50 protein-coding genes, 3 tRNA genes and 1 pseudogene (1 of these 54 running past the window's edge) are annotated in these 57,671 nt (G+C 55.3%); 23 read left to right on the forward strand and 31 right to left on the reverse strand.

Annotation, left to right across the window (positions count from 1 at the left end; all coding sequences use genetic code 11):
* Positions 1 to 538: hypothetical protein (locus VFA76_04500; protein ID HZR31098.1), on the reverse strand; the 538-nt coding region annotated here is incomplete at its 3' end.
* A 134-nt stretch (positions 539 to 672) separates the two neighbouring features.
* On the opposite strand from VFA76_04500, the gene VFA76_04505 reads away from it, so the two are divergent.
* A complete protein-coding gene (locus tag VFA76_04505) occupies positions 673 to 1,665 on the forward strand; it encodes a HEAT repeat domain-containing protein (protein HZR31099.1) in 993 nt (330 codons plus the stop codon).
* Positions 1,666 to 1,688: 23 nt separating this feature from the next.
* On the opposite strand, the gene VFA76_04510 is transcribed toward VFA76_04505, so the two are convergent.
* Entirely contained in the window at positions 1,689 to 2,930 is a 1,242-nt protein-coding gene (locus VFA76_04510) for an endo-1,3-alpha-glucanase family glycosylhydrolase (GenBank protein ID HZR31100.1), read from the reverse strand.
* A 243-nt stretch (positions 2,931 to 3,173) separates the two neighbouring features.
* Here VFA76_04510 and VFA76_04515 point away from each other — a divergent pair, with 243 nt between their 5' ends.
* The 5 genes from VFA76_04515 (at position 3,174) to VFA76_04535 (ending at position 6,014) form a co-directional block, all read left to right on the forward strand.
* Positions 3,174 to 3,326, forward strand: coding sequence for a DUF3309 family protein (locus VFA76_04515; protein ID HZR31101.1), 153 nt, complete (start codon positions 3,174 to 3,176; stop codon positions 3,324 to 3,326).
* A gap of 329 nt (positions 3,327 to 3,655) precedes the next feature.
* Positions 3,656 to 4,078, forward strand: a complete 423-nt coding sequence (locus tag VFA76_04520; GenBank protein HZR31102.1) for a polymer-forming cytoskeletal protein — start codon at positions 3,656 to 3,658, stop codon at positions 4,076 to 4,078.
* 5 nt (positions 4,079 to 4,083) lie between these two features.
* On the forward strand, positions 4,084 to 4,818 hold the full coding sequence (locus VFA76_04525; GenBank protein ID HZR31103.1) for a hypothetical protein: 735 nt from the start codon (positions 4,084 to 4,086) through the stop codon (positions 4,816 to 4,818).
* 164 nt (positions 4,819 to 4,982) lie between these two features.
* Positions 4,983 to 5,483: a DinB family protein gene (locus VFA76_04530; protein ID HZR31104.1), complete on the forward strand. Its 501-nt coding sequence runs from the start codon at positions 4,983 to 4,985 to the stop codon at positions 5,481 to 5,483.
* Positions 5,484 to 5,576: 93 nt separating this feature from the next.
* Positions 5,577 to 6,014 carry a hypothetical protein gene (locus VFA76_04535; GenBank protein ID HZR31105.1) on the forward strand — a complete coding sequence of 146 codons (438 nt, stop codon included), beginning with the start codon at positions 5,577 to 5,579 and terminating at the stop codon, positions 6,012 to 6,014.
* A gap of 45 nt (positions 6,015 to 6,059) precedes the next feature.
* On the opposite strand, the gene VFA76_04540 is transcribed toward VFA76_04535, so the two are convergent.
* Positions 6,060 to 6,157: transfer RNA gene (locus VFA76_04540), tRNA-Sec, on the reverse strand.
* Between the two features lie 223 nt (positions 6,158 to 6,380).
* Between VFA76_04540 and VFA76_04545 the strand changes: the two genes are divergently transcribed.
* Together VFA76_04545 and VFA76_04550 are read left to right on the forward strand one after the other, a co-directional pair.
* Complete coding sequence (locus tag VFA76_04545; GenBank protein HZR31106.1) at positions 6,381 to 6,668, forward strand: hypothetical protein; 288 nt, start codon at positions 6,381 to 6,383, stop codon at positions 6,666 to 6,668.
* On the forward strand, positions 6,669 to 7,481 hold the full coding sequence (locus VFA76_04550; protein ID HZR31107.1) for a high-affinity nickel-transport family protein: 813 nt from the start codon (positions 6,669 to 6,671) through the stop codon (positions 7,479 to 7,481).
* 1 nt (position 7,482) lies between these two features.
* Here the strand turns inward: VFA76_04550 and VFA76_04555 are convergent.
* The 3 genes from VFA76_04555 to VFA76_04565 form a co-directional block, all read right to left on the reverse strand.
* A tRNA-Cys gene (locus VFA76_04555) sits at positions 7,483 to 7,557 on the reverse strand.
* A gap of 111 nt (positions 7,558 to 7,668) precedes the next feature.
* On the reverse strand, positions 7,669 to 8,352 hold the full coding sequence (locus VFA76_04560) for a peroxiredoxin (GenBank protein ID HZR31108.1): 684 nt from the start codon (positions 8,350 to 8,352) through the stop codon (positions 7,669 to 7,671).
* A gap of 355 nt (positions 8,353 to 8,707) precedes the next feature.
* A complete protein-coding gene (locus VFA76_04565; protein ID HZR31109.1) occupies positions 8,708 to 9,424 on the reverse strand; it encodes a lipid-binding SYLF domain-containing protein in 717 nt (238 codons plus the stop codon).
* Between the two features lie 552 nt (positions 9,425 to 9,976).
* Between VFA76_04565 and VFA76_04570 the strand changes: the two genes are divergently transcribed.
* A complete protein-coding gene (locus VFA76_04570; protein ID HZR31110.1) occupies positions 9,977 to 11,071 on the forward strand; it encodes an ROK family protein in 1,095 nt (364 codons plus the stop codon).
* 21 nt (positions 11,072 to 11,092) lie between these two features.
* On the opposite strand, the gene VFA76_04575 is transcribed toward VFA76_04570, so the two are convergent.
* The 6 genes from VFA76_04575 to VFA76_04600 all read right to left on the reverse strand — a co-directional run bounded on the left by VFA76_04575 (position 11,093) and on the right by VFA76_04600 (position 16,321).
* A complete protein-coding gene (locus tag VFA76_04575) occupies positions 11,093 to 11,839 on the reverse strand; it encodes a pseudouridine synthase (GenBank protein HZR31111.1) in 747 nt (248 codons plus the stop codon).
* Positions 11,840 to 11,908: 69 nt separating this feature from the next.
* Entirely contained in the window at positions 11,909 to 12,703 is a 795-nt protein-coding gene (scpB, locus tag VFA76_04580; GenBank protein ID HZR31112.1) for an SMC-Scp complex subunit ScpB, read from the reverse strand.
* 106 nt (positions 12,704 to 12,809) lie between these two features.
* Positions 12,810 to 13,661: a segregation/condensation protein A gene (locus tag VFA76_04585; protein ID HZR31113.1), complete on the reverse strand. Its 852-nt coding sequence runs from the start codon at positions 13,659 to 13,661 to the stop codon at positions 12,810 to 12,812.
* Positions 13,662 to 13,677: 16 nt separating this feature from the next.
* On the reverse strand, positions 13,678 to 14,739 hold the full coding sequence (gene trpS, locus VFA76_04590; protein HZR31114.1) for a tryptophan--tRNA ligase: 1,062 nt from the start codon (positions 14,737 to 14,739) through the stop codon (positions 13,678 to 13,680).
* Positions 14,740 to 15,438, reverse strand: a complete 699-nt coding sequence (locus VFA76_04595; GenBank protein HZR31115.1) for a site-2 protease family protein — start codon at positions 15,436 to 15,438, stop codon at positions 14,740 to 14,742.
* 67 nt (positions 15,439 to 15,505) lie between these two features.
* Complete coding sequence (locus VFA76_04600) at positions 15,506 to 16,321, reverse strand: acyltransferase (GenBank protein HZR31116.1); 816 nt, start codon at positions 16,319 to 16,321, stop codon at positions 15,506 to 15,508.
* A gap of 79 nt (positions 16,322 to 16,400) precedes the next feature.
* Here VFA76_04600 and VFA76_04605 point away from each other — a divergent pair, with 79 nt between their 5' ends.
* Complete coding sequence (locus VFA76_04605) at positions 16,401 to 17,750, forward strand: APC family permease (GenBank protein ID HZR31117.1); 1,350 nt, start codon at positions 16,401 to 16,403, stop codon at positions 17,748 to 17,750.
* Between the two features lie 5 nt (positions 17,751 to 17,755).
* On the opposite strand, the gene VFA76_04610 is transcribed toward VFA76_04605, so the two are convergent.
* From VFA76_04610 to VFA76_04640, 7 genes are all read right to left on the reverse strand, one after another.
* A complete protein-coding gene (locus VFA76_04610) occupies positions 17,756 to 18,346 on the reverse strand; it encodes a hypothetical protein (protein ID HZR31118.1) in 591 nt (196 codons plus the stop codon).
* Entirely contained in the window at positions 18,343 to 20,871 is a 2,529-nt protein-coding gene (locus tag VFA76_04615; protein HZR31119.1) for an AsmA family protein, read from the reverse strand. The genes VFA76_04610 and VFA76_04615 overlap by 4 nt, the downstream gene beginning before the upstream one ends.
* Positions 20,868 to 21,659, reverse strand: coding sequence for a signal peptidase I (gene lepB / locus VFA76_04620; protein ID HZR31120.1), 792 nt, complete (start codon positions 21,657 to 21,659; stop codon positions 20,868 to 20,870). Before lepB (VFA76_04620) ends, VFA76_04615 begins: the two co-directional genes overlap by 4 nt.
* A 17-nt stretch (positions 21,660 to 21,676) precedes the next feature.
* Positions 21,677 to 22,528, reverse strand: coding sequence for a signal peptidase I (gene lepB, locus VFA76_04625; protein ID HZR31121.1), 852 nt, complete (start codon positions 22,526 to 22,528; stop codon positions 21,677 to 21,679).
* Complete coding sequence (gene rnc, locus VFA76_04630) at positions 22,443 to 23,273, reverse strand: ribonuclease III (GenBank protein HZR31122.1); 831 nt, start codon at positions 23,271 to 23,273, stop codon at positions 22,443 to 22,445. Before rnc ends, lepB (VFA76_04625) begins: the two co-directional genes overlap by 86 nt.
* Before the next feature lie 78 nt (positions 23,274 to 23,351).
* A complete protein-coding gene (locus VFA76_04635) occupies positions 23,352 to 24,350 on the reverse strand; it encodes a tetratricopeptide repeat protein (protein HZR31123.1) in 999 nt (332 codons plus the stop codon).
* Positions 24,351 to 24,429: 79 nt separating this feature from the next.
* Entirely contained in the window at positions 24,430 to 25,914 is a 1,485-nt protein-coding gene (locus tag VFA76_04640; GenBank protein ID HZR31124.1) for a hypothetical protein, read from the reverse strand.
* 437 nt (positions 25,915 to 26,351) lie between these two features.
* Between VFA76_04640 and VFA76_04645 the strand changes: the two genes are divergently transcribed.
* Positions 26,352 to 26,945, forward strand: a complete 594-nt coding sequence (locus tag VFA76_04645; protein HZR31125.1) for an energy transducer TonB — start codon at positions 26,352 to 26,354, stop codon at positions 26,943 to 26,945.
* Between the two features lie 109 nt (positions 26,946 to 27,054).
* On the opposite strand, the gene VFA76_04650 is transcribed toward VFA76_04645, so the two are convergent.
* The gene (locus VFA76_04650; GenBank protein ID HZR31126.1) at positions 27,055 to 30,138 is read right to left on the reverse strand and encodes a TonB-dependent receptor; all 3,084 of its coding nucleotides are present in this window, start codon (positions 30,136 to 30,138) and stop codon (positions 27,055 to 27,057) included.
* Positions 30,139 to 30,559: 421 nt separating this feature from the next.
* Here VFA76_04650 and VFA76_04655 point away from each other — a divergent pair, with 421 nt between their 5' ends.
* The 5 genes from VFA76_04655 to VFA76_04675 all read left to right on the forward strand — a co-directional run bounded on the left by VFA76_04655 (position 30,560) and on the right by VFA76_04675 (position 33,869).
* On the forward strand, positions 30,560 to 31,231 hold the full coding sequence (locus VFA76_04655; protein ID HZR31127.1) for a hypothetical protein: 672 nt from the start codon (positions 30,560 to 30,562) through the stop codon (positions 31,229 to 31,231).
* A 120-nt stretch (positions 31,232 to 31,351) separates the two neighbouring features.
* Complete coding sequence (locus VFA76_04660) at positions 31,352 to 31,501, forward strand: hypothetical protein (protein ID HZR31128.1); 150 nt, start codon at positions 31,352 to 31,354, stop codon at positions 31,499 to 31,501.
* 44 nt (positions 31,502 to 31,545) lie between these two features.
* Positions 31,546 to 32,286 (forward strand): hypothetical protein, encoded by a 741-nt coding sequence (locus VFA76_04665; protein ID HZR31129.1) that lies wholly within the window; start codon positions 31,546 to 31,548, stop codon positions 32,284 to 32,286.
* A 333-nt stretch (positions 32,287 to 32,619) separates the two neighbouring features.
* A tRNA-Ser gene (locus VFA76_04670) sits at positions 32,620 to 32,709 on the forward strand.
* 656 nt (positions 32,710 to 33,365) lie between these two features.
* A complete protein-coding gene (locus tag VFA76_04675) occupies positions 33,366 to 33,869 on the forward strand; it encodes a GNAT family N-acetyltransferase (protein HZR31130.1) in 504 nt (167 codons plus the stop codon).
* A 111-nt stretch (positions 33,870 to 33,980) separates the two neighbouring features.
* Here the strand turns inward: VFA76_04675 and VFA76_04680 are convergent, their stop codons facing one another.
* Positions 33,981 to 34,949, reverse strand: coding sequence for a hypothetical protein (locus VFA76_04680; protein ID HZR31131.1), 969 nt, complete (start codon positions 34,947 to 34,949; stop codon positions 33,981 to 33,983).
* A 412-nt stretch (positions 34,950 to 35,361) separates the two neighbouring features.
* Between VFA76_04680 and VFA76_04685 the strand changes: the two genes are divergently transcribed.
* Positions 35,362 to 35,934: a hypothetical protein gene (locus tag VFA76_04685; GenBank protein HZR31132.1), complete on the forward strand. Its 573-nt coding sequence runs from the start codon at positions 35,362 to 35,364 to the stop codon at positions 35,932 to 35,934.
* Between the two features lie 94 nt (positions 35,935 to 36,028).
* On the opposite strand, the gene VFA76_04690 is transcribed toward VFA76_04685, so the two are convergent.
* The 3 genes from VFA76_04690 to VFA76_04700 form a co-directional block, all read right to left on the reverse strand.
* The gene (locus VFA76_04690) at positions 36,029 to 39,058 is read right to left on the reverse strand and encodes a DEAD/DEAH box helicase (GenBank protein HZR31133.1); all 3,030 of its coding nucleotides are present in this window, start codon (positions 39,056 to 39,058) and stop codon (positions 36,029 to 36,031) included.
* A gap of 30 nt (positions 39,059 to 39,088) precedes the next feature.
* Positions 39,089 to 39,658 (reverse strand): hypothetical protein, encoded by a 570-nt coding sequence (locus VFA76_04695; GenBank protein HZR31134.1) that lies wholly within the window; start codon positions 39,656 to 39,658, stop codon positions 39,089 to 39,091.
* A gap of 309 nt (positions 39,659 to 39,967) precedes the next feature.
* Positions 39,968 to 41,305: a phospholipase D-like domain-containing protein gene (locus tag VFA76_04700; protein HZR31135.1), complete on the reverse strand. Its 1,338-nt coding sequence runs from the start codon at positions 41,303 to 41,305 to the stop codon at positions 39,968 to 39,970.
* Between the two features lie 154 nt (positions 41,306 to 41,459).
* Here VFA76_04700 and VFA76_04705 point away from each other — a divergent pair.
* Positions 41,460 to 41,591: pseudogene (locus VFA76_04705) on the forward strand (ATP-binding protein).
* Between the two features lie 88 nt (positions 41,592 to 41,679).
* Complete coding sequence (locus VFA76_04710; GenBank protein ID HZR31136.1) at positions 41,680 to 41,838, forward strand: hypothetical protein; 159 nt, start codon at positions 41,680 to 41,682, stop codon at positions 41,836 to 41,838.
* A 107-nt stretch (positions 41,839 to 41,945) separates the two neighbouring features.
* Here the strand turns inward: VFA76_04710 and VFA76_04715 are convergent, their stop codons facing one another.
* On the reverse strand, positions 41,946 to 42,761 hold the full coding sequence (locus VFA76_04715; GenBank protein HZR31137.1) for an RNase H family protein: 816 nt from the start codon (positions 42,759 to 42,761) through the stop codon (positions 41,946 to 41,948).
* A gap of 241 nt (positions 42,762 to 43,002) precedes the next feature.
* Here VFA76_04715 and VFA76_04720 point away from each other — a divergent pair, with 241 nt between their 5' ends.
* Positions 43,003 to 43,494 carry a malonic semialdehyde reductase gene (locus tag VFA76_04720; GenBank protein ID HZR31138.1) on the forward strand — a complete coding sequence of 164 codons (492 nt, stop codon included), beginning with the start codon at positions 43,003 to 43,005 and terminating at the stop codon, positions 43,492 to 43,494.
* A gap of 162 nt (positions 43,495 to 43,656) precedes the next feature.
* Here VFA76_04720 and VFA76_04725 read toward each other — a convergent pair whose 3' ends face one another.
* The gene (locus VFA76_04725) at positions 43,657 to 44,583 is read right to left on the reverse strand and encodes a hypothetical protein (protein HZR31139.1); all 927 of its coding nucleotides are present in this window, start codon (positions 44,581 to 44,583) and stop codon (positions 43,657 to 43,659) included.
* Positions 44,580 to 44,879, reverse strand: a complete 300-nt coding sequence (locus VFA76_04730; GenBank protein ID HZR31140.1) for a hypothetical protein — start codon at positions 44,877 to 44,879, stop codon at positions 44,580 to 44,582. Before VFA76_04730 ends, VFA76_04725 begins: the two co-directional genes overlap by 4 nt.
* Before the next feature lie 420 nt (positions 44,880 to 45,299).
* On the opposite strand from VFA76_04730, the gene VFA76_04735 reads away from it, so the two are divergent.
* The gene (locus tag VFA76_04735) at positions 45,300 to 46,739 is read left to right on the forward strand and encodes a hypothetical protein (GenBank protein HZR31141.1); all 1,440 of its coding nucleotides are present in this window, start codon (positions 45,300 to 45,302) and stop codon (positions 46,737 to 46,739) included.
* A gap of 20 nt (positions 46,740 to 46,759) precedes the next feature.
* Positions 46,760 to 48,553, forward strand: a complete 1,794-nt coding sequence (locus VFA76_04740) for a LodA/GoxA family CTQ-dependent oxidase (protein ID HZR31142.1) — start codon at positions 46,760 to 46,762, stop codon at positions 48,551 to 48,553.
* Between the two features lie 394 nt (positions 48,554 to 48,947).
* On the opposite strand, the gene VFA76_04745 is transcribed toward VFA76_04740, so the two are convergent.
* The 3 genes from VFA76_04745 to VFA76_04755 all read right to left on the reverse strand — a co-directional run bounded on the left by VFA76_04745 (position 48,948) and on the right by VFA76_04755 (position 52,827).
* Complete coding sequence (locus VFA76_04745; GenBank protein HZR31143.1) at positions 48,948 to 49,337, reverse strand: hypothetical protein; 390 nt, start codon at positions 49,335 to 49,337, stop codon at positions 48,948 to 48,950.
* Between the two features lie 1,180 nt (positions 49,338 to 50,517).
* On the reverse strand, positions 50,518 to 51,060 hold the full coding sequence (locus tag VFA76_04750) for a hypothetical protein (GenBank protein HZR31144.1): 543 nt from the start codon (positions 51,058 to 51,060) through the stop codon (positions 50,518 to 50,520).
* 405 nt (positions 51,061 to 51,465) lie between these two features.
* On the reverse strand, positions 51,466 to 52,827 hold the full coding sequence (locus VFA76_04755; protein HZR31145.1) for an alkaline phosphatase family protein: 1,362 nt from the start codon (positions 52,825 to 52,827) through the stop codon (positions 51,466 to 51,468).
* Positions 52,828 to 53,655: 828 nt separating this feature from the next.
* Here VFA76_04755 and VFA76_04760 point away from each other — a divergent pair.
* A complete protein-coding gene (locus VFA76_04760; protein HZR31146.1) occupies positions 53,656 to 53,871 on the forward strand; it encodes a hypothetical protein in 216 nt (71 codons plus the stop codon).
* A gap of 998 nt (positions 53,872 to 54,869) precedes the next feature.
* Here VFA76_04760 and VFA76_04765 read toward each other — a convergent pair.
* Positions 54,870 to 57,671: the 3' portion of an RHS repeat-associated core domain-containing protein gene (locus tag VFA76_04765; GenBank protein ID HZR31147.1), read on the reverse strand. The gene runs 2,010 nt beyond the window's last position; only the last 2,802 of its 4,812 coding nucleotides appear in the window; the start codon falls outside the window, past its right edge; it ends in the stop codon at positions 54,870 to 54,872.

Consider the following 57,671-nt stretch of genomic DNA (forward strand, 5'->3'; position numbering starts at 1 on the left):
GCCGATTGGCTTCCGTAAGGATGGCGGAGAGCGCCTGATAGCGCTCAACCTGTTTGCGGTTCTCCATCACAAAGCGGTTCACCAGAAGCGCGGCGAAGAAAAAGAACAGAATCCGGATCGCCAATTCTGAAATCCCGCTGGGGGTAAGTTCATACTGCTGAAGCGCAGGGAATAAATAAGAGAGATAGGCCAGCGACGCGAGCGCCGTCCAGAGCAGCGTGCCGATGGGTCCGAAGTAGAGGGCGGCGGTGATAACTGGTATGTACAGCACGGGATAATAGCTGCTGTTAATCCCGACATCGCCAGTGTGGCCGAGCAGCAGCGTGGCCAGGCCGATCTTAATCAGGACAGCGTAGTAAGGGCCACGTTGGGGAAACAACGCCAGGAGCTGGCGTTCAAAAAGTTGAAATCCACCTATGGCTAACAGGGTAAATTGCTTGTGGGGCTCACGGATGGGAGGGAGCAACGCCAGACCGCCAAGGAATAGCAACCAGAGAATGTCAATCCAGCCGATGGCTGTTTCCTGCCGCTCCGCCATAAATCAGTGTACCAATTGATTTAACTCCGCAAGAGTGATTTTCACTCGTGTCCGCGCCGGGGCGCGACATTTCGGCACCTGAACTATCACGGAAGTAACTTGGAGTGTCGCGGAGTCGCACCTAGACTTGTAGTGTGGACAACACTTTTGATCGGCTAAAAAATTCGCCGGAGCCGCTTCACCCGACCGGAGGCGGCGCTAACTATCGCAAACTGGTGCTGGTTGCGATCGTGGGAGCGGGGCTGGCCTTCGCGGTTCGGTCAGGGGCACTGGAAGGTGCCTGGGAACGGCTTACCGGGCAGCTGATCGGGGTGGCAGGAGAACCGGTTCCGGCAACGCACTCCAGACTTTCAGACCACAACATTGAATGGCTGCAAAAACAGACACCGCAACGACAGATGGAATTCCTTTTGGGCGCAGCCATCAACCACGATAAGGGCGCCACCGAGATGATCGCCAATCGCGTAGACGGATGGCACGGAAAATTGCACCGTACAAAAACCTGGCAAAATCTGGAGATGACGGCCCTCTATTCGAACGATCTGCGAGTGCGGGCAGCGGCCATCGAGATCAATCTGGCAGTGAACCATTTAGCTAAAAATGAGGAAACCGCCGCTCGGTTGATGCGCCAGGCGGAGGCTGATCCCAGCGCGCGTCCCTGGGTGGAATGGGAAATTGGCATGCTCGCCAACCGCGGCGTGCGACCCGAGCGTACGCAGGGATGGCTGGCTGATCATCTTCACGATTCAAACGAGCAGGTACGGTTTTGGGCGGTGGAGGGACTGGCGCACATTGGAACGGATGAGACGATCAAGACCTTGATTGAGGTTCTGGGAAGCGATCCCGCGGCTGCTGTGCGCGAGCGCGCCGGGTGTAGCCTGGCAAAATCTGGAATGCTGACGCGCGAGCAACGCGTGAAGGCAGTGCCCGGACTGCTTGACCTGGCTGACAATCCGTCGCTGGACGTAACTACTCGCTCCTGGGTGTACCAGGCATTGCGAGAAATTACGGACGAGGCGATGCCCAATGATCCCGCATGGTGGCGAAACTGGTGGTCAACTCAGGGGGAGAGGAAATTGGAAGAGGTTCGCCGCGGTGAACAGTGGTCAGTACTCGGGAACGGGTGATCTTACCGGCAGCCTAGTTTTCATCAGCGACCGGCGACTGTGTACGTTGCGGCGTTTGAAAAGTGATTCCTTACTGAGGCCACCCCCACCGCCTCCACGTAGAAGATGTATTTACCCGCTCCGAGACGAAGTTTGCGTAACTCAAACTCATGAACGCCTGAGGGAACCGAGCCGAGACGCATCAGGTTCTCGCCGTCGAGCGAAATGTAAATCACGTACTGGCTGATCGTGTTCTCCTTCGTGGTCTCGCGCCCGGAGATTTTCCACTTCAGGTCGTCGCCATCAGCGCGGGCGGAAATTTCGGCGCAGTTCTCAATACCGCTTTCGACTTCGGTACCTTCCTCGTAGTCATTCCAAGTGACAATCTGGACAGCCGGCAACTGCTTAGAGGCCGAAAAGAATTCCTTGATCGCTCCGAAGGTGGCCAGCCACGTTTGCCCGCAGTTGCGGCTCATGACCCGATTTAGGCTCCATGACGCGAACCGATCGTTGAATCCGGGATACACAGAACCGATGATGTAAGCGCCAGATTTACGCAGGCCCTTTTTATAAAAATCCTCCAGGTACTTCTCTCCCCAGTCGTTGGGGTCGTCCTTATTGTGTTTCAGCCAGGCGAAACTGCCAGCAGAATACGGGTGTTCGAAGCCTGAAGGGTGTTGAAAAATGTAAATCGGATTTCCCGGAACTTCCTTCACCACTTTCGACCAATCAATTTCGAAATGTTTGTCGAGTTCGAAGTTGGAGAGGACCGGACGCCCATCAATCTTCATGTATGCCGGGGAAGGAAAGTAGGTTTTGGCAACGTACTTCAACTCATGGATCAGTTCCTTGGTCCCGTTGTCGCCTTTCTTAAGCGAGCGGAGTGCCTTGGGATCCACCTGAATCTCGAAGGTGAAGCCGGGATGCCGCTCAGCCTCTCGCATCACAAGCTGAGTTGTGCGCTCGGTGGGTCCCTCGTCCGAAGAGCCGCGCCAGTCAATCATCACGCCTTCAATCCGGCGGCTGACCATGTCTTCCACCTGGCGATGCACCTGGGCAGGATCGTCGGAACGATAGCCGACGTTCATGTGCCGGGGATCTCCAAACCAGCCCATCAGGTGCGCATAGACCCGAGTGGTAGCGCCGGAATAGAGGAGCGAGCGAATCGGTTCCTTGCTGATGTTGCCGGCGGCAGCATTCCCGTTCGATTGGCCGTGAAAACTATCGGCAGCACTGGTGTTGTTTGCGCTTTCTGCCCGCAGGGTGGTGGTAGGAATGATTCTCAACTGGGATAAAGCCGAGCTGCTCGTAACCGTAACCAGAAGCAAAAAAAAGAAGATTTGTCTCACGAGATGATTCAACACGAAAGAGGATGCTTCCACTCGCGGAAAGATTCGGGAAACAAGTAAGGCCATGACGGATGCAAGTCACGCTCCAGAGTTGTCTTGCAATGAGGCACCGAAAGCGGTTTGTAGGGCCTCCCCTAATTCCGGCTTCGTGCATCCAATTTCCCTGAAAAGGAGCTTGGGATGCGATTGATCTTAATTATTCTTTTGATTTTGCTGCTGCTGGGAGCGTTACCGACCTGGCCCTACAGTTCGGGATGGGGATACTACCCGAGCGGCGGACTAGGACTGATCCTGTTGATCGTGATTGTGCTGCTGCTGATGGGAAGAATCTAGCCCCGCTCGCCTTAGAGGTATCGTTCAATGTGGCGCAGCGTCGCTAGGCTCAGTGAGTAACGCCTCCTAGGCCGCCATCCACCGGGTTGATCTCGCTGGCGGCGCTGCACAAATTCTTTGCTCACATTCATTGGTGGTCGGAATATTTCCTCGATTGTCAGTGCCCGAACTTTTTCTAAGGGCTTTTGCTGATGATTGAATCTCTCCCGAAAGGGTATAGTGGGGACAGCCAAGCACCCGAAATTACCAACCAACTTCTCGATCTGGCGGAAGCGACATGCCAGAATGAGTAAAACGGGATTCCTGAGTCCCCAACGGAGGACCCGATCATGAGTACAGCTGCATCCACAGCACCATCGAAACCAATCCTGGCGCCTACTGGTTCCACCCACGCCACACCGCAGGAATACGTCAGCATTGGGAAAGGACTGATCATCAGAGGCGAGATTGCGGCCACGGAGTCGCTCTTCATTGAGGGGCAAGTCGAGGGTTCGATTAGCCTGGTGGGCGAAGGCAATCGAGTAACGGTCGGCAAGGGTGGTGTTGTGACTGCCAACCTGAGCGCGCGCGAGATCGTCGTGATGGGCAAAGTGCGCGGCAACATCCAGGCCAGCGAGCGGGTGGACATTCGCAAAGACGGCTGGCTTTCCGGCGACGTGGTAACGCAGCGTATCACCATTGAAGACGGCGCCTATTTCCAGGGCCATGCGGACATCCGCAAATCTGGAACAGAAGAGCCACGGCGGAGGTAAGGACCTTGTCTGAAGTTGACCAAGAAGCTCGCCTGCAGCGCGAGGTGATTGCCTCGAAGCTTGCAGAATGGACACGCTTAGCGGCAAAGGCGCTCACCACCGCGAGAACTGCAGCGGCGCCCAAGTTCGACGCTTTGAAGCGCGCATCAGTTCGTCAGGCACAGCGTGTGAAAGATTGGGGAGCCGCCAAGCTGGCGGAGATACGGGCCGACTCGCCCCAAACTGTGGAAGCCGTGCCCGACGATTCTGAACGTTGGTGGCGTCAGGGATGGCAAAAGTTGACGCAGCCGGGCGTATCTGCAAAGACCGCGGCATTGATTAGCGAAATGGATGGGGTGGAGTTTCCCTTCCACAATTTGATTGAAGCAAAGACCCACGCTCTGTTGCAGCTCCGTACTGCCGCTCGCCTGGGTTGCGAAGCTGAGATTCAGTTGCACGCGCAGCAATGCGTCGCCCAGGGCTGGCCGATGGAGTTCATCCACGCCGCGCGCAACGGCATTCGCAATCCCGGCTTCAGCGAGCAAGAAAATCTCTTGCTGCGCTACGCCGACGACATCGCTAGAACACCCACCGACGTTGATCTGCAAACCTCGCGCGAGTTGCGGCGGCACTTCACGCAGCCGCAGATTGCCGAAATCACCGCTTCAATCTGCTACGAAAATTTCCGCGCCCGCTATCGCAACGCGCTTAGCTTTCAAACCGAATTGACCGCAGAACTGGAAGCGTTCAGCCGGCGCTAGCCAGCGGTCAATCGCGGAGTCCAGGGCCTTCCCCATGGGAAGCAAAAGACAATCGCGGCGGTGATCAAGGCGCCCGACCCAGCGCTGCCGAAATCCCAAAACTACTAGGATAGGAAGTCCGCAATTTAACCGAGTCCATTCTCGACTTGAATCATCGGAACACTATGACGATCAGTGACCTGCTACTGCCGGAATTTGATGTAGAGATGAAGAAGACGCGCACCACCCTGGAGCGCATTCCCCACAAGCCCGACTTCAAGCCGCATGCCAAGTCCATGCCCATGGGGAAGCTCGCGCCTCATGTGGCGCAGCTTACCGGCTTCGGGTTGGGCATCTTAACCACCCCAGAGGTGGATTTCTCCAAGGGCAACTACAAGCCGCTGCCGTTCGAGTCGGCTGCGCAACTGGTGAAAGTCCTCGATGAGGGCGCGGCCAAGGTTCGCAGCGCGCTCGCCGGCCTGCCCGACGAGGCATGGAAGGAGAACTGGCGGCTCGCCTGGCAGGGTAAGACGATCTTCGAAGGGCAACGCTTTCTCGCGTACCGGGAGATGTTTCTCAACCACCTGGTGCATCACCGCGCCCAGCTCGGTGTGTACCTGCGTCTGAACGAGCAACCGGTTCCGGCAATCTATGGGCCGTCGGCCGACGACACAATGGGATTTTGAAGAATCTAGTTCTGCGATGACCCCACGTTTGCCAAACGACGGAGTGCCCGACGTAACTTGGATGCCTGTTTCTGCGACGTTTAGCATTAGCCCATGAGCAAACCGACCGCAAGAGATCTGTTCGTCGTCATTGGACTGTGGACGTTTTCAAGAATGATGGCATTTTTTCTACTTGTTCTCATCGGGGCACTGCACGTTCGGATGACATTCACGGGAGACGTGGGCATGGTGATGATGTGGCTCTCTCAGGGATTGCCCTACGACCTCTTTGCGGCTCTCGCAGCCATCACACTGGTTTGGGTGATTGAAACGAAAAAGGCTTTACTGTGGCTGGCTGTGCTTGCAGCCTTGTACCTGTATGGCGAGAGCATGTGGGTCTGGCGGACTCTCACGCACGGGTGGCACGAACCTCCACACACATCTGATTACATAGGAATTCTGGCGCGGGCGGTAATCCCAACGATCGTGTGTTTTGTTGCCGGTACTTGGTGGGCAAGGCGTTCCGCCGCGTCTGCGGATGTCGCCTCGTGACTGATGCATATCCCCATTGCGCTCAAATAACTTGCGCGAGGCAATTGGCGGAAGCGAGTGGGAGTCGAACCCACCGATGACGCCGTAAGACGCCGTCCGCCGGTTTTGAAGACCGGGATGATCACCGGACCACATGCGCTTCCGACCAGCATTAGCTTATCAAAGGCGGCATTGAGACCACTCTCCGAGCCAGACTCCGGCCACTCTAACGACCCACACTCCGGCCACTCTAACGACCCACACTCCGGCCACTCCCTGAGAACACTCAAATGCTCTCTTCTTCCGGCACGCCGGCTCAGATTCAGTCGCCGTCACTCTGGTTCTCGATCCGCTGTGATTCGTCGCCGCGCAATATAGAATCAGGCCATGGCCAACTTGCAGCAGATGCAAGACGCTGACACCGGAGTCATAGTCTGGCAGTGTTTGGATTGCGGGTGGGAATCCCTGCCCATGGACACGACCGAGGTTCAAGCTCAGCCTGAACACACGTGTCCGCCCTGCGAGACCTGCGGCGGAACTGGCTATCTGGAAGAAGGATTGATCACCTCAAGCCGCTGCCCTGATTGTGAAGGCAAAGGCGCGCGCCGGGTTGACGCTGCATCGGCGGCGGATGCTGAGTCAGAAAAGTCCGAATCGGAAGAGCCGGAATCGTAAATGGTCAGCTTCTTTTCCATCATCGCACTGGGATTTTTTCTGGGGATGCGGCATGCGACCGACCCTGACCACGTCATTGCGGTCACAACCATTGTGAGCCGGCAGCGCAGCCTGGCAAGTTCGGCCATGGTCGGAGTGTATTGGGGAATCGGTCACACGCTTACGATTTTCGCGGTGGGCAGCGCCATTATTCTCTTCGGCCTGGTCATTCCGGCGCGGGTGGGTTTGAGCATGGAGTTGTCGGTCGGGCTGATGCTGATCTTGCTGGGATTGATGAACGTGGCGAGTTTCATACGCTCAATTCCCTCGGAACCGGCACATGCGAACGGCGATTCTGGCGCGGAGTTGGCCCATTCGCATCACCACGCTCATGGGGATTACATTCACAACCATCGGCACGAACACGGGCCGGAGGCCCATCCCCACTCGGTTGAGCAGACGCCGGTGGCATGGCTGGACCGCGTGTGGGGAAAATCCGCGCTGTACCGGCCGTTGCGCCCGCTCGTTGTGGGGACGGTGCACGGTCTGGCGGGTTCGGCGGCGGTAGCCCTCCTGGTGCTGGCGACGATTCGGAACGCGCACTGGGCGATGGTTTACCTGCTGGTTTTTGGAGTGGGCACCATCGCCGGCATGATGCTGATTACCATGAGCATTGCGTCGGGCCTTCGATTGCTCGGGAGCAACCGCCGCTTTTCGGGCCACTTGGGATTGGCTTCAGGGGTGCTCAGCCTCGGCTTTGGGACCGTGCTGGCGTATCAGGTCTTCGTTATGAATGGCCTGCTGACCGCGCATCCGCAGTGGATGCCGCGGTAGTTGGAGCACGCTGCAGGGATCGAACCTGCTCGTAACCGGGTTGCAGCCGGTCGCGTTCCCACTTCGCCAAGCGTGCTTTCGTACGAAAAGATTTAACCCAGAGGCGCCACTGTTGTTAAACCCAGGTCCCTCGGGCGTGCCTCGTCTTGATGTAGGCGGCACGCCCTCGGGATGACAACGGAATGTCTTAGTCGGCGGCGGCAGCGAGTTTCTTCCGGCTCAAGTACCAGTCGGTGACCTCGAAGCCGTCTTTTGCTGCAGCGCGTTTTTCGGCGTCGGCTTGCGTGAGCGGTGCGGGCACGATGACCGGCTCGCCCGGACGCCAATTCGCCGGCGTTGAGACGCCGTTCGCGTCAGTGGTCTGCAAAGCTTCGAAGACGCGAAGCAACTCGTCAACGTTCCGTCCGGTCTGCAGCGGGTAATAGAGCAGAGCGCGGATGGTGCCCTTGGGGTCAATGAAGAAAACCGCACGCACAGCCGCGGTGTCGCTGACCGCCTCGTGCACCATGCCGTAAGCGCGCGCAACCTTCTGGTCGAGGTCGGCGATCACGGGGAATGGCACCTTCTGCCCGGTGTGCTGCTCGATGTTGCGTACCCAGGCGATGTGCGAGTAGATGCTGTCCACCGAGTTGCCGATCAGCTGGATGTTGCGCTTTTCGAAGTCGGGGTTGCGGCGGGTGAACTCGATGAATTCCGTGGTGCAGACTGGGGTGAAATCCGCAGGATGGGAAAACAGCAGCACCCACTTGCCCTTGGATGTATAGTCGCTGAGGCGGATGACGCCGTGCGTAGACTTGGCTTCAAAGTCAGGCGCCGGCTCGTTAATACGGGGAATCCTGGTGGTGTTCGGTGTGGCTACGTCTGTGCTCATGATGTCCTCTCTCCCTATTGAAATATTCGATGACCCGGCATTCTCCGGGACTCACAACCCACACGGGATATTTATCGGCTGAGAACGGGTGAGAGGGGGTCAGAAACACAAAACCCACCCGCTTGGGCCGCCGGGTGGGTTTGAAACCTAAAGACGAACTACGCCCACACCGGCATCCGGCAACAACACATACACATGCCGCACAGTGTGGAGGTTAACGTCACAGGCAGTAGGATACCTGCGGCCAAAGGTTGTGTCAAACCCGCGTAGCAGTGGGACAGCTGGTTGAACGGGCTTCTTTAGCAAAAAGAAAAGGCACGGCTTTTCGCCGTGCCCTCGCCTTCTTAAGAGCCGATTACATCCCGCTGGGCTTGACTTCCTTGGCTTCTGCCTTGGAGCCGCGCACTGCAGCCAGGAAAACTTTGGCCTCTGGCGGTGCTGGTACCTGGCCCTCCAGCAGGGCCTGCGTCGGATAGTCACGTCCGTAGAACGCCACGGTTGAATCTTTGTCGGGCGTGATCCACGAGCCGCCCAGGTCGAGTCCGGCAAATGCTCCCTTGGCACGGGAGTAAGTCAGGATCTCGGTGGAGGCTTTGTAGTCAATACCAGCCGAGGCATGACGTCCAACCGGTCCGGCTGCAGCCGAAGCTTCGCCGCCGATCTGGAATTTGTTTTGCAGCAGGTGCTTCATGCCGTTCTCGTTCATGATCATCATGACCAGATCCACGGATTCCGCGCCGATCTGCGCGCCCCAGCTCCCGCCGGTGATGGTGAAGAACGCCGGCGCGCTCCACTGTCCGTTGGGAAGGCGACAAGTAGAGACGCCGCGTCCGTGCTTCGCGCCGAAAATCAGTCCGCCTTTAATCATGTGGGGTATCACAGCAACGCACTTCGCGCCATCGAGCACTTCCGCCGGAACGCCCTTGTCCGGAGTTGCCATTATCTCGTGCAGCACGTTGGCGGCCGCGTTCAGGCGGTCAACCGCATCAACTTTGCTCTGGTCGGCCCACGTCAGGCTTGTCAGGCCGGTGGTCATGCCGAGCAAAACCAGCAACATCATCAACTTTTTCATACGTCTCTCCTGAGAGACCCTCGCTGCGTCTGCAGCTCTCCCTCTGCGTAGCTAATTAGAAGCACTCCATGGGGGCCGGGTTCGCTCACTGATTTGTTGGTTGCAGGCCAGGAAAGTTGGATAATGTTGAGAGCTATGCCGAAAATTCAGCAGACACTCACGTCAGCAGCTCCGGATTCCGACAAAAAAGCAGAGCAGCCGGACCGATCCATGCCGGCGCTTACGATGCTTACTTGTCCGAATTGCTCGGCTGCTCTTGAGGAGCACCGCTGCAAGCTGACTTGTGGGCGCTGCGGTTTCTATTTGAGCTGTTCTGATTTTTACTGAAGCGCGCGTTCCATGAGAGGGTCGCACCGAATCTCTGAAACGCATCTATAATTTGCGGAGACAAACGGCGGCGGCGACAGGTTTTTATCGTTTCCCTGTCCTCGGGCGCGGCCGAAGCACAACGATGTCAGGCTAGCCACGCCGCCCTTCCCCAACCTCCGCTTTCCCGAAAGAGCAAATCGCGATACATTAGTCCGGCTGTCTGAACCATAGTTAAATCCGAATATGCCTAACTTTGCCATTGGCGTGGATTTGGGCGGTACCAATCTGCGGATTGCGGTGGTGGATGAGGAAGGCCGCCTGCTTGAAAAGGTGACGCTGGGTACGCGCGTCAGCCTGGGGCGCGACCAGGTTATCGCCGATATGGTTACCGCCATACGCTCGCTCACGGCGAAGTTCCGCGACTTGGGCACCATTCTCGGAGTGGGCATCGGCGTCCCTGGAATCATTGATCTGGAAACCGGCATGACGCGCGAATCGCCCAACCTTCCGGGCTGGAGCAACTACCCTGTGCGCGACGAGATCGAACGGGGACTGAATGCGCCCGTAATTCTGGAGAACGATGCCAACGCTGCCGCCTTAGGTGAGAAGTGGCTGGGCGCCGCGCGCGACGTGGACGATATGTGCATCTTCACCCTGGGCACTGGCGTAGGTGGTGGCATCGTTCTGCGCGGGCGTATATGGCACGGCATGAGCGGAATGGCTGGAGAACTCGGGCACATGACGATTGACGTTAATGGCCCGCTTTGCAAGTGCGGAAATCACGGCTGCGTGGAGGTCTTCGCCTCAGCCACCGCGATTGTGCGCATGGCCCGTGAATTGATTGACAGCGGAAAGGCGCCGCAGCTGGCACGAGTGGCGGAATCGGAGCCCGAGTTCAGCGCCAAGATTGTTTACAACCTTGCGATCCAGGGGGATGAGCCGTCGCGGGCCATTTTCCGCCGCATGGGCGCCTCTCTGGGGACCGGCGTTGGAAACATGGTCAACGCGCTGAATCTGCCGATGTTCGTGATCGGGGGCGGTGTAGCCAGCGCGTGGGACGCATTCGCTCCCAGTATGTTTGCAGAGATGCTGAAACGCAGCATGGTGTATGCAGCAACTGCACCCGCCCAGCTTGATCGTAGCGGAGCCCAATCGCTTCCGGCAACGAAGCTGGAAGGCGCGGCGGCGCAGGTGGGTCCGCAGCGCTACGGCAAAACCACGATCGTTACCCGCGCACTACTCGGGAGCGATGCTGGTCTGTACGGCGCAGCTCGACTGCCCATGATGACCTCCGCTACTTCCGAGGATGCTGAACCGGCAGCACGACGGCGGGCCTGACGGTTTTTCCCTGAACTGGAGTCAAGCAGGCGCTGCGGTGCGAACGGAATTTCTCAAGCGCTCGATCTCCGGCCTGGCAAGTGGACGGAATTGGCCTGGCTCGACGTCGAGCTCGAGTGGTCCATAGCGCACCCGCTTGATCTTTTCGACGTGGTGACCGATTTCCTCGAACATGCGGCGGATCTGGCGGTTGCGACCTTCCGTCAGCGTAATCTCATACCAGGGATTGGGAGCGTCCCGCACCAGGCGCAGCTTGGAAGGGGCAGTTTTAACCGGGCGCTTGCCGGGCCCGCGAAGGGTCACTCCGGAACGCAAACGGGAAAGACTTTCATTGCTCGGTTTGCCGCTCACTTTCACCAAATATGTTTTTGGCACGTGCGAGGCGGCGCGGGTGAGCATATTCGCGAGCTCGCCGTCGTTGGTCAGCAACAGTAATCCTTCACTGGCATAATCCAGACGGCCGACCGGATAAACCCTCGCGTGTACTTTTCGCAAGAGGTCCATCACGGTGGGCCGGCCCTCAGGATCGGTGACGGTGGTCACGAATCCTTTTGGTTTGTTGAGCAGCAGGTAGACGTGGCGCTCGGGCCCGCGGAGAAGTCTTCCCTTGACGCGGATATGGTCGGTCTCCGGATCGGCCTTGGAGCCGAGCTCGCTGACGATCTGCCCGTTCACCGCGACCTGGCCGGAGGTGATGAGCTCCTCAGCTTTGCGGCGGGAGGCGATTCCAGCGGCGGCGATTATCTTTTGCAGACGTTCCGAAGGCATCAGGAAGATGATAGAGCATTGCGTCCAATCCCGCGCGGGCGGGAGCAGCCAGACTTGCGAGCGCAAGATTTAGCTGAGGATCGGCGTCGCTTGCTCGGCTAGGTCGGACAAGATCAAATCGTCGTCAAAAGCTGGCGCCGATTTTGCCTCCGGATTTTCGCCTTCCAAGGCAGTGCCGAGTTCTGCCTGCGATTCGACCTCGGATGCTTCTTCGGGAATTTCGGGAACGCCGGTCGCGTCGGCAATTCCTCCGCCCGTGGCGCCACTGCCTTCGGCAGTCGCGGTATCCAGACCCAAGGCTTCGCCCGCCAGTTTCTCAAACTCTTCCATACTCGGAAGTTCGTTGATGTCACGCAATCCGAAGCGCAGCAGGAACTCCCGCGTGGTCTTATAAAGAATCGGACGGCCGATGACGGCCTTGCGTCCGGCGGTAGTTACCAGCTTGCGATCGAGCAGGGTGGCGATAACGCCGCTGGAATCCACGCCACGAATCTCGCTGATCTCAGGTATTGTGATTGGCTGTTTGTAGGCGATTACCGCCAAGGTCTCGAGCGACTGCAGCGAGAGCCGCACCGGCGGCTTTAAACTCTTGGCGAAGGCGCGGACCACGTCGTGGTGCTCAGGCTTGGTGGCCATGCGGTATCCACCGGCAACCTGGCGGACTTCCATAGCGCGCTCGGCGGAGGCGTACTCCACCACCAGTTCCTCGATAGCTGCGCGAACTGCGGACTTAATATGAGCATCAGTGGGCTCAGCTCCATCCACCAGCGGCACGGCTCCACGTAGTTGAGTAGCGATATGCTCCAGGCTGACGGGTTCGTCAGCCGCGTAAATGATGGCTTCGACTTTTGTTTTCAGGCCCATGTGGAATTATTGAATCATTTTAGTCATTGAATCATTAAACCGCCCGGAGCACTCCTCAGCACCCATTCGATCTCTCAATCTCCAGATCTCTCAATGCGTCAATGGCTCATCTCCAGTCATCGCGAACCGCGCTCTGGGCGTTCATGATGGAATCAAACTCAATGTGCTTGCGCACCAGCACGTCGCCGAAGTGGTGCTCCTGCTTAACCTGAATGGCTTGCAGGCGTACCAGTTCTAAAAGTGCGAGGAACATGCAAATCAGCGCCTGACGAGTGTTCAGGCTGCGCAGCAACTGCTTAAGACGAACGGGCCGCTCTTCCAGTGCCAGGCGGCGTCGCAAAAAATCTATCATCTGGCCTACGGTGACGGTTTCTTCGTCAACCTGCAGCATGGGTTTCGACTTGGCGCGGCTGAGGATCTGCTGAAAAGTACGTACCAGGTCAATCACGTCGGCGGCGAGCTCGGGCTCGGTGCCCTCCGCGTCAATAAAGTCTTTCAGCGCCGGATTGGTCAGCGCCGCATCTTCGATCTGCTGTTTCTGGAGCAGCATCTGGGCCGCAGTCTTGAACTTCTCGTGCTCCAGTAGGCGATTCACCAGTTCGATCCGGGGATCGTCCTGCGCATCGGCCGGCGCATCGGGATCACGTGGCAGCAGCGTCTTCGACTTGATGTGAATAAGCACCGACGCCATGTAGATAAAGTCAGCTGCGATGTTGACGTCGAGCTGGCGAATGCGCTCCACATACGTCAAATACTGGGCGGTAATCCGGGCGATGGGAATGTCGTAGATATCTATATCCTGCTTGCGGATCAGATCGAGCAGCAGATCGAGCGGTCCATCGTAAATTTCGCCGACTGTAACCGAGAAAGGCGAGTCGCTCTGTTTCTTTGCTGCGGGCGGGGATGGAGGAGCAGTCGGTTGCGACGAGGCGAGTTCGAGTTTTTGTCCTTCGGACATAAATATCTATCGCTGGCTACCGGTCGCCGCTGGCCTTACGCGCGGGAGGCTCGTAAGCGAGCGACAGGTGCATGGCATCGCGCACTTCGTCCATGGTGGCGGAGGCGGACTTGCGCGCCCGCGTGGAGCCAGCCTCAAGAATATCCCATGCCATGCGCGGATTGTCCTCGTATTTTTTGCGGCGTTGCTGGATCGGGTTCAGCACACTAATCAGTGCATCCGCCGCCCAACTCTTACATTCGATACAGCCAATGGCAGCGGTCCGGCAGCCCACGTCCACTTTCGTCATGGTTGCCGGATCACTGAAAATCTTGTGCAAATCTCCCACCGGGCAGACGTCAGGATTTCCGGGATCGCTTCGCCGGACGCGGGCCGGATCGGTGACCATGGTCTTGAGCTTCTGCCGCACTACCGGCTCAGGATCAGTGAGCAGAATCGTATTTCCGTATGATTTCGACATTTTGCGGCCGTCAGTTCCGGGCAGTTTGGCTGCGGGAGTGAGCAACGGCTGGGGCTCGGGGAAAACATAAGTCCGCTTACCGCTGTAAAACATGTTGAACCGCCGCGCCACTTCACGCGTCAGTTCGACGTGTGGGACCTGGTCTTCTCCCACGGGCACGTAATCCGCTTTGTACATCAGGATGTCAGCCGACTGCAGCAGTGGATACCCCAGGAATCCGTAGGTGCCAAGATCTTTCTCTTTGATATTGTCGCGCTGCTCTTTGTAACTCGGTACCCGTTCCAGCCAACCCAAAGGGGTAATCATCGAGAGCAGCAAGTGCAGCTCGGCGTGCTGGGGAACATGCGACTGAATAAAAAGTGTAGAACGATCTGGATCCAAGCCCGCAGCCAGCCAGTCGAGAGCTACTTCGAGTGTGTTCTCCTTCAGCCGGGAAGTATCGGCGTAATCGGTGGTGAGAGCGTGCCAGTCGGCGATGAAGAAGAAACAATCGTAGTCGTCCTGCAACCGTACCCAGTTATCCAGCGCGCCCACGAAGTTGCCGAGGTGCAGCTTGCCCGTTGGCCTCATGCCGCTCAGAATACGGGGTTTGCGTGAATGGTTCAGGCGCGGCGGCATTCAGATCCTCATCAGGACGGATTCGAAGAGATAAATGAAAGGCGACATCATGCGGTTCAGAATGTTTCCGCCGAGCGCGACCAAGAGAATCAGTCCCAGGATTCCCATACGATCATAAATGTTGCGCATGGACTCTGAGAGGATGTGCCGAAAAACGTGGCTGCCGTCGAGAGGTGGAACGGGTATAAGGTTGAAAACCGCGAGCAGGACGTTAATGATCATTGCCTGGTAGAGCAAAAGCGAAATAGGAACCAGTGGCGAATTCCAGTTAACTGGCAGTCCGAAGGTTGAAGCCGGTGAGATTATGGCGTGCACGATCAGGCGCCCGTTATTCGGTGAAGCCAGCGAAATCACCGCCAGGCAAAGCACCGCGCCGCCTGCGACCAGAAAATTGCTGATCGGCCCCGCAATTGAAGTCAAAATGTCGTCGCGAATTTCGTGCTTAAAATTCCGAGGGTCAACGGGCGTAGGCTTGGCCCAGCCAATCACCGGCAAATGAGTCAGCATCGCGATCAGCGGCAGCACGATGGTCCCGAAAGGATCAATATGGCGCAGCGGATTCAGGGAGACACGCCCCAGCATCTTCGCCGTTGGGTCGCCGCAACGCCAGGCGGTGAAAGCGTGCGCTGATTCGTGCACGCTAATCGCGAACAGGAACACTATGACCTGAAAGACTATGACAACGTGCTGAAGGGTCATCCGGTTGGGTCGATTCTATCAGAGCAAGTGCGCTGGAAAGGCCTTGGGCGCTGCCCCCAGAAGCCGGTTATTGCCTCTCTGCTGAAGGCTTAACTTCTTCTGGGGCGATGGTCTTTACCTTAACGGTCTTTGCGGGAATTCCCGCGACCACGTTATAAGGCTCAACGTTTTTTGACGCGACGCCCATGGATCCCACCATCCCATGCTCCGCCACCTTGACCCCGCTGAGCACGGTGGCGTGATAAGTCACGCGAGCACGTGGGCCAATTTCGGTGCGCTGATTGTTCACGATCATGCCGTCGTTCAGGTCATGAGCGTGCGAATAGACATTGGCATAATCAGATATAGACGATCCCTCGCGAATAATGATTTCGCCCCGATCGTCGAGCAGCACATATTTGTGGATGGTGCAGTTGTCCTCGACGGTAAGGTTGTAGCCGAATGAGACCTCCACGCCGTGAAAGATCTTCACGTTTTTTCCGATCCGCTTGAAGATGTGGCGGGCCAGCATGGCGCGGACGCGGAATCCCAACCAGTGATTCAGGCCCACGGGTGAACGGTCGTACATCATCCAGAACCAGATAAGCGGCTTGCGCTCAGCGTAGCGACCCGGATCAACGTCGCCGTAATACTCGGGCTCGAGGGTCGCGTTCCGCGGATCGAAAGAGTGAGCCAGGGTTTGTATAGCGAGGGATGAACTGCCGGCCATGCCCGGATCATAAGGCTGGCCAAGATAAAGCTGGTGCAAAGTATCGCGGACCACTTCAGAGCGGTGGTTAGGATCCCGATTCATGAACTGTTCGTCCAGACGCTGGATCCATGCCAGGAAAGCCTGTTCAGCTACGGGCTGGGGAGCAAGGTTGCGATATTCATAACGCGGCATAGCGGCCTCGCGTAAAGACTAAAACGATAGCACACAGAGGATCGGCAGCAGGTGTGCGGTAGAATCGGCCCTCACTTCAATGCCGACACTCGCCCGCAAGTTGCGCGTCACCGACTATTTCACGCTGGGCTTCGGGGCCATGGTGGGCGTGGGCTGGCTGGTGCTGATGGACGATTGGCTGGCCCGGGGTGGGCCGCTGGGCGGCATCCTGGGATTCGTGATTGGTGGATTGTTGCTGTTGCCCGTAGCGTACGTATACGGACAATTGGTAACGGCCATGCCAGATGCCGCCAGCGAAATCGCATACACCGCGAAGGTATTTCCGCCGACGGTAAGCTATGCGACCGGCTGGATGATGCTGCTGGCGTACTTCATTGTGTGTCCGTGGGAGGCGGTGGCCATCGGGCGAATCGCGGCTTACATTTTCCCGCAGCTGGATGCTTTTGAGCTGTACCGGGTCGGAGAGAAGCCGGTCTACCTGCCGCAATTGCTATTGGGGCTGGCGCTCATTGCGCTTCTGGCGACATTAAATTATCGCGGCATCAGACTAAGCGCCACGTTTCAAAACTGGACGACCTTTGCGGTACTTGGCCTATTCGCGGTGTTCGTCACCTTCGGAGCCGCGCACGGATCAGTCAGCAACTTCCCACCCCTGTTCAGCCACACCCCATGGATTTCGGTGTTACTGGTCCTACAGATTGTTCCCTATTTTATGACGGGGTTCGAATCGGTGGGCAAAGCCGCGGAAGAGGCCAGCCCGGAGTTTCGCTCCCGCAGCTTCTTTCGCGCCATGGTAACGGCGATCACAGTGGCAATTTTGTTCTACGCAATTGTGATTGCCGCGGTGGCATACGCTTCGCCATGGAAGAACTTGTCAGGCGGATTCGTCACCCTGATCGCATTTGAGAACGCGTTAAAGTCGCGTTGGATCGTCAATGTGATTTTGACAGCCGCGCTGCTTTCATTGGTGAAATGCTTTAACGGGAATTTCATTGCTGCCAGCCGGCTGCTGTTCGCCATGGGACGGCGCGGCACGGTCAGTGCCAGTTTCGGTCTTGTGCACCCCGTAAACCAAACTCCGGCAAATGCGGTGCTAGGGGTGGCTACGGGCACGGCCGCCGCGATGTTCCTGGGACAAGCTCTTCTGGTCCCTATCACCGAAGTTGGTTCGGTTGCCTCGGCGATTGGCTGGATGGCCGCGTGCTCGGCATATTTCTGCATGCGTCCCACGATGTTCCGTCGTACAGTGGCCGGCATCGGCGCACTGGTGGCGCTGGCTTTGGTGTTGATGAAAATCCTGCCGTTCGTTCCCGGTCACTTCAGCAGGTATGAGTGGATTGCGTGCGCCGGGTGGGTAGCAGTTGGTGTAATCATGAAGCGGCGCGGGCGGGCAGCGCAGGGGAAGAGTGTGGGATCGGGAAAAGGGTAGCGGTGCTATTTCTGCGTGACCATCAACTTGTGGTCCCCTACGGTGGCGCTGTCAATGTGGTCGGGGAGTTGGAAACGGCTGTCTATACCGAGGTTGGGATATTTGGGCTTCAAGTAGCGGTCCACGTAAAGCTGTAGCACGAATTGCGGTACTTCGACCTGATCGAGCGTCACCGAATCCACGTGGACAATCCCTTGTCCGCCCGAGCCCCTTGCGTGCGTAGTAACGGCAACCTCGTGGCTCCCACGAAACATGCCCAACAGAGGATTTGAATTGCGGCGGCTGGCATTGACTTGATCAAAGTTGACGCGCGAAACACCACTGATCACACCCGGAGTGCCGGCCAACCGCACTGATTGCACGCCCTCAGGCAGCTTAACGCGGCCCGAAGCAAGATATGCATTGACCTCTTCCTCAGTGAAGGTAGTCGTCATCGGTGCCGGTTTGGCGCGGGCGCCGTTCTGCTGAATGCGGTCGAGCTTGCGTTGCATGCTTTCTACGGCAGGGGTCTGGGACTTCGAAGAGGCGGTCGGAGGATTCTGAGCAACGACGACGGACAGGAACAACGCAATTAGAGCTACTGAAAGCAATCTCATTTTGTGAGCGCGGCCTGGGTCTGCGGCCCAGACACGGCGACGACCTTGGGCGATTCCAGCGTTCCCGTAATAGTAAAACTATGAGCGCCGTCGCGCACCAATCGGATATCTACTTTCTTGTCAGCGAGCGCTGTTCCGCTCACTTGATAGATGCCGCCCGGCGTTTGCAATTTGCCTGCTGTCACGGTGAATCGGCCGTCATGCAGGTTGAGATGGCCCGTAAACCGCTGCACGCGCAACGGCGGAGCTCCCTCAGCCAATGAGATTTGCTGCAGAACGCCGTTGCGCAGATCGAATTCTGCGGTTGCGGCGGCAGAGTTCAACAGGCCGGCTCGGTCCCAACCAACAGCCGTCAGCCGGTAGCGCAGCGAGATTGTTCCGGTGGCCCAGTCGTCTGCTATGGGAGCAGTGACCGGGGCGAGCTGTGCATTGTCAAGGGTTCCGCGAAGATCGTAGGCAGGCTCAGCGCCGGTAAAATCAGCCTGTAATTCAGCGCGATGCTCTCCGCCCCAGATTTCACTTTCAAGATTGGCAAGCCGCAGCTGGCCATGATCAAGCACAAGATCAGCGGAGCAATGGTTCGCGAGTGTGCGGCCGATGATTATCCGATTCGCGGTGATGTGGCCGCGAGCATTGACGCGTGCCAGGAACGAGCTTTGCTGGTTGGGGCCCAGCATGCGGTACCAGGGTCGCTTTAGAAAGCGGGGATTGAAGAGACGACCGAGCGTGGCGGTGTCAAGCTCGTCGGCATGAAGATCAACCCGTGCAGAGCAGCCGTCGATGGCGGTGCAGCGGCGAGGCAGATCAAGCCAGCCTGAAAGATGCATGTCGCTACCAGAAAACGTCGCCACGAAATGGCGAACGCTTGATTGCCCGGGGGTGAGCAGAACATTGGCAGATTCGATTTCAAGCGGCGCCGAAATTCCGTCCATAGTTGCAGACACATCATGGAGCTGCGCCTTGCCGCTGATCTCAGGTAAGGCAAAACCTGCCCACAAGCCCGAGACCTGCAGATCCAATTTTGCGGCACCCTTTGCCGCCGGCTGGACGGCGTGCAAACCCACGTTCTTGGCAAGCTGTAGTATCCGTTCCACTCGAGCGTCGCCGCGCAGCGAAAGGAAATATCCGGACCTCGTTAACCAGCCTCTTACGGTCACCGGCTCGAGAGTATCCATTTCTATCGCAAATGGACCGAGGGTGACGAGTTGCTGCTCATCGGACACAAAAATATCCTGGCGTTTGTCCTGCGAGAGAATGATGGGACGGGAAGCAATCTTGAACGGAACGGTACCAAGTTCAGTTTGCTTCTCCGGGCTGCCCAGTCGAAAACCGGTGGTGTGCCCGCTGCCCGACCATTGTGGGGCCGATCCGGCCTGCCTGGAGAAATTGAAGACAGCGCTCAGCGTGCCTGCCGAAATAAGGTCGTCGGGAAGATCTCGTTTCGCGTGTCGAGCCGCGAACACTATCGCCGGCATAGGGACATTTTGCGCTGTAACTTGCCAACTAAATGGTCCGGATCGCAACGGATCTGACGCTCTTCCCGTAATTGTGACTACTCCATTGCTGATGGGTGCCGTACAGTTAACGTCAGACCAGCTTTGGTCAGCCGCACTGAAGCGAGCGCCGCAGCGCATAGCCAGCCGCAGCGATGTGGGAGTCACAATGTCATAGCGCCGAAAATCCTGTACTTGAGCATCGCTACGGACGTTCAGCTCCGCCGGCGTGCCGGTAAGTCGGGCGGCAACGGTTACGGCGCCGCGCCAACCGCGATCGCGGCCATACATCATCTTGGTGAGCTGTCCCAATTGGGCATTCTGGAGCCGCAGGTTCAAGTTGAGGGGGGTGTTTCGCAGGGAGCTGGCGCGCTGGAATGAGCCACTGAGGCTGAGCGTTCCGGTATCGCTGAGATTGGCATCGGTGCGAACGGGCCGGGCTGAAACCCTTACTCCCCATTTGTCTTCTGACGCCAACCATAAAGAAAAGTCGGCATCGGTGAGCGCGTAAAACTTTTTTTCCTGACCGATCTTAAAGTTGATGCGACCGCTGCTGGCCTCAATGTACGGGAATCGTGGGCGGCCCTCAGGCTTGGTTTGACCTGTGGGCGCGGATGGAGTATCGGCGGCGCGCTGCAGCAGGGAGTAAACGTTCCAGATTCCATCGTCGCGGCGGACCAAATTCAAGCTGGGCTCACTCAAGCTGAGCCGCGCGATTTCCGGCCGTGCCCGCCACAACGAGCTAAAACGCAGGTACGCGGTCACATCATCCGCACGGAGCATCGGCTCGGCGCTAAACGACGGGTCATCAGCCACAACGAACTTGTGCAGATCAAATCCAGGTTGCGGCAATAAACGAAGGCTGACTGCCTCGACCGTAACCGTCCGGTTCAGCGCGTTGCTGATGGAATCCACAATGCTGGCGTGAAACCACCTGATGTGTACAAAGGGCAACAGCAATGCTGCCACGAGGAGCAGTGCGAGGACGCCCACACTCCGACGCAACCCGCGGGAATGTGGACCTAGGCTCATCGAACAACCTTGAGCATGCGGTTCCAGCGCGTCTGGTCGAAGAAGTGGATGATGATGTGCGCAATAAAGCTCAGACGTTCTCCAATGCCACGTTTCATGTACTGAAATTCGGGAGTTTGGAATGACCAGTATATGAAGAGAGGACGCCCGATTACATTTTCCCGCGGAATAAAACCCCAGTAACGGCTGTCGTAACTGACGTCGCGGTTATCTCCCATGGCGAAAAGATGGTCGGGAGGCACAACTAAGTCTTCGCCTTGGATGTAGGAACTCATCAGCAGCCGCCACTCCGGAGTTACATTGGCTTCCGTGGGCGGAACCGCCGGAAAATTATCGCGGTAAGAGTTGTAGTTGTCTTTGCGGACGACGTAGGGCTCATCCAGCTTCTTTCCATTGCGGTACACAATCCCATCACGCAGGTGAATGCGGTCTCCGGGTACCCCCATTACGCGCTTTACCACGTAAAGGCCAGGCTCGGCTGGCGAGAGAAAGACGATGATGTCGCCGTCGCGCGGGTCACGATAAGGAATTACCGGTCCAACCCAGTGGGTCGGCGGCGCAAAAACTTCGCGATCAACAAAAACATGGTCGCCTATGAGCAGGGTGTTTTCCATGGAACTGGAAGGAATTTCAAATGCCTGCACTACAAACGTGATAATGAAAAGTCCAGTGACCAGCACCACCGCGATGGAGGCGAGGAACTCAACCGTGGTCTCTTTTTTCTTGGCCTCTTCCGGTTTTTGCTTCTTGCTCAACTCTTGTTCGTTTTCTACCGCGGCGCGGGCCATGGTTTTCACCTGATCTTTTACTTTACCAGCCGGAGGGTACGGTCCCAGCGGGTAGCTTCCAGTAAGTGCGTCAGCACATAGCCGAAACGAGAAAGTTTATCACTCGCCGAAGTTGGCAGTGCGGAACTGGTCTGGGGACTGCGCACCGACCAGTAGATGACCAGGGGACGGCCGATGATGTTTTCGCGCGGCACAAAGCCCCAATAACGGCTGTCGAGGCTCTCGTCGCGGTTGTCGCCCAGCGCGAAATACTGTCCCGGTGGGACCAGCAGCTCACCGTCACGTACCAGGCCGCGCATCTGCAGCCACCAGTGCGCCTCCACCCCAGGAGCTACAAAATTTGTGTTAGGGAAGTTGTGGCGGTAGCCATCTTCGTCTGCGGACTTGTAAAGCGCATACGGCTCCGACAGCGCAACCCCGTTTACGAAAAGCCTATTGCCACTGATGCGGAGGTGATCGCCAGGCAGGCCGAGCACGCGTTTCACAAAATGCTGCTCCGGACGCACTGGATAATGGAACACCACCACGTCACCGCGGTGGATTTGGGTGTAAGGCAGCACATGGCCCCAGCGGCCGACGTCGCCGAAATGCACCTTGTCCACCAGCAGGTAGTCACCAATCAAGAGCGTGTCTTCCATGGACTCAGAGGGAATCTGGAAGGCTTGCACCAGAAAGGTGATAACAAACAACGCAATCACTACCGTTGTCAGTAATGACTGGATGGACGCCGGCAGCGCAGACCTGTTCCGTTCCGGCTGTCTCTGCGGAGGTGTTTCTAAAAGCTCATCCAACGCGGTGTTTCGGCTTGTACTTTGAAGCGTTTCCATTAGGTAAAGACGACAGGTATTCCAATGCCTGACGGGCGGCATCCTGCTCGGCGCGTTTCTTTGTCGGGCCTGCGGCCCGGGCAACAAACTCCGACTCGCCTGGACTGCCTGCGCGATTCAGGCGCGTTTCCACGGTAAAAGTCTTGCGATGCTCTGGCCCCTCCTCCTTTACCAGTGTATAGGCGGGCGGAGCATGACCGGAGAGATGTACCGCCTCCTGCAAAGCTGACTTGTAATCCGTGATCGGTACTTCGTCTCCGGCCTGCGCCTGTAAACGCCGCAACTCTGGCACCAAAATGTTTTGCACAATGAACTGCTGCGCTTTTTCGAAACCCGCATCCAGGTACACTGCAGCCAGCAGCGCTTCCAGTGCATTCACCAACAGGGCACTCTTGCCGCGTCCGCCACTCTTCTCTTCCCCGCGTCCGAGCGACAGGTACTTTCCCAGTTCCATCCCTTCCGCAACCCTCACCAGGTGACGCCCGCTAACCAGATGTGCCCGAAGCTTTGAAAGGTGACCTTCTTCAAACTCCGGAAAGCGCCGGTAAAGGTCTTCGCTGGTTACGAATCCCAGGACGGCATCACCCAGGAACTCGAGCTGCTCGTTATCACGGACCTTGTCCGGAAGAGCATTCACCGGCGGAGTGCGGCTTTCGGGCACGTCAGCCGGCGCGGCTTCCAGCTCACGCGCGCGCGAGCTGTGAGTCAGCGCTCGCCGAAGCAGCTCGGGATCTCGAAAATGATGCCCGAGCCGCTGTTCCAAGGTGTCGATTTCCAGGGCTTTCATGACGAAAATCCACGGCCATCTGCCGCGGATCATCGAACTTAGCACGAGCGTCCCTCGTGGCGCCGTGCTACGAGCGTATTACTGCTGCTGTTGCGGCGGTGTTGTACGTGGCTGAGAAGTTTGCGGCTTGGCTCCCGGAGCCGCGTTGCTGGCCCCAGTGCTGCCACCCGTCAACTGCTTCAAACGGTCCTGTTCCCGACGCGCCAGGGTGCCGACTTGCGTATTTTCCGGCGCCAATTCAGCAGCCTTATTAGCGGCGGTCAACGCGTCAGCGTACTTGTTCTGCTTGTCGAGCGCTACGGCGAGCCTTAAATAGTTCACCGGATCAGGCTGCGCCGCATTCAGGTCAATCGCCTGACGCAAGTCTTTTTCCGCAGCGGCATAGTCGTTTTTCGCCATCTCCAGGTTACCGAGCACAGAGTAGGAAGTCGAACGCAGCCAGTCCTTCGCCTGCTTGACTTTGTCCGGTGGCACCTGCGCGCTGAATGTCAAGTCAGTGTCAATGGTTTCGAGCGCGTGCTTTGCCAGCTTGGTAGCCTCAGCGTATTTTTCGTTGGCGTCCAGGTCGGTGGGGCGGGTGCGTTCAGAGAGCACCTCAGCCACGGAGACCAAGGCCTGCGGGTCGTCGGGGTCAATGCCGAGAACCTTGTGGCCCATGTCCACCATTTTGTCGGCGTTGTTGGCGTTCTGATATTCGATCATCGCCTTGCGATAAAGCAGAATGCGCAACTCGCTGTTCGGGAACTTCGTCGCGAAGTCATCGGCCGCCTTTTCGATTGCAGCCGGATCGGTGAGAGCGTTGGCATCGTTGAATGCCTTGAACTCCTCTTGGGACTTGGCTTGGGGCGGATGCTTTCCGGCCGGCGCAGCCTGGTCCGCTGCGGCGCCGGGTTGCGCGCCCTGTTGACCCTGCGCGGCGCCCGGTTGTGAATTCGGCTGCTGCTTTGAACCGGGCTGCGTACCCTGCGATGCTGCCGGCGGGGTCTGCTGGGGTGGCGTCTGCTTCTGATACTGCGGTTGCGCCCAACTCGCGCTAACGACCAGCAGCGCGGCTAACACAAAAAGGACTGGTTTCATGCTCTCTCCTTGCCTGCTCGGCAGATCTCCACTGCATTCGTCTCCCACAATCTTGTCACCACACCGGCGCCTCTAAAAGTTACTGAGGACGTGCCGGAGGCTCGTACGCTTTCCTGAGTCCACGCTCGGCCGCCGCCTTGACCTCCGGCGCCGGATCGCCCGCACTCATGGCTGCCCGGTAGTGTCCCACGGCAGCGTCCCGGTTCTCCTGCAGATCGCAGATTCTGCCCAGGTAAATGTGCGACCAAGCCAGTAACTGGGGCTGATGCGCCACCTCAAGAGTACGCTCGAAGTACTTCCGGGCGCCGGCCATATCCTTATTCAGGGTTGCCGCCTTGGCGAGCACAAACAGCGCCCGCCCCTGATCCTCCTGTGAGGCACCCGGCTGCGAGGCACCCGCCTGTGAGGCGCCCGGACCAGCAGCTTGCCCTTGAAGCGCCTGCTCGGCGAGTTTTTGGGCAGTGACAGCATCGCCGTCCGCCAGGCTCTTTTCCGCCTTATCCAACAAACCCGGCTCTGTGCGAGTAGATGCGCGCATCACCTCGGGAGCGGCCTTCTCGGCAAACTGAATGTTCTCGGCGCGCTTCTTTTCGCGGTCAACGTTAAGCTCATAGATCCAGTCGGGATAGGCGTCTTTCAGCCCGGTGGGCCCCTGCTCAAACTTTATCAGCTGATCGTAGAAATATTGTGTCAGCACGAAACCCTGAGCCATGGCAGCATTCACCGCCGCCAGGTGCACCGACTCTGGCCCCTTGGTTCCCCCTTTGGTGCGCGCTTCAATGGCCTGAATCAATGACTCGGTCAGCAGCAATGACATGTCATTCTTGAACGCGTCGTCCATGGGCGCGGTGCGCACGGCTATCAATAGCGGCGCCAACCGTTTCATGGCAACCGGCCGTTTCTCGGCAAGAGGGTCCAGCATGTAATGAAGGTAGGTGTGGCGGATCTGGTCCGTTCTGAGGGTGTTGCCCGACGGGCTCACCACAACGTAGTAATCCGCGCCGTAATTGCGCGCGTTGGTCTGGCCAGGAGCTCCCATCGGCTCGAGATAGATCACGAATTTGCGTCCCAGGTACCCGCTGAACGGAATGCGCACATAGAGGTCGGTATCCAGGAGCATCTTGGCGACCGATTCGTGATAGCGCTCGATCAGATTCTCGTAGGCGGCCTGATGATGCTGCCAAATGGAGTGCAATCCCGCTTTGCTGTAGAACCGCTGCAGCAACGGCACCAGGCCTAAAACGTAACTGGCATCGGGTGGAACATCGGCCTCTTTAATTGCCGGAGTAAAAGTCGGAGGTGCGGTGAGAGTCAGCGCCAGCGAAACGTACTGGGCCAAATCGCGCGACGGCTCCGGTTGCTGATGATCGCGATAAAACCGGCATAGCTCAGCGGCCGCGGCAGTCGCCTCTGGCGATGCTTGAATTGCCTGGGTTACCTCACTTCGCACTTGGCTGCGCAGCGGGTCGGATGCACCAAGCTCCTGATCGTAGCCACAGGCGTTGATAGCAGCCAGTACGCCAAACAATGTTTCGCTGGTATCCACCGTGGCTTTGGGCGTCATTTGTGCCAGACAGAGCTGGACACCACAGACGCTCACCGCGCCGCACGCCACCACGCAGAACACTACGCTACGCCAGCACCGAAAACGCTGCTTCAGGGGAAAAACCTCCTGCGGACGGGCCAGAAACGCCAGGGAATACAAGCTAAGTTTACGGGGTGGCAGAGGCGAGGGTCAAACCGAGCACGGGATAGCTATTGAGGCCGTGAAAATCCAGCCACTCCCGTAAGGGAAATGAAATTATCAACCTAGGTGGAGAGTAGCTGCGGGCCGCTCTCATTTGTGCTACAAACACCAGCATGCGTTTGGGAGCCATTTCGCTTCTGTGTTTCAGTTTTGCTTCACTGCACATTTGGGCGGAAAACTCCGACACATCAATTACAGTGGTGGCACATCGCAGAGTGTTGGGAACGCCCTGCTATGTCAGCCAAGTAGGTTCGATGCAACGCCGCAACGGTGAGGCGGTTGTAATCCTGGGAACACCGTCCGAGAAGGTACTTTACTCGGCGGCTTTTCTGGGACCTTTTGGGTACGTTGAGTATGCCCTCGCAAAGCCGTCACACGATGAGTCAAAACTGCTCAAAATGGCCAGCGACGAGGGCTACAATCTGCGTTTGGTGCACTGGGATTCAAGCAGACCGATAACACCCTGGGTGCATCCTGAGGATAGCAATGCACCCGCAGATGAGTGCAACGACAGTGGGCGCATTATGGAACAGCTTCAGAATCAACACCTGCCCGAGCATGTCTATCGAGTCGGGAAAGGCGTGACTGCACCTCGGGCGGTAATTACACCGGACCCCGACTACCCGCTCAACATACGCAAGAAAAACATACAGGGCACGGTGGTGCTCTGGGTAATGGTTGTTGAAGACGGCGGTGTCGGTGGAGTGACGTTAAAGAAGAGTTTGAGCCCGGAGCTAGACAGAAACGCTATCGAGGCAGTTAAGAAGTGGAAATTCAAACCGGCGCTACTGAATGGGAATCCAGTCGCGGCTCAGGTGACCATCGAAGTAAACTTTCGGCTTTACTAATCGAAAAGTGCACCATCCGCTCGTGGTTAGGGAGTAGGCGCCGCCGATACAAAAGAGAATATGTTTTTCTTACTGGGTATCTTATGGTTTACGATCTGTGCAGAGGCCCTTACCAGATTACCTTCACCGCAAATTGAATCTGCCGCGACGGAGTTTGGGTTGATGTAATCAATCCCGCGTTCGATAGTTTTCGCCCACTTGCGTCAAACAGGTTGCGATTGTCCAGCGGGGGCGCGAAGTTAGCCCGATTGAGAACATTGAAGAATTCTGACCGGAATTGCACATTGAAGGCATCGGATACTTTTTTGATGTACGTGTTCTTGATCAGTGAAAAATCGAGGGTGAGCAATCCCGGCCCGATAAGCGTGTTGCGGCCCAGGCTCCCACGCCGGTTGGCAGGACTGGGAAAGGTGAAGCATTGCGTTTTGATGTAATTGATGGGATTGTTGGGGTTTATCAAAGACCCGCAAGCTGGGCCAGGGACCAGGTCTGGAACATCTATGCTGGGATCTGTACTTTTCAGGCCCAGAGCATCACCGCCAATCCCGGGAGTGAATGGCACACCCGTGCTGGCATCGAACACTCCCCCTAATTTCCATCCGCCTAACACTTGTCTCCCAAGCGAATTCCAGTTCGGTGTTCCGAGTTCCCAGTCGTAATTCACTTCCAGGTTGTGTGCAACGTTGAAGTCGGCCAGTCCGCGATTTAGGCCAGGGTTGAAGAACAAGGGGCTGGAAATGGAATTGGAGTATTCATCGCCCACAATGCTGCCTGACGACGTATCTATGGTCTTTCCGAAGGTGTAGGAAACTTCTCCCCCGGCCTTGCCTATTTTCCCCTGGAATTTTGCTTCAAGCCCATGAAAGTACGAGTCGCTTCTCCAGAAACCTGCGGTGATGCGACCGGCGTTTAGATTCAGGCGCTGGCCGGTTCCAGCGGGAGGCCAAAAATATCCCTGCGCTATTTGCATGGGAAGCACTATGTCGGCGTCTTCCACTCGAAAGGGCTGGTGTATGCCGCGAGACCCCACGTAGGAGGTGGTGACACTCACTGCCTTTGCGAGTTCCCGTTGAACGGTAAGATTCCACTGCATCACATAGCTGCGGGGTGGGTGCGGCTCAAAATATGCCTGCCTGAATTCATTGGAAGACGCGGCGAAACTTGAGAAAGCGGCCACGGGAAAGGAACCAACAGGCAAGTTAGTTGCATTGCCTGATTCAGTAAATGGGGCGGAATTGACTTCGTTAAACTGCACCAGATAAGGAAGTGGCAACACATCAAAGATGCCGAATCCCGAGCTGATAATAGTTTTCCCGTCGCTCGACGGATTCCATGCGGCACCGATACGCGGTTCGAGGTTGCGCAAAGTCGGATTGGAGAACAATGGCGAGCCTAGATGCGGGGCGGCATCTGTAAGGTTCCTGAGGACCGTGAGCTTGTTGTTCACTTCGCTAGGTACCGTGGACGCTTCATAGCGCAAACCGAGATCGAGACTTAAGTTGGGTCTCAAGCTCCAGTGGTCCTGCACGTAGACAGAGGCAATGGTCTGGCGAAGTCTCCGTTCCGATTGTGTCCCCGGTATCCCTGCTGACAAGGAAAAAGGTTTGTTTTCTAAAAAGTCCGCCAATGAGTTAAATGCAAATACCCCGGCAGGATCGGAACGAGCAAAGATATTGTCTCGAACCCGTTCCAGTCCCATACCGAATTTTAAGGAGTGATGGCCGGTAACCAACGATGTGTCATCGTAGACTTGAATTGAAGTCCAATGGAACTTATAGCTGCTGAGCGAATCCAGCCCTCCTGTAAAAGCCGTAATTCCTGTGACGTTGACACCGGCAGCATTAAGACCCGGAATAGTCCCAAAAGTAGGATCGGCAGCCAAAGGGTTACCGCTCAGAAAAGTAAGGCCCGTGGTGGCGACGACGCGGTTAACACCCAATCGAAAGGAATTTATCCAATTTCCTCTGGTGTGTACCTCATTTCCAGTCACCAGCTGCCGGTGAGAGTCGTAACCCGTTCTCTTGTCGTTCAGTTCATCGGGCTGCCTGGCACTCGCATTGTCCAACATATAGGTGCCGGAGATCACGTCGTTTGCCGCCATCCGGTGATCTACTTTAACGGTGTAATAATTGTCAGGAACAACTTGTTGTCCCGCAAAGTTGAAAATGCCGGCATCTCCATTCGACAGAATTGAACCGTTTGGCAAAGGGTAAAATGCGTTCAGGAACCGCAACACACCTGGGTCAACATTAATTTGCCCGCTAGAAAGCTTTCCACCGCGGGCGGCGGCTGATGGAACCGTGCTTACCTGTGAAATGCCCAGAGATTGGCGAAAGCCCTCGTAAGCACCGAAGACAAACGTCTTCTTCTTCCACAGCGGCCCGCCCAGCGTTCCGCCAAATTGATTACGCCTGAAAGGCGGCTTCCTGATGTCGAAGAAATTTCGCGCGTCTAAAGCACTGTTCCGGATGAACTCGAAGGCACTTCCATGCCACGCGTTCGAGCCTGAACGGGTGAACGAACTGACAATTCCCCCCGAGGACCGCCCATATTGCGCCGGGTAGTTGTTCGAAAGCACAGATACCTGTTCTACCGCATCCACGCCCAGGTTGACTCCTGCGGCGCTTCCGGGTGGACTGTTCGCATAATCGTTGACGCTCATTCCCTCGAAGCGCGAATCATTCTGCCGCGGGCGGCCGCCTGAAATCGTGATCTGCGTTCCAAAGCCGCGCTGGGCTGCCCCTCCGGCAGACTGGGTTCGAGTTGTTGCGACTCCCGGCTCTAGCGTCGCAACGTCCGTCGCCGAGCGCCCGTTCAGCGGTATATCGCGAACGTTTTGCGATCCAGCTTTGGCTGGTGGTCCTGCGGAGCTGGCCACAGGTGAGGGCATTACCACATTCGCAACAGCTCTAGAATTCGCAGCCACTGTAACGTGCAACATTTTCGCTGGAAATCCCGAGGCGGATACGGCGAGTTCGTACTCACCAGGAGGAATGTTTCGTAGGACGTACAGGCCGTCTCTATCGCTCAAAAGAGTTTGTGCAGTGTTCGCCTGTAGATTCCTGACGGAGATGCGTGCGTTCGAGACAGGCAGGCCAGAAGAATCAATAACTTTGCCTTGGATGGTGCTGCCGTTGGTCTGCGCATCGAAGGCTGCGGAGGCGCAAATACAGAAGATTAGTACTGCAATCACACTGAATCCCCGCCAGCTACTCCACTTCGAATCAGTCTCCGCGCACATAAGGTAATCTCAGGGGATGAGTGACGATGGGCGGGTCATAATATACGACTCTCGCATGACGATTAGCTTAAGCGTACATTAAATTACATTTATTTCTGCTGACGGAGACCGTCTGTACCCGATACTTGAAACTGTCAATGCTGCACGGTTGATTGAGCTTTACGAAAGTGAAGTGCACTCCGACAGAGTACCCACAGTTGCCGATTTTGGATAGCAGTCAATGGGCCGCTTGGGATTCGCTCCTTCATCCATGAACTTGGGCATGAGCTGAGCAACATCACTGGATTCGTAGAGAGGATGCGGGGTCGAGTCGGTTGAATATCAACCTGCGGCAGAGTCAGAAAGTAGTTGACAATAGCTTCTAGGAGAAATTGTGAGAAGCACCTTTTTGGTTGTAATCGGCATGCTCTCATTAGGATCAACTTTGATGTGCAACGATCACAACAGCGGCAGCCTGTTATCAATCACACATCCAGGAACGGCGTCGGATGTAAAACTGACTGTGTCAGTTCAGGGAATGAGGTACTGCAAAGGAGATAACGATGTATATACGGCCCATCTGCGGCTAGCGTTGCGCTACATCAACGCGGGCTCCGACAAAGCGATTCTTTACAAGTCCAAACAGCCCATCGAAATCGTGGTTGGGGCAATTGCTGACAACGCGAAGGACATTGAGGAAGAACACTACGAGACTACGCTTCAGTACGACCAATTTATCGAACCTCCCCGCGCTCCCGATTCCGAAAGACCCAATGCCAGCGAGTTCACAATCCTCGACCCGGGCAGCACACACGACCTGCCCGGTCTTGTTGCCGTCGCCGTTCGTTTCAAACCTACTTCCGCCATCGCGGGGACGATTCCGCCCGGCGATCATGCAATGACAGTTGAAGTGGTTGATTGGCCTTTTCCTCCTGACGATGGAAGGCGACTAAGGATTAAGTGGGCAAATATAGGGACGCTACACTACGAAGCAATAGAAACTCCCGCATTCCAGTTCTCTATACCGACTGCCCCTAAGTTGGAGGAATGCTCTGACCCGAAGTAGTCAGACCGGCACTCTCAACGCAGCTTGCTGATTTTGGAAAATCTCAGTCTTGGCGGTCCCGAAAAAATAATGTTTGCGTACCGCTGTCCGAACAAGCAGTTTTTGCCTTGCTCAGGGACTATGTTTAACTTCCCCCAGACGGTAACCGGACATCTCACCTGGAATGGAAACGGTACACTGGCGGCGCTGAATATGACGGATCTGAGCAAAGAGGAAGTCGAACAGATTGCGAAAACTTTGCCCAAGGTTGGGGGTTGCATTCAAAATTGATTAACGGAGCAAACTTGGGCACTACTCACACGTGCGAGTTCAAGTTGAGTATACGGCTGTTTGGTCGAGGTCTTGATTTTAATGAAATCGAGGCGGAGACCGGGATATCGGGGACACAAAAACATGTTATGGGTGAAGTTGCGCGCACGGGCAGGGCCTACAAACGTGATATTTGGATCGCAGAATCTCCGTTTTCCTCTGAAGAAGCGCCAGCAGTGCACTTGCGCTGGTACGAGCAGATTGTGAATAAACAGCGAGTTCTTGACCTGCTGCGCAAGAGCAAGAATGTGGAAGCATTTGACTTATTTTGGGAGATCACAGGCGAATCGGATACTTGTATTCTCTACTTAGCACCCGAAGACCTTCGTGTTATGTCCTTAACGAATATCGATGCCGAGATGAGTTACATCCTTTTTGGTGAGCCTCCAATTTCTGAAGTCGAGTTGAACCTTAAGGCTTGGATTCCTAATGAAAGTAACAGCAACAATCCGAGAGTTGTTATTCAGCTTGTACAAAACGGCTCTAGGGAGCTGCTCCCGGATCAACACGAACTGGAGCGCCACGAGATTCAAGACGAATTATCTCAAAAACTGGAGTGGGCAGGGCGCAAATTGGCACGCGAGCGTTCAATGGGATCATCCCAGCTTTTAAAGTACCCGAATATCCGAGTCCGAGCCGAACTTATTACTCCGCGACAATGGGGCAGCGCTGTACTGCGAGGAAAGAGCCTTGTGGACTTAGTGAGGTTAGAAATACCTCTTGAGGTGTCGTTTCGCCTTGAGTAATAGGACTCAGCACTCGCGGGTTTGCATAAGTGACAGCGCCATCGTGACACAACTGGTTTAAACAACAAAACGGCAGCCGAGCGGTGGAAGCAATCCGTAAGGCGGAACTGGCAGAAGGACGGGCAGGTTTGTTTTTGCGGAAGAATTGTCCGACATTTGGTGAGTTTCTCCAAACGGAGTTCTTTCCGTGGGACAAAAAACAACATTCGGCACACCCGGGTACTCACAAACGTTACCAAGTGAGCTCGAACGCGAGGGGTCCCCACAAAAGTCCCCACAGTTGCCGATGTGAGGGTGATATGAATACTGCTAAACTACTGATCAGACAAGCCCGGAGGGATGCGTGAGCGGTTGAAACGGGCGGTCTTGAAAACCGCTGTACCTGAAAGGGTACCGGGGGTTCGAATCCCTCTCCCTCCGCCATACAGTCAGGAGGTTCCCGTTCTCTGGAGTGCGTTTCGGCGAAAACATGCGAATTTCGGCCGAATTCTATACATTCTCATTCATATTCCAGACCGGAGAACGGGACCGCTTCGGCCTGTCGCTCAGAAATGGTCGGTTTTTCTCCGGCTCTGCTTTTCACGGTGCGCTTTGCCGTAGCTAAGAGTACCGGGAGTTCGAATGCGTCTTCCTCCGCCCTACCACAAGCCACAAATAAAACCTATTTCATGTGTTCCATGACTTCCAGGCAGCCCGTGTGTTTATTCACTCACACCCCGAAATTACCGCCAGGTCCATGGACTCCTTGAAGAGTCCCTTGAACCAGCCAAAGCTCTTGCTGGTGGCTGAAGCGCGTAATGGCAACTGAGCAGTAAACCGTTCTTGACCGAACTGGGCAACAAGTTTGGAGCCTTACGAGCGCCGGGGAGAGTCTCTTCGTTTTCAGGCCACGCTAGCTGACGGCCGATTAGCGGGACGCTCTTTCGTCCGCAACGTGACAGCTAATCGCTGGAGTTGGCTGTGTGCGAGTTGTGTGCCGGATTTCAGATTCGGACAGTCGCAAGGCGGCACTCACCCGCATCCTGATCATGAATGATAAAGGACGTTATCTTCGCAAAATATAGTGTTACTCTGCGGCTGTGAATCTCCAGGCTGAAAAACCGGCTGATAGAGACGCTGAGTACAACGTCACTTCCTGCGACCCCAAAAATCTGAGCGACGCGGATGTCGGAGTTTGCTTTGCCATCATAGAAAAGGGCGAGGCGGTGGATGTTCAGACCATGAAGAGGGATTTTCCGAAATCCACTGTACTAGCAATAGCTTGTAGAGGCGCGCAAATCGTCGGCGTCGGTGCAATTAAGCCTGTTCGAGAGCGATACGCAAGGAAGGTCGCCCGTAACAGCGGAGTTGATTTTCCATCGAAGACACAGGAATTGGGTTACGTCGCGGTGGATGAACATCATCGGCAACGTGGGTTGTCATACAGACTGGTTGAAAAGCTGCTGTCGAATTATGCGAAGCGGCTCTTCGCGACTACGGATGCTGAATGGATGAAGAAAGCCCTCTCGAAATATGGATTCTCCCAAAAAGGAAAAGAGTGGCAAGGCGAGAGAGCAATGCTTTCGTATTGGGAGCAGCTGTAGCTACATGAGGGTCGGACGATGGAATTTTGCCCTCCGGCAACGAATGAAATCGTCTGTAAAGAAGCGCTGCTATTAGGCTTGATTCCGAACTCGATAAAAACCATTATCGCGTTAAGAAAGAGCCCGGATTTTCGCAATCAAACTCAAAAACTTCTCGTTGTCTGAGGCGCCCTTCCAGCGGTTAGCAAATTTGCAGACTATCTGCAGATTTCCTCGCTCATAGTGTGCGTTCGAATCGATTCGATCGAGAGAACAAGCAAGTTCGGTGTCGCCGTCGTCACCGTCCAATGACATGCGCAAGCCCGTCAAGGCACAAGCTCCATCCTGGGCGGTCATCAGTTCGTCGATATACTTTTCTAACTCAAATTGGTCGCGAAAGCCGAGCGCTTTGTCTTTTTTGACGACCACCGAGATATCACCGCTTTGAGCGATAGTACCCATAGCGGTCATGGCCATCCGGACAATCGTTTTCCGGCGGGAATCGAAGTACGTTACTGATGCCCTTTTTGCACTCTCCGCCTTCGCCTTCCAATCGGGTCTAGCGTGCCAGGCGGAAAGATCTTCACCAGCTATGAGCGCTTTCGCATAAGCCGCGTTGTCGTCTGAGAGCTTCTGAAAAGTACCTTCAGTGAAGAGAAACTCCTTAGCCTTTGGGTGGAGGCCGTCCCAGCCAAGAAGTGCACCCTTGCCATTACGGTCGGACCAAGCGGAACATTTCTTGTGGTAGAGATAAATCCTCGCCGGTCCGGAGGTCGGGTTGGGATCATCGATGAACTGACTGTCAGCCTTGATGGAGTTAGTCCACCAAAGCTCGTGCTTCTCTCGATGTATCCATAGATCCCCCTCTGTCGTCGCCAGTATCGTGTTCAAATTGAACCAGCGGGACGCGACCGGCGTGGGGACTGGCCCCCCTGAAGAGAGGCGCAACAGCTTCTGCGCTTCCTTTATGTAGCCCTCCCGGTCATTACTTAGCCAGAATGGGTGTACGCGCACGTCATCCATTACGGCGAGAGAGCCGGTCTGCAAGCACTCGGGCCAGGCCCAATTGCCTCTGCCGAAATTTGCGATGTAAACGGTCATAGAAGTTCCATCAGCTAGCTGACGGGCGCGGAAGCGCATGTTAAAGGCCAGCAATTTCCGCTTTCGCAGCGGGGTACTATAGCTCATCCCGCTACCAGAATGTGCATTCCTAACAGGAACTTAACGAGCCTTATTTTCCATAATAAAAGTTATACGATAATCAATGGCACGAGAAGCATAGGGTCCCGAAGGCCCCGCCCGCGGCTCAATCCCCTACCTCATAAACCGGATTATCACGTGCTGAGGATCATGACAAGGGACATCCGAAATGTGAATGCGATTCCAGGAATGACTAATGCAGGTATTACGCCTGATCTTGACTTCTGAACCCCGTATCAAAAACATTAGCTGACCTACGCACGCAGGGCGATTCAGGACAGGCTAAATGCAGAGAACGAGACAGATGCAAAACATGACAGTGTTTCTCTCAATGAAGAACGGCGGTAAGGGAATACCTTATGGAGGGGCCGACGAAGACCGTCCCGATGGTTCCAGGAACCACGGCTTCAAATCCCTAAAATCAAACCCAGCAGAAGCGATTCCAGAGGCGCAGGGGATTACGGCTCTGAAGAATGCGCTAATTGCGCTGAATGCGGCGGACTCTCCATTTTTCACGGTGGGGTGCGAGAAGGCTTTCGGCAAGAACGATTCAGGTCACTGGGTTAGCGGTTATCTGGAATTTGCCTTGAACTATGGTGAGTTGGTTGCTGATGCAGCATTCTATTTCAAATTGTTTTTTCTCTTTAACCAATGGTATTGGCAGCAGAAGCAGGAAGTCGGTGTCCGATACCAGTTTGAGCTGGAAGGTGCCACTTTCTTGGATGCCAACCTCAGCGGGTTCACAATCACTGCGTGGATATCTGCAGGCACTTATCCAACCAAGGAATTGGCGCAGGCTTCATGGGAGGAAGCGCTCGATACCCTTGTGACGTTTCTGAGACAACAGCCCGCTCCGCCCGAGGGGCAATACACGGAAATCTACTGATGCTTGCCAGAAAGGCACAACTTCCGCGAGGTGGCGTCTGCGTCACAGAATGGACCGCGTAGGTGATGCGTGATGCAGCTTTGCTCATATCGAGCTAGGCGGACTGCACTTGCGATTTCGGACGCTTTGCGGATAGAAGGCGCCCGACGAGTGGACCGAGTATCTGTGAGAGTTGCGCGTCCGAACGCTGCCAAACTTGATCGGGATTCTGAATTCCAGCGCCCAGTAGCGCCAGATAGTCTCCGCGAGTCAGATCGACCGGAATATCCACGAGCCCGAGCGCCTGAGCAGGAAGCCCTATCTCAAGCTGCCGCAGCAGGCGGTCTATGGTTTCCTCAGTTGGGCCGCCAGAAACAAACAGGATGTTTGTCAACCGGTGCGCGGCGCTCAGATGAAACCGTGTGGAATCCGCAAATTTTCTTATGTCGCCATATCCGATTTTCCCCTGGAAGGGGTTTGCGCTATACGCTTCTTCGATCGTTTCGACGGGAACGCCGTTAATCCAGTCCCAGAGTATGCAGGCGCGCTTACAGCGCGCATAGTACGCGAAATAATCATCCACAAACTTCTGCAGCGCATTTGTGACTGGCATACCGAACCGGCTGGCAGCCTCACGCGGGCGCACAGTTTCCTTGTTGCCTCTCTTGAACATTGGTGTGTAATTGCCGTCCGACTCAGGTAGTGCCTGAACCAATGCCATCAACTGTTCCGCTGTGATGCCTTGCGCCCCAACACTTTGCACAAGATCAACGAGGCGCATCGCCGAACGAAAGGACAGTGATGATTCGCCACAGGCGCGTCCCAGCAATGTCAACTGCACGTTGTCCAGTTCCTGTTCTACGAGTTTCAGGCGGATCATCTCAGTCAGAAGTGCTTGAAGGTGGTGCTCCATTTCACTCTGCCAACCGGGATGCTGCCGATTGGCAAGGTAACCTCCGAACGTGTTGAGAAGAAGCTGCAGCACCTGGTCTTTGTGGACTTGTTTCACCTGGGCTAGAAGGCGAATGATCCACGTCTCCAGTTGATCCGCATCGAAAGACGATTGGAGTGGCTCCAATGTTCCGCGGACATACCGGTTGAAGAGCCGCTGGCGCTCCAAATAATCTGTCGCGAGAATTATCGACTTGCCTTGTTCGTTGTAGCCGAGGCGCCCTGCTCTTCCCGCCATGTTCTTGTATTCAGCAACCGTAAATTGTCGCCCGTCCTCGCCGATGAACTCTTGTTCGGCAACAATGACCGTGGAGGCAGGCGTGTTGATTCCTGCTGCTACCGTCGTGGTTGCGCCAAGAATGCGAAGGTTGCTATTTGGATCGCGGTACGCCCTCTCCACTATCTGCTTTTCTTCACGAGTCAGATTTGTGTTGTGGAAGGCCGTCCCGCCATTGAGACACCGTCTCAGGTCCGTCGAGGTGCTCGATAAATCGCGGTTCGGTAAAAGTGCCAGAGCGTCGGTTGCTGGTGGGAGGCCTACATCAGCCGCGAGGTAGCCCGCGCATCCTTCGGCAGGTCCCCGGCGATTGCGGAAGACGATGATTTTTTCGGTCGTTCCACGAACGAGTTTCTGTACTAGGGGAACGATTACGTCCTGCGCACTTGGCTTGTCTCGACGAACCTGTATGGCATGGTAAGGAAGGAGTTGCTCAAGTTGCTCGTTCCCATCGACATCCACGAACTGAAATTGGCCGGATCGATCGAGAACGCCCTCAATCAACGGTACTGGGCGAACGGAGGTTACAAGGGTTCTACAGGCGAGCCACTCATCGAAATGATTGATGTTGCCAATGACAGCGGAGAGCGCAATCAATTGGGGTTCGACACCCTGCTGGCGAGCTGCGAGTAAGTGAGTGAGAAGCAACTCCACAACAATCCCGCGCCCTGGGTCGGTGATAAACTGCGCCTCGTCGAGGACAACGAGCCCTATCTGGCTCAGAACACCCGCATTTCGTAGGACGAGATTCAGGAACATCTCGTATGTCAGCACTGCGATCTCGTACTTGCCACGGACAAACTGGCCGGTTTCATCTGTGTGATCGCCGGTGCAGCGGATGACTCTCATCCCCAGTTTTTCCCCGTAAATGCTGACAAAAAGATCGTATTTCTCGTTTACGAGTGCACGGTACGGAAGGAGGAACACCGCCTTGCGGCCATCAAGAATCGCTTTGGTTGCGGCCAACTCTCCAATGAATGTTTTTCCGGAACTTGTTGGCGCGACGACCAGCAGCGACTCACCGTCAAGGATTCTGTAATCGTTGATCGCAGATAACTGCAGAGCGTTAAGCCCGCCTCGAAATCGTGCGGTCCATTCGTCGAGCACAGAGGAAGGGATGCCGAATCCTTTGAGATCATCGACGGCGGCACTTACCGTGATGCCAGCCGCTTCCGGAAATGCCGCAAAGAATTTAGTGCCTCGCATCAATCTTGGAAGTGCAAGGCCACCTTCCACATGGCCGAGCAACACCGGCGTTTGCGTGACGCCAAGTTGGCCGGCGGCAGCTCTGACGTTCTGCATCACAGCTGCCATGGCCGCGGTGAGATCGATATTTGCTTCTTCACCCTCCTGAAGCGCATGCATCAGAGCGAACGTGAATAAACCGTGCCTATGCGTCGGGGATTCATATGCAACCTCATTGATATGACAGGCTGAAATTAGGATTCGCCCAGCTCCGGCCAGTTCGTCGAGCGGAAGACCTGGGTCGCGCGAAACGGGTGAGTCGTCAAGAACACGAGCTGGTGCAGCCCCGCTGAAGCAGCAATCGATCACGCAGAGAATAGCTTTTGCCTTGGATGCCTTGAAGATGGCAGCAAGCTCATCCATTCCGATTGTCGTGGCATCAAGGTTGTTGCGAAAGGTATCGTGCGTTACAAGCCGTTGATTTCTGGTCCCGTGTCCAGAGAAGGTAAGAATAACTGTATCGTCTTCCTCCGCTGTCGTTAGTGTGCCGTTAAGAGCCGAGCGAATGTTGGCGGCGGTTGCATCCGCGTTCGTGAGCAAGCTAGCTGCGGCACTGGGCATCGAATCCGATATCAGTGCCCAGAGTGCCGTTGCGTCGCGCACAGCACCAGTCAGTTCCCGCACTGTGCCGTCAGCGTATTTGTCGATGCCAATAAAGGTGGCTTTAAGCATGAGAACGAGGTCCTTACGTCAACAAACCATTCAAGCAGCCTCAGGTAAGGTGCGCAGATAAACAAACTGGGCGTTTATTGGTTGGCCTACGGACGACCTGACAGTGAGCGGCCCAGAATTCTGCTTTGGATTGAAGCTAGTTGTGACATCGAAGGCCCACTCATATGGGTTTGAGATACCAAACACGGCACGGACATTCGGCGGAAAAGTGACTTTGATTTTCACATCGGCCAGCCCTGTGCTTTCGCTGTACAGATACTCTCCGTCGTACCGAACTCCTTGAGTGTCGGTGCCATAAACTCGACCGTTCTCGAAAATGAGCACTCCCATCCCGACACCTTGCTGCCCTTGAAAACTGATTCCATACATGCCGTCGCGCATTTCTGTTCCTTTCCGTTTGAGCCGATTGAGTTCCACCTGTCGGAGATTTTGCGGGAGGAGCTGCAGGACACGTAGATATGCCTCCGCGGGTCCTGGAATTGAACGCTGCTCTGCTACCCAGAGCGTGATTGCCCTGGAAGTTACACCGATCAGGCGTGCGAAATCGGCTTGGGTAATTCCAAGCTCCGCCAATGCCGCCTTCAGCTCATCACTTGTCATAGTACAATGTTCTGATATGTATAGAACATTGTCAACCATAAACAATAGAACTATGAGAGTGATTGATTATATTGGCTTTAGTGGACTCGCAAGATGGCCCGTCAAAGGTGCTGGCGCCCATGCTGGCACCCTTGGATCAGCCCAACCCCGGCTGCCGGCTCTACCATTTTGTCGGGGGTTTCAGAGATGAACCGACGTTCGGTGCCTGCCATCCGGAATGCTTGTTTCCATCTTTCATTGCCCGAGGCGATTCATCCGGAATAGCTACAACTGTAGAGCGACAAACCCGCGATAAACTCTACGCTGACGCTAACTAGCGTGAATCGGCGTTGCCATCGTAAGCACTACCCTGAGAATCCTGTCTAACTCAGAGGCTGTTCGACCGCGAAGTATGACTCCTAACTCCATCCGCGATCGCAGGCTCGAGAACGTCATATTTGCACTGCCCAGATAAGCTCGCTCGCCACGGTCGGCGCTTATTGCCTTGAAATGAAATGTCTGCGTTTCCCTACCCTCGCCTTCGAACCACGAGAGGATCGCGCAGCGTGGGTCGTACCTGAGTTTCTCCAACTCTGCTCTAACCTCAGGTGGCAATTCCTGCGAAAATCTTCCCAGCAGGGATACTTGCACACCAGATGCGAGTTTCTTACTCACAAGAGCGACCATTTCGGCTGTGGTCGACGCGTCCCAGAAGGGGGAAGCCACGATCAGAGATTGCCTCGCCGATGCGATCACATCCAGCAAACTACTGCGCAGATCCGTCGAGGTCTCGTGTACTACATGTTCGGCTGCAGGAGGAAGCGCGGGAGGGAGGGAGACACACAATTGTACATCCGCTGAATCGGAAGAGCGTTCACTGATGATCTGAAGGGCCGCTTGAATGCCGGTTCGCATTTCCTCAGTCGCAGCAAATCGGTCCCTGTCGTGGGTGTATCGAATCCCTTGTCGTTGCAGAATTCCAAGGTCGGACAAGGCGTTGAGCGCAATTATGGCGTCGCCATCAGTAAGAGGGCGTCCACCATCACCGCGAACGGTTTTGAGGACTTTGGATACATCGTCCCCGCCGCTCGCAGGTAGCTGCCTCAACGCGTCCTCGACCGCGGGGAGCAACCACGGATACTGCTTTAATGTGAGGACGTAGGCTTTCATGTTGCCGCGGGGCTTTGTATTTCCCAATACCCGATAAGGCGAGTTTCCGACGCTACGCCGGCCCAGCGCCAGGTCATCGTTTTCACGCACAACATCTGGTTTACGACGGAACTGCTCGCGCGGTTTGAAAAACGTCCGCAGGACTGCTCGTACTATGACGTGGCGCGTGACGGTACGAAAATCGGGATCGTGAGTAAGGGCACGCATCCACGTTCCGATACCTTCTCCAACTTGCGCGGCAGGATCAATACATTGATTCAATCGGCCGAGAAAGCAACGGGAGAAACGCAGGCGGCACTCATTGAGAAGGCGTACGAGCTGATCAGAAATATCTGCGAGGTCATTGTGGAGCAGGAACTGCTGCAGGGAGTAACCCAGCGATACCAGCCGAATGTCATGATGACCAAGCTTCCCAAAATAAACTTCGCAGGCCTCGAAGGGGCAGTAGCCGCTATCAATCCGATTTTCGAGGATTGCTGCCGTTATATCGGGTCGCATTCACAGCCCATGGAAACGCTCAATGTGCGGCCAACGCTGGACTCGCTGAAAGCGCGGACTGGAAGAAGATACAGGACGCGCGGGATGCCTATGCGAAAAAGAACTGAAAGAGGGCCGGCCCAGATCCATCTGAGCGTTCTTCAGCACGAAAGCTACAGGTAGCGGTATGGGATTGTCGCTCGTCAAAGACATCGTGCAAAAGCATCGGGGTTCGCTGCGCGTCAGGAGCAGCACACAAGCGGGCCGACACGCTACTGTGTCTAATTTGTTCCTACCAGCGGCATAGGAAAATCGCGGGAAGCTCCTCTCCTCTGCTCCTGCGATCAGCGTAGAATTTGTCAATGGCCCTGTTTGGGTCTCCCGGAGGTACCTGCATGAAGCAACTTGGAATCAGCTTGTTCTTGTTCGTACTATGGCTGTCGCTCTCAGCGATTGCCCAAGACACGGGACAGCAGTCAGGTGCTAGCGATCAGCACAAGGAATTCGACGTCGCGCCTTCTCCGTTTCTGATCTGGCCGGGAACGGCGACATGAGTCAGGCCTGCGGCCCTATGAACCTGGATTTCGCAGTTGAGCTCGACGATATCCTGTGCCGCTTTCGTTCTGCCCTCGTGCGCGTGTTTCGTGATTAAAGCTAAGTCCTACGATTTTCGTTTTGGTTTAGGCAGATGTACTTCCCCAACGATCTCTAGAATTTGGGGGTATCTCGGATTCTCATTGAATCGAACTCTGTACCCATTGCCTCGATGCAACTGTGAAATCAGAGCAGTTGGTACATAGGCGTAACAGGATTCCATGTACGTTTGCGTATTCTCCGAGAACGTATTGAATCGGATTTTTTCCTCGCCCCGCGCCATTGGAGTTTTACGATATGGGCGGATCACGGCGAGTTGCCCTTCTGCCTTGTACCGCGCGGCAGCGCCTTTTACCATTGATCGTGCTACAGTGCCCGGTCGGTAGCCGCGATCGACATCAGTCCCGCCACGATCAGCAGCCGCCTTCGCAGCCTTGTCAACCAATTTCAAGATCGGAGTCTTCTTGCCCAAGTTCCATTCAAAATCTACTCTGATCCCGGCTTTCGCGTGCGCTGAAATCAGTTGGTTCCACAAGTCCGCATTCTCTCTCGGCTCGTCATATTGATTTCTCCAATCGTTTTTCTTCCACTCCCTAGCTCGACCAAGATTGTCCTTCACATATTGTGCATCGGTGAAGATTTGCACGCGTGTCACATCGTCCCATGGAACATTGTCGCGGACCCATCTGAGCGCACAGATGCAGGCGAGTAGCTCCATCCGATTGCTGTTGCTTTCCTCACACCCGAAATCAACGATCTGCTCATCCTGAAGCTGCAAGTGATCTGGGTAATGGACGATGGCGGCACAGCCAGACTTCCCTCCCGGATTCTTGTAGCAAGAGCCGTCCGTGAAAATGTGAATAGCGCGAGGGTCTGCCGACATTGTGAGGTTCCAGGCCGATTATATGTTCAAAGGAATGAGACCGGAGTGCTCACGAGCCAGAACTGAATCCACGCGTCACACGTTGCATCCAAAGCAGAGCGTGTTGGAAGGACGATCAGATGAGCAAACGTGTCTCGGATGACGCGATTGATATGCTGTTTCGCACTGCCCGGACCTACAACGGGTGGCTTGATTAGCCCGTAACAGATGAGTCTCTACGTCAACTCTATGATGTGCTGAAATGGGGACCAACAAGCGCCAAGCAAGTCCTGCGCGGTTTCTGTTCCTGCGAAGCAAGGATGCAAAGGAGCGCCTGCTCCCGGCACTTTCACCGGGGAACTTAGAGAAGACAATGGCAGCACCGGTAACGGCCATCGTCGGGTATGACGTGCGTTTCTATGAGAAGCTGCCAAAGCTCTCGCCGCACAACCCGAATTTTCGGGACATGTTTGCAAACAACCCCGAACTGACAGAGAGCACGGCAAGACGAAACTGCACGCTGCAAGGCGCTTACCTGATCATGGCTGCGCGTGCCCTTGGGTTAGACTGCGGACCAATGTCAGGTTTTGACAATGGGAAGGTTGATGAGCAGTTTTTTGGAGCAGGCGTTGAGCGGGAGGACATGTGCGAAGAATACGTACCCGGTACTATCAAATCGAATCTTCTGTGCAACATTGGGTACGGTGATCCTACATCGCTTCGTCCGCGTTTGCCACGCCTCGACTTTGAATAAGCGTGTCGCCTGCTCTAGATCGCAGAATGTGAGTCCTAGACTTCCGCGTTATGCGTTGTTGCCGCCTACCGCCGCCGTCTTCGGTGCCCTTTCTATCTGTTCCTGTACTTGCCGCCTAAGCTTTGCCAAGCGAAGCTCCCCAAATACCCACCCGGGCGGGGATCACTTATGCTTAGCGGCAATATCAACGGTCAAAGTGTACTGGTGCTGCAAAAACACGTATGCAGGAGGAAGCGAGCCCCATTTGTATTCGGGTTTTATTGCAAAGAAACCAAAAATTGGAATTCGCAAGGCCGCATTGAAGTAATGACGTGGCTTTGACGATAGATACAGGACCTGCGGTTTGTCCAGTTTTGTGGTAAAAATCTCGTCTCGGAGCGGACCTCTATACTGGTATGAAAGTTCCAAAGAGCTGCCCTTGATTCCGGTTGAGTTCAGACTGTCACAGTCGTCCCGTGTTCCTGAAGCACTTCTTGAACAATACCAAAACACCGCGTCAACGGAGGCATACACTCGGCCAATTCGGCCTGACCCTACTTTTTGCAGTCCGTTGCTATAATTTTGCCCATTCTCAAAACCAATCTCAGCTAAAGGTGACAAATTGACAAGGCCTGGATGCATCGGTGGCACGTTGGGGAAAATAAATCGCCCAAAGGAGGCAGTGACGAAGTTACGCGTATCGAACTTGCGATCGAATTCACCTCGAGGATTTGCGACGATCTCAAAGGACGTCGCCTTCAGTCTTTCGAAGCCTTTCGCAGATCGGTTCCGTGTGAGCTGCCGAAAAAGCCCGACTTCACCCCCGAGATTGACCTTGTCCGGACTCGCTCGGGTACCCTTATTTGTCACGAACTCCAGCAGCGGTCGGGCTTGAAAGTACCACTTACTGTCAGGTGGACCGATGTGATGTTTGAACGTTCGATACGCATACTTCAGATCGAAGGCATATATCGTTTGGGCATTCTGCGCGCCTACTAGGCTGGCACTCGCATAAATTTCAGCATCAGATCGGCTTGTTGCCTTCTGTAGGCTCTCCCCGAACGAGGCAACCGACAAGAAGATCGCGATAACCAGATAGATCAATTTCACTTCTCTTTCCCCGGCTCGAAATGGGCGTGCTGCTGAACATGTGACTTTACGGTACTCACTGTCGTGCCAGCATCGTTGGGAATTCCCGCGACGTCTTGCATAATGTAATGCCTGTCCCGACACGCAATATCAACAGCGGGCTGGAAGGCATCCCGTTTCTTGTCGGTATTGAGGCCGGCTTTCTGCAAGGTTCGAGTATCAGGATGTGGTCCTTCAAAGCCGCCAGCCTGGAATATCGCCTCCTGCACAATTGCATTCGAAGTTTCGATTGTCGGGGGGGCGCCTTTGCTCGGCATCTCGCCTCCTTCGGCGCGTTAAACTCGCACTAATGGTCCCCACCGCTTGTTTGAGGTGATGATGTGTCTCCTTTGTGGATTCCAACAAGGACACAAATACCGATAATCGACATTGCAGTTAGACATGGTCGCTACCTTAGTTCGACATTGTGTTACAACTTAGAACAGTAACAACAGTTCTCGATTTGTAAACTGCCCAATCGGCTTTGTTACAAAATCCGAACGGATCAAAGTTTTGTGCTTGACTTCTACAAAAACAGAGAGAAAATGCGCGCCACAGATTGGGGCCTCGACGGTCATTGACCGGTTCTCGGAAGTGTGTCTGCTGGGCCATCGGCTGAGTGGCTGTAGCGCCACAGCCTTCGCACTAGCGAAACAAGCGAGTGCCGGTGGATGAGCGTTATCGTTGCGAGGAGGAGCATGAAGGCGAGCAAGCTCCAGGGCAAATTCGGTTTAATCGTCGTTGTGGCGTTGCTGGCGGTTGTCAGTGCATTCGTCGCTCAGTCGCCTGTCGCGAACGGACAGGAGGGCACCCCGCGTACCACTCCCGCGCCGAACGAGGAGGCCGAGTTCGCGAACGCCTATTGCAAGACAAATGTGAAGACTGCGATTCCGTCGGGTAGCGAGCCAGAAGCCCGCAGATACTACCAGGACCTCGCTTCGAAGATCGGCTTTCAGGTCCAGGATCCCCGCGCCAATGAGCCCGGACCTACGACAACGCTCGTGGATGTGGCGGTTTACTTGGGCTACACCCCGAAGCCTCCCGCTCCGCCGCTCACAGCCAAGGATCTTGAGGGTGGGTCCCCGTCGGAACTGATGGATCCTGCCGCGCTCGGGAGCCGTCTGGGCGGCATCTCACTCTCCGCCGGTGACGTCTTGGTCGCACGGTTCTTCGCCCCGAAGATTTCCGATCTGAGCCAACCCTCGATTACGAAGGCCGGCTGGCGCAAACTGTTGCGGTTACGCGCCCAACCGGGCTCTGCCGCCGCCGCGCATGGAATTCAGTATGGGATAATGCTGTTCAATTTCTTCGCACCGATCGAGCAGCTCGACCCCTTCACTGGAAATGATTCCGTAAATACGCAAACAATCCTTGTGGGGAACGACTCCCGCAAGTCTCTCTATTGGATCGATTTTGGAAAAACGAGCGAGGGGGCCAAGCTGAGTCACCAACTCAATGCATTTTTCGATGCAGGGCACATCCCGGCCTCGGCGACGGCACAGAATGGCGGGGTCGCGGGGTACTTTGTACCGTGTTCCTGCATCTCGTGCCATGGAGGACTACGGCTGGATTTTACGACTACCCCGCCAGCACCTGACAATCATTTTCGTGCGCCACTCCTCGACTACCTCGATACGGACCATTGGCAGGACCGAACGGTGAAAGGCGACGACTTCACAGCACTGAAGGCACCCGTGCTCTTCGATGCGGGGACCTTTGGAGTCATTCTGCTGATAAACGAAGAAATCCAACGACAGAACGCGGCAGCGCAGCCCGACAGTGTGCTGCGGAGAGCTGCGGAGCACTGGCTTGCGTGGCACCTTCAGCAAGGCGCAGGGGCCGAGCCTCTGTTCGGCCGGGCTCTTCGCACCTCCGCCAACTCACCCGTCTGGAATCCAAGCGACCCGACTGACGCTGAATTGCTTCCGAAGTTCAACAGATTCTGCTTTCGGTGCCATGGCTCGGTGAAATTCGACGTGCTTGATAAAGAGATGGTGCTCGCGCTTAGGTCAAAATTGAACGCGGCGTTATACCCAAAGGATCAGATTTCTGATCCCCGATCCGCGATGCCCCCCGATAGAGACCTTCCGCCTGATGATCTAAAGAAGCTCCGCGATCTGATCCTCAGGTTGAAGTAGTCGAATAGGAGAGCCAACTGATGCCATCCACGTTCAGAATTCATCCGGCGCTCGGCATCGCTCGTGTCGGCGATGCTGACGGACCAGGGTTCATCGGACCGGAACAGCCTGACATGCCCGCCAACTGGAACTTAGACACGGGAGGATTTGGGAACTTTAAGGTTGCGGGTCGCATCAGGCGCCAGGGAGTGCGTTTTCGAGTCTTCGAATTTGCTGCGGACGGGTCGCTGGTCGGGGAGGCTCTGCCCGGTCAAGGCGCTGTAGTAGCTATCGAGTGGACAGTCCATGTCGCAAACCGCAAGGCGTCGTTTTTCAAATTTGACGGCCCTAGGGGAGAGAACGGCGACTTTAGCAAAAACGGCGCGCGTAACGATGACGTAATCGGAAACGATGCCCGATCACAACTCGACATCGATCCGGGTCCCAAGGCGGTGTCAGGCCAATCGGCGACCCCTATTATCCTCGCGAACCCGAATCCCAAGACGAACCAAACGATCAAGGACTTGGGCGACATCAGCACTGACGACGCCGGACGCCTGATCTTCTTCGGGGGTCATGGGAAGACCCTCCAACTCTCCAACGCAGCCGAGATCCAAAACTACGTTAACAATGACGGATGGTTCGACGATGTCAGCGATGGGCCGGTCTCCGCTGTCATAGTCTTGAAAGACGGCAACCGAGTGGAGGCGATCGGGGCTTGGGTTACAGTCGCTCCACCGGACTTCGCCCCTGCGGTTGGAAACGTAGTGTCCCTATATGACACCATCTGGGACGTATTGGTTCGGAATCCAACGATCCCGATCCCGAATCTAGCGATGTTCCGACCCGGGGGCACGCTGGCCCGCCTCCAGGAGCAGCGCGATGACTGGAATCCTGCGGCGAATCGATTCAAGTCCTACCAGCCCTCCTATGTCAATGACATCGCAGATGTGCTTCAGCGCGCGTTTAGTGCGACATTTCTGCACGATCCACCCGACCTGAAGAGCCCTTTCCATAACACGATCGCTCCTCATGTCTGGGCTGAGCTCGGGGACCCCGATACCGTGAAGGATATCCTTCGAACAGACGTGTTCAAAAAGATGAGGGACCCCGACTCCACTAGCCCGGCGGACTGCAGCCAAATGCCAAGAGGTCTCGGGGACGAGTACTGCGACGAAAGTGAACACCCGGAGGCCGGTTCCGCCGAGCGGACGAATCCTAAACGCTTCTTTTCTCTAACGCGTACCCAGTACGCGATGTTCGCCCAGTGGGCCGCTCGCAAGTTCAAGCCGGACGGCACTTCGCCCCCTTCCATCCCAACAGCACCACCCGCGATCACGCCAGACGGTCTAGATCGGGCGGCACTGGAGAACGGTGTCGGGGGCCCATTTTTCCCGGGTATCGAAGTCAGTTGGATTATTCGAAATCCAACGATCTACATAGAGGCATTTCGTTTTCAGCTAGGTAAGAAAATCGCGGCTGGAGATGAGAGCGTCGGAATTCCAGATGTAACCGTGCGCCCCGGCTTTCTCACACAGCATATGGCTCTTCCATGGCAGGCGGACTTTCGTGACTGCAAGAGGGAGCCTCTTACTAACCCTGCTACAGGCGCGCTTACCTTTGCGATGTGGTGGACGGGGCAGCGCCCGGACGACGTCTTCCCCGAGGCAACTCCAGACGAACAAGTGCCATGGACACGGCCCCCCGACTTCAATGCGTTGGACGGCGACCCGGCGCGCTTCAAGGAAATGGTAGCCGGTTGGGCCAAGTTGGGGTTCGTGGCTCGGCAAGGTCTGAACCGCAAGAAACCGTGGCTAGAGACAGAACGATCGTGAGTAAGGCGCCTGCGGTGGCGGTATTTGGTGCAGGCCCAGCCGGGACTATGGCCGCTCTGCAGCTCGCCCGGGCAGGACTCAACGTCCAGATCATCGCCCGCCAACTGCAACGGCGCTGCGGTTTTGCCGAGACGCTCTCGCCCGAAGGGCGGAGCGCACTCGCACTTGCTGGGCTCTGGGGTCGGCTCCCGAGGGGCGTTGCCGTCCCGTGTCCAGTTGTCGTTAGCGCATGGGAGCGGCCAGAGCCATCATACCGATCCTTCATCACCAATCCGTATGGTTGCGCCTGGCATGTCGACCGCCCCCGATTCGACAGCTGGCTTCTATCGGAAGCGGAAATAGCCGGCGTAACCCTGGTGACGGGTACTGTAATTGGCATTCGACGTACCAACGGTCACTGGGCATTCGATGTCCGCCATACAGATGGTAAAGCATGGGCTGCGAATGCGGATTTCTTGGTCGTAGCTACGGGACGGTACGGTCCCGCCGTGAGACTGGGAAACCGTGAGCGGATTGATGCGCTTTGCTTAATCGGCGGCTTGTCCGAACCCATGGCGGATGCTGGAAACGCGCTCCTTATAGAAGCAGCGGCGGACGGATGGTGGTACTCGGCACCGGTACCCGGTGGTCGAATGTTCGCCGGTTGGATGATGGATGCAAATCTCATGGCAGGCAAGCGATATGGCGAGGCTATGGAGGCCGCCTTCTCTCGCGCGCCACTCACTCGAGCGAGATTGGCGAATCCACCCGAGGCGTGTTGTGTCGGAGTGGCGAGCTCGGCCATGAGGCCCTGCGCTGGTAAGGGCTGGATAGCCGTCGGCGACGCCGCGCTAGCCCGTGATCCCCTTTCAGGGGAGGGGCTGGCCTATGCGCTCCGCTCGGCGCGGGAAAGTGCAGAGACCATCCTCAGCGCGCTAGAAGGGGATCCGTCTGCTTGGCAGGCGGCGTCGATCCGAGGAGCCGCAGCTGTTGCTCAGTATCGGAACCAGAAGGCCTTCGCGTACCGAGCGGCCCAACATCGGTGGCCAAGGGAGCGGTTTTGGGCTCGTAGGCTAAGCTAATTTAAACCTCGCCCCGTTTCGTACAGTCTGTCCTTTTGACTCCGGGAATGCGAAATCGAGTAGATGCACGTTTCCAATCAAGGAACGGCTCCTTCGATTGCCCCAGTTCGACTGCCACGCTTCGATGAACTTAACCGGGTTGTAACCAGACTTCGTAAGATGGCGAACTTGCTTGGGCACTGGCGAAGCCGTGCTTGCGACAATCTCTATATGGGTAAGCCTTGCTACAGTTCAGAACTCGTGTCAACTTTGTCTTGAGATGACTCTTCTGACTGGCATCTACCTTCGTCTCCACATCGGACAGTTGGGGTCTGGCTACGGCATCTCAAACATTTTGCGGAACGTCGTGAAAAATCACGTGTCTTATAACAACAGTGGCAAGATCATCTTGTGTGATCACACTCAGGGTTCTCTTTTCCGGGGTATGGGCTGTGACGGCGTCTGCCAACAACGCCCTCCAAGTCGCGCTCGCAGACCAGATTGAAAAGCCGCTATCCCTCTAATGAAACATTGGTCGGATGGCTCCCGGTGAAGTTTCAACGTGTCATCGTCCTTACCCTTAATTTGGGCGTATTCTGAAAGTCTCTGGGCAGAATAAACCTGACAATCTCTTTTGTCTGTTCATTCTTGTATTGACCGCTAGCGAGCATCGCAGTAAGTTCGGGCCCGATAGGATCATCCTCCGACCGGTAAACTCCCATAATCGTTGAAAGAGCCCAATTTTTAAGAGCGAGAAGTCTTTCTTCTTTATCGCTTATAGAACGCAAGTGGTCGGGCTTGTCAAAACATCCGGACACAATTTGTCCGTCCTGGTATCCGCATACTGCCAACTGGTCATCATTGCATGTAACGCTTCCGCCTGGTGGGTCGGGACATTTGCAGACATTGCTCATAGTGCCCTCCTCATCGAACTGTGAGACGATACACCGCGCCCTCGCGAGTCACGTCATACGGACGAACCGCGTCTGGTGTGACCGTCATCAACCGCAACTGGCCAATGGCGTCGCTTAGTGACTCTGATGAGATTTGTCTTCTCTGTATCAGAGCACTCATCTCCTGAGCTGTGAATCCCCGCCATTCGCTAACGCCGTGTCTGGTTTGGGCCATACGATCCACGGTGTCTCGAAATGTCCATCCATTGGGGATGCTGAATTCGAATCCATCATCGAGCTTAAATACTCGGGGATAGAAAAACCAAACGACTAGAAAGAGTGCACATCCTGCCGTGCCGGATATGCCAAAGGTCGTGGTCCCAGCCGTCTTATGCATTTCGAAAAGTGCACCACCGGTCAGGAACCCACCGCTGAATCCAGCGCATAATGATGACAACAGTTTCAAGGTGCCACGCTGGTCATCTGTCAACCTGGGCGCGAAGAAGAAGGAGCAGATCAAGAAGATGACCAGCAGGGCGAGAAAGCTGAAGCCTATCCAAAGCGGCGTTGTCATATTTCGCCTCGGGCTACAAGATCACGACCCAAAGTACCGGCTCCGCTGTTTGGACTCATACAGCGCCTCCGTGAATTGCGAAAATGTAGCAATATTTACACTCCGGCTGCGTTAAATTCAAGCGAGATGTCAACCCTGTTTCAAAATCCGGAATACCGACTCCTACAATCTGAAAATTGGTTGTGAGGTGTACGATTCGTCCCCTTCGTGGAGGTTCAAATGTCGCTGACTGGCGCTTGTATGACCGAGCTGAACTCAATCGTGCTGCTCGCCGACGCGAGCGGTGCCTGAGCAGAAAGTATCGGTCGAGCGTTAGAGCGGAAAGCAGATGCTAGCTCTTGCTGTCTATTTCGAGATCGAGATTTTGTGGGACTTTGAAGGGACAAGACGCGTGTGAGCGCCCCGTCAGAGGCGCCCGGCCTTTTTGTGCAGAAAAAAACGTTCAAATCTCTCGGCGGCAGTCGCAAACTGTGCAGCTGGTCCCTCCAAAACATGGAGCGCGCGCCGCGCGACATCTTCGAGAGGCTCAACCTTAGCAAGTTCTTGTTCGAGGAAGTGGCTGAAAGACACTAGGGCTTTTTGATGCTCATTAACCCGCTTACTTGGATTCGCGATTGGCGCGGGCATAGTGCCCTCGTCAATGTGCTCAGGCGTATTAGTCCGGGGAGCTTGCAGTTTGGTCAGATCCGAACCGAATGAGGCGGCTTTTGCAGTCCTGTTACCCAGCGGACCTAAACCCCATTTGTCGGAAACATACTTGAGCAAGCTCGTGTGATCAAAAATCGTTGGTATGACTCCTGGTTGAACCCAGGGTGAGACGAGAAGCGCGGGAACGCGCACTCCAAGCTGATTGAAAGCGTATTCGAATATCTTGTCATCTGGGGGCTCAGCGGCAGGAGGGGTCAGATGATCGTAAAATCCACCGTGTTCATCGTACACAAATAAGAAGAGCGAACTGTTCCATAAATCTTTATTAGCGCGCAACGCATTATAAACCTGTGCCAGCAGCCGTTCTCCGGCCATGACGTCCGAGGGAGGATGTTGGTCATTTTGCTCAGCGCCTTTGTATGCTGGCTCGATAAAACTGAACTGAGGGAATTCTTTGGCGGCGCCCGTGACATCGCTAAAGAATGTATCCATGGAATGATAGTGGAGTGCATGCTTCAACTGGTGGATCATCACGAGAGACTGCGGAAGCCCATGGTGATAAATCTTCCAGGAAATGCCTTTCATTGATAGATGATCGTAGACCGTCGTTTGGTCATAACAGTGCCAGTTTTTGTCGAAAACGCCGGACGGCATCTTGACGTGTCCATTCGAAGTACCGCTGTGAACAAAGAACCGGTTTGGCCACGTAGGTCCTGGTAATGAAGAGAACCAATGATCGCAAATGGCGAAATGTTCGGCGAGCGTGTGGAGAACAGGCAAGAATCCGCGGCGGTAAATACCCATTACTTCTGCCTTCCGCTCTAACGGTACATGCGGATATGACTGTACGTAATCGGACACGTACCCGTATTTCGGATTGAGTTGCCTCAGCACGTTTACGTGCTCGTGCACGGGGTCAGGATCTGTCGTACGTTCGTTGGTGTGTAGCTGCGCTATTTCGTGGGTAGTATCTGGATAGTCGGTGGCTGTGTAGAGGGTGGGGCCGCTGATATCGACGCCTTCTAATTCGGGATAGACCTCCTTCATGCAGCCGAGCATCTGATCGAACGAGTGGTTCTCAAGCATTAAGACAATGACATGTTGAATCGGATCTTCCATCGACTGCTCTCCTTTACACGGTTGTTAGGATACATATGAACGAAAGCGACCGGAAGCGATTTTCCGACATCAGAACGACGTGCAGGGGCAAGGACAGATTCACGGGCCGCGCAGTTCCCGTTCGAGCAAGCCGCAAACTGCTGCCCAAGCTTTAGGAAAGCCCTGGGTTCCCTTGCAGTGTGCTGGAGAGCTAAGACTTGTTGTTTCTCTCTTCGTTCAAGACATTGGCCATGCCCACGGAGGCTACAAGCCTCCGCGGGCATCAATGTCCCGGACGCTATCTTCGTTGGCCGGTTTTCAGGTGATACTCATTGGCTAGTTTTGGGTGATCGGTGAGGCTCGAAGTCAGCTGACGTTTAACGCGAGTGCCACGCTTTTCAGTTCTCTTCCATCAAAGAGCCGGAGTGGCTCGGTACGCGATTATAGGTTCTCAAGCCAGCTCGAGATTCCAGTGTCGGATATCCCTCAGCTCGGAAGGTCGACGCTTGCCTTTTCTGGGTTATCTTTATGCCTATTAGAGGAGCCCCTGAGCCAGCAGGTTCTGGTAAATGGCATTTCTGAGAGCCGGAGGGGCAATATTGGGGTTTTTCAGGCGACATTCACAGTCCCGATGAAGGGTGCCGGAGTAAAGATTCCAATTTCGCTAACAGCTTCCAATCGGACTGAGCTTATCAAGGAAAAAGATGTGCATGGGAGTATTGGGGTAACGCTCGACCTCGACTCATTGTTTGCGAAGCCATCTCAGTGAATCCACCAGCACCGAACTGCCTGCTCGCAATTCCGTGCGGAGACGCTTATGTTGACTCTCACCGTAAGGATCGCGGATCCATGGCCCTCAGAGATCCCAGCATGTGGTCAAAGGACCGGTTTTCCATCATCAAGACGACGATATGCCTATGGCTCTCCAGTCCGGTGGGCATAGTTCCCTCCAGTCCCCGTTTGCTGATTAACTGTTGTGTTGACGTCTCAAGTCCGCCCAGCCTTGTCTTTACCGACCTGTCTATACAGGGTGACTACTACCGCGCCGGAAGCAAAGCGCCTTAAATTTGGTAGTCAGGTAATGCAAATAGCCAGAAAACGAAAGGTATCTGGCGGAGAGGGAGGGATTCGTTCCTTCGGGCCATGTTGGTAGCACGTAGCTTATTGATTCTTTAAAGTGCGTTTTGGGCATGATGTGCAAGATGTGTATTCTCATGGCACAAAAATGGCACAAATGTCTCCTCCGTTTTCCACGCAAGACGAGATTCTGGCTCACGTCCACGTTAAATTATTCGAGTTTGCCGGACCTAATTCGCCCCCGGCGTGCCCTAAAGTTCAGCAGCCCTGCCGAGCCGTGTGCCCTCATAGTCGCTGGCAGGGGCCGGTCCTTCGCTGATAATCGGCAGAAAATCCTAGAGAGAGCCTTTTTTGCACACTTTAACCCGATTTCTGCGAATGAGGTCCATTTCGGAAACGCCGGAGTGTGTAGAACGAAACCCATTTCAGCACCCCGAGAGCAAGTAAGACGACCAGTTTGAAAATAACCAGCTCTGTTCGCACTCACCATTTTTCAGTAATTTAGCTTGCGATAGGCAGCTCTCATTTGCAGCAAATCCGGCTCATTTACTTGACAGAGTGCAGCACTCTCTCCCCAAACTCAATTGCCGCGATCTCTGAGATTCAAGAACTTGATCCTAAGCCAAGTCCCTGGAATGGAGAAGCAGGGGGCGTGTTTTTCTCCAACTTTGGAGGAATGAGATATTTCCCTGCATAGGTCCACGTTCCGGCTAAGAAAGATGACACAGGAATCCAACAAAGCAAGGCTATCCATATCTTCATACCCGATAGCCACAGCACTGGCAATGTCAATAAAAGAAAGACCCATCGCATCACGGATTCATACGTTTGTGAAACTCTGATGTCCTTATCACAATGGGGACAGCTGAAGAACGGAGTAAACCGGACATCCTCCAGCCTGACCCTCGTGCAACACTCGGGACATACGGTTCGCGCGGAATAGGTCGCCGGATAGATCACTCAAGACCCCAATTCATTAAGCGAAGTCACTCAGTTAAGCGCTTAATTCCCCATTCTATCCCCTTCTGGGCGTTCCGAAGGTACTGCCAGTTTCGAACGAAGTTCAAGGTCATCGCGGTTGCCGGAATTCCATAGGACTCCGCGTAAGAATACACTGCCCTCCAAGCACTCACGCCTAACGTGTTCAGACCGGGAACGGCGGTGGGGGCTGCCGCCATCGCAGTCCACGCAGCCCAAAAGGCGGGCTTTGTAATCGGTGCTGCCCTCCGGTATACCTCGGGCAACACACCTTGGCCTATGGAGCCGATCGGCTGGTCCCCGGGTGCAAGACCCGGGTACATACCGTTAATTCTATGCGACTGGTCACCGTTCACAACCCAAGAGAGACTGAAAGGGTCCCAGGAACATCCCATATCGATGCGCTGGCCGACACAATTCAGAGTTAGTTCAGGAGTCGGCGTCTTCGTAATATAGTTACCCCCGGTTGCATACGTTGAATCATTCCAACTCTTCCCATTTGCAACAGGGGACCCAAAGGGTCCTATTCCGCCATTTTGTCGGCAGAAAGGATCAACGCCGCAAGCGGAGAGGCTTGCTCCGCCACGATCGCTTTGATCAAAACTATTTGAGCCGTAGAACTCACTAAATACCCGATCTCCTCCCTGGCTGGCCGCGCCTGCTCCGCCTCCATCGCAGGGACCTCCTCCCAGTGTTGCTACTATGCAATCCAGCATGCCCAAAGGATCGACCGCATTTACTGAATTGTTGCGCACATAGGCATATCGATTCCATGTCTGAGGGTTTTGAAGATCAACAGCGCCCAATCCGGCTGGATCAGGGGAGGTCCAGCGACCTAGTGCGGAATTGGACATTCGCGCCAAGCTGTAGTCCAGACCTGTCTCCGTGTCACGTTTTTTGCCAGTAAACTTTAGGTCATTGGCCACGGTATTCGTGATCACCCGCTCCCCACCAAACGGATAATAATCAGATTCCTGCTGCGTGACGCCCGTCGCATTTGTCATGACCCGCCCGGATCCCAATGCATCAGCAAAATAGTAATACACTGATCCATTGCTATCCCGGCGAGCCACTCGCAAGCTGCCGAACCAGATGTACTCCTTGGTTACATTTCCGCTGAGATCACTCTCAAATAACAACGAGTGACCGCCGTTAAACCAATCCAACTCACCATTGCTCTTTTGGACGCGCCAGCCGAGCCCATCATAGGTGTAGTTCACACCGGCAGCTGACTTCTGCTTTCCTTCAGCATCGAAAGCATAAGATGTCCCAGTGCCATCCGCCGTCATATTCCCGGCAGCATCGTAAGAAAACCCGGTATTTGTGATCCTGTTGCTCGTGTTTACCGATAAGCTCAGTGATGGTGCGGAGCATTGTGTCACATTTGCGTTCAACAAATTCGCGTAACGGTCGTATCCGAAACTTTGTCCCCAGCAATCTGTTCCTGAAGTCGCTTGGGTCTTTGCTGTGGCGACTCGGTTCATGTAATCGTAAGTAAATAGTTGTGTGCGGCCTGCGTTGCGATTGTTGGTAATGGATGCTACATTGCCGTTATTACTTCCACCGCCTAGATCGTAGTTATAACTTAGATCTAGAACGGTTCCGTTTGATGACATTGCCTTGGTTGCGCTCAGCTGTAGCCGATTATTGTATCCGTACGTGAGCGTGATTCCGGCAAACCCGCCGTTCACCTTGCCGTAAATGAGAGAAGCCAGTGCTCCCTGTGGAGCATAGATCGCTGTAGCGGAATAATTTATCGCGTTCGCTGTGTCCGTTGCCGAGATCAGGCGGGCTGCGTTGCTGTATGCATACGTTACAATTCGTCCGCTTGGGTACGTCTCAGAAGCTAGCGACCCGTCCAGATTGTAGCTGTAGGATATGGTTTTCGTAATGCCAGCAACAGTTCGTCTCTCACTGAGAATTCTTCCGCAGGTATCATAGCTCCAGGCGGTTTGTCCTGAACCGTCGCTCATCCCTGTGCGTCGACCTTTGCCATTGGTGATTGTCAAGCCGTTATAACTTGTCTGGTCGTAAAAATATGAAACAGCTGGGGTCGTGTCTGAATACGTCTTGCCAGTTATACGATTCTCCGCATCGTACGTGAAAGTAATCGTAACCCCTCGTGAATCCGTTTTGCGGCACAGAAGACTTGGATCGCCACTGCACAGCGCCCCCGCTGACGTCGTGTAGTAGTAATTCGTAACACCGGACTCAGGATTAGTTTCTGAAGTCATGCGAGACAGCGCATCATAGGTGTAGCTTCGCGTCTCGCTTCCCTGAACAACGTTAATGAGATCGTCCAAACCGTCATACCCGTAGCAGGTCGCCACAGTCAAATTATTGCTCGAATCCGCCTCGTCCACTTCGATCAGTTTGTCATGGTCATTCAACCACTTTTGCCGCTTTTTACCTGCCTCGTCTACGGCCAAAACTGGGTAGCCGATACCATATGTGGCGGTTGAACACAGCTGCGAACTCGCCCCGCCATTGCTCGATACTGCCGTCCCGTAGTACGTATGTGCGACATTGCCGTCCGTGTGCTGCAATGAAGCGACATGATCGATCCCGTCGTACGTAGTCGTGTCGGAGCCGTATGTGGGATCAGATGTGGAACGGTAAGGGTTCGTCGTTACCTGAAGCCGCCCGGTCGTATCGTAGCTAGTATCTGAGTTGGTTGCACCATCAGGATCGCTTAGCAAGGTGGTCCGACTAGCACGTCCCCATGTGTCGAGCAATTGTTGATCGTGACGGCAACTCGTGCACGAGCTTGAGGCAGTGGTCGACGTGATGCCCGTGTAGGTATCCACTTG

The sequence above is a fragment of the Terriglobales bacterium genome, assembly GCA_035651655.1.
GTDB lineage: Bacteria > Acidobacteriota > Terriglobia > Terriglobales > Acidobacteriaceae > DASRFG01.

Bases quoted from the DNA above. Each gene is read 5' to 3' on its own strand.
- VFA76_04575 (HZR31111.1), bottom strand. From the start codon at position 11,839: ATGCCTTCGGAACGTCTGCAAAAGATAATCGCCGCCGCTGGAATCGCC.
- VFA76_04640 (HZR31124.1), bottom strand. From the start codon at position 25,914: ATGACGCCCAAAGCCACGGTGGATACCAGCGAAACATTGTTTGGCGTA.
- VFA76_04570 (HZR31110.1), top strand. From the start codon at position 9,977: ATGCCTAACTTTGCCATTGGCGTGGATTTGGGCGGTACCAATCTGCGG.
- VFA76_04595 (HZR31115.1), bottom strand. From the start codon at position 15,438: ATGACCCTTCAGCACGTTGTCATAGTCTTTCAGGTCATAGTGTTCCTG.
- VFA76_04560 (HZR31108.1), bottom strand. From the start codon at position 8,352: ATGAGCACAGACGTAGCCACACCGAACACCACCAGGATTCCCCGTATT.
- trpS (HZR31114.1), bottom strand. From the start codon at position 14,739: ATGCCGCCGCGCCTGAACCATTCACGCAAACCCCGTATTCTGAGCGGC.
- VFA76_04690 (HZR31133.1), bottom strand. From the start codon at position 39,058: ATGCTTAAAGCCACCTTTATTGGCATCGACAAATACGCTGACGGCACA.
- VFA76_04565 (HZR31109.1), bottom strand. From the start codon at position 9,424: ATGAAAAAGTTGATGATGTTGCTGGTTTTGCTCGGCATGACCACCGGC.
- VFA76_04750 (HZR31144.1), bottom strand. From the start codon at position 51,060: ATGACAACGCCGCTTTGGATAGGCTTCAGCTTTCTCGCCCTGCTGGTC.
- VFA76_04715 (HZR31137.1), bottom strand. From the start codon at position 42,761: ATGTCGGCAGACCCTCGCGCTATTCACATTTTCACGGACGGCTCTTGC.
- VFA76_04545 (HZR31106.1), top strand. From the start codon at position 6,381: ATGGCCAACTTGCAGCAGATGCAAGACGCTGACACCGGAGTCATAGTC.
- VFA76_04700 (HZR31135.1), bottom strand. From the start codon at position 41,305: ATGCGACCCGATATAACGGCAGCAATCCTCGAAAATCGGATTGATAGC.
- VFA76_04720 (HZR31138.1), top strand. From the start codon at position 43,003: ATGGGGACCAACAAGCGCCAAGCAAGTCCTGCGCGGTTTCTGTTCCTG.
- VFA76_04710 (HZR31136.1), top strand. From the start codon at position 41,680: ATGAAGCAACTTGGAATCAGCTTGTTCTTGTTCGTACTATGGCTGTCG.
- VFA76_04730 (HZR31140.1), bottom strand. From the start codon at position 44,879: ATGCCGAGCAAAGGCGCCCCCCCGACAATCGAAACTTCGAATGCAATT.
- VFA76_04515 (HZR31101.1), top strand. From the start codon at position 3,174: ATGCGATTGATCTTAATTATTCTTTTGATTTTGCTGCTGCTGGGAGCG.
- VFA76_04610 (HZR31118.1), bottom strand. From the start codon at position 18,346: ATGAGATTGCTTTCAGTAGCTCTAATTGCGTTGTTCCTGTCCGTCGTC.
- VFA76_04680 (HZR31131.1), bottom strand. From the start codon at position 34,949: ATGACCGTTTACATCGCAAATTTCGGCAGAGGCAATTGGGCCTGGCCC.
- VFA76_04685 (HZR31132.1), top strand. From the start codon at position 35,362: ATGACAGTGTTTCTCTCAATGAAGAACGGCGGTAAGGGAATACCTTAT.
- VFA76_04695 (HZR31134.1), bottom strand. From the start codon at position 39,658: ATGACAAGTGATGAGCTGAAGGCGGCATTGGCGGAGCTTGGAATTACC.
- scpB (HZR31112.1), bottom strand. From the start codon at position 12,703: ATGGGCCTGAAAACAAAAGTCGAAGCCATCATTTACGCGGCTGACGAA.
- VFA76_04745 (HZR31143.1), bottom strand. From the start codon at position 49,337: ATGGCCGAGCTCGCCACTCCGACACAACACGCCTCGGGTGGATTCGCC.
- VFA76_04585 (HZR31113.1), bottom strand. From the start codon at position 13,661: ATGTCCGAAGGACAAAAACTCGAACTCGCCTCGTCGCAACCGACTGCT.
- VFA76_04550 (HZR31107.1), top strand. From the start codon at position 6,669: ATGGTCAGCTTCTTTTCCATCATCGCACTGGGATTTTTTCTGGGGATG.
- VFA76_04740 (HZR31142.1), top strand. From the start codon at position 46,760: ATGCCATCCACGTTCAGAATTCATCCGGCGCTCGGCATCGCTCGTGTC.
- VFA76_04535 (HZR31105.1), top strand. From the start codon at position 5,577: ATGAGCAAACCGACCGCAAGAGATCTGTTCGTCGTCATTGGACTGTGG.
- rnc (HZR31122.1), bottom strand. From the start codon at position 23,273: ATGAAAGCCCTGGAAATCGACACCTTGGAACAGCGGCTCGGGCATCAT.
- VFA76_04520 (HZR31102.1), top strand. From the start codon at position 3,656: ATGAGTACAGCTGCATCCACAGCACCATCGAAACCAATCCTGGCGCCT.
- lepB (HZR31121.1), bottom strand. From the start codon at position 22,528: ATGCCGCCCGTCAGGCATTGGAATACCTGTCGTCTTTACCTAATGGAA.
- VFA76_04615 (HZR31119.1), bottom strand. From the start codon at position 20,871: ATGAGCCTAGGTCCACATTCCCGCGGGTTGCGTCGGAGTGTGGGCGTC.
- VFA76_04600 (HZR31116.1), bottom strand. From the start codon at position 16,321: ATGCCGCGTTATGAATATCGCAACCTTGCTCCCCAGCCCGTAGCTGAA.
- VFA76_04760 (HZR31146.1), top strand. From the start codon at position 53,656: ATGGCCCTCAGAGATCCCAGCATGTGGTCAAAGGACCGGTTTTCCATC.
- VFA76_04735 (HZR31141.1), top strand. From the start codon at position 45,300: ATGAAGGCGAGCAAGCTCCAGGGCAAATTCGGTTTAATCGTCGTTGTG.
- lepB (HZR31120.1), bottom strand. From the start codon at position 21,659: ATGGCCCGCGCCGCGGTAGAAAACGAACAAGAGTTGAGCAAGAAGCAA.
- VFA76_04635 (HZR31123.1), bottom strand. From the start codon at position 24,350: ATGAAACCAGTCCTTTTTGTGTTAGCCGCGCTGCTGGTCGTTAGCGCG.
- VFA76_04645 (HZR31125.1), top strand. From the start codon at position 26,352: ATGCAACGCCGCAACGGTGAGGCGGTTGTAATCCTGGGAACACCGTCC.
- VFA76_04755 (HZR31145.1), bottom strand. From the start codon at position 52,827: ATGGAAGATCCGATTCAACATGTCATTGTCTTAATGCTTGAGAACCAC.
- VFA76_04605 (HZR31117.1), top strand. From the start codon at position 16,401: ATGCCGACACTCGCCCGCAAGTTGCGCGTCACCGACTATTTCACGCTG.
- VFA76_04530 (HZR31104.1), top strand. From the start codon at position 4,983: ATGACGATCAGTGACCTGCTACTGCCGGAATTTGATGTAGAGATGAAG.
- VFA76_04660 (HZR31128.1), top strand. From the start codon at position 31,352: ATGTTTAACTTCCCCCAGACGGTAACCGGACATCTCACCTGGAATGGA.